This is a genomic window from Burkholderia sp. Z1 (assembly GCF_014893795.1).
Lineage (GTDB): Bacteria > Pseudomonadota > Gammaproteobacteria > Burkholderiales > Burkholderiaceae > Burkholderia > Burkholderia theae.
On sequence record NZ_JACFYL010000002.1, the window covers coordinates 3,377,756 to 3,434,056 of the forward strand.

The following is a 56,301-nucleotide window of genomic DNA, read 5'->3' on the forward strand; positions in this document are numbered from 1 at the left end:
CGTCCCTTCAGATAGCGAAGTCGGTCCGCCCGGTCGACGACGCTGCACTCCCGGAACCGCTCCCTGATGCGGCAAAAGACCCGACGCTCCCGCCGCGAGACGCGCTCGTGGACCGGTTGAGCCTACGAAGGAAGTGTGTCCGCTACCTTCGCGAGCAGGTCTGATCAAGGCGGCGCTCGCACGATTCGCATCGAATGCCGCGAGCCATACACGCCGTCTGCGTGGCTATGCCGCTGTCTTCAGCGTCGGCGGCGCTGTCGACTCCGTCACGTCATGTCCGGCCATGGCCAACGCCAGAACCGGGTTCAGGCTGTCCACCATCGAGCTCGGAATCAGGATCGTGGCCCCGCGCTCCTTCGTCGTTTCATAGATGATGTTCATTGCCCGCAATTGCAGTGCGGCCGGGTGATTTTCATAGACTCTCGACGCTTCGACGAATTTCGCCGCGACCTCGGCCTCTGCGGAACCGAGTATCACGCGCGCCTGCTTCTCGCGTTCCGCTTGCGCCTGCCGTGACATCGAATCCTGCAGCGCGACGGGGATCGCTACGTCGCGGGTTTCGACGGACCGCACCGTGATACCCCAATCCGCGGTTTTTCTGCCGATCTCCTCTGCCAGGTGTGCATCGGCCGCTTTTCGATCGGAAAGCAGTGTGGCCAGCATCGATGAACCGATCATCTCCCGCAGCGAGGTTTGCGCGACGCGATCGATGGCCTGCCGATAATCAGTGATGGCGAGCGCCGCTTTCTGAGCGTCGTGTACGTGCCAGAAAATGATGGCGTCGACGTTGACCGGCACGGTATCCCTGGTCAGTGCCTCCTGTGCGTTGAACGCAGTCGTTTGAATACGCTCGTCGATCACTGCGACAACGTTGTCCAGTATCGGGATGATCATAAAAAAACCGGCACCCTTGACGCTCTGCAGTTTCCCGACGCGCAGGATCACAAACTTCTCCCAGACATTCGCCACTTTCACGGAGAGTGCAATCAGGACCGCGACGACGAAGAGGGGTAACGCTAGATACGGATTGACCAACGCGCCGACGGCCAGCGCGGCAAACAAAAAGGCGGCGGAAAGAAATAGTGTGACGGGGTTCATGGTGGCGCTCCATTCGGTGATGCCGACTTCCGGCAAGCGTTACGAAGCACGACACCGATTCGCCCGGTTGCCCTCTGGCGCCCTGGCATCAGCGGTTGGGGCGCTCGTCCTGAACGTGCGCCGGATTGCGATGCAAATCTGTACGGTGACGTACCCCGACGGGGCGACGGAGCAGCCGCGGTTGTGGGTGACGTGCAAAACCGGCGGTATCGAATCCCGACGGGAGGCGCTCTCGCGCTCTTCGCGCCGAATTCGAGCACGCCGGGATGCGGACCCTGCCTGCATCAGAGCGAATTCCGGCAGATCGTTCTCTAGCGTACCGACACGCGCGGCCCCGGGACAAACAATGATCGATGTCACACAGGCATCCCGGAGCTGATCGTGGAATACCCCGTTTTCATCACCCGGCAGGAAGGCTCAGGCTATCGCGGATGGCTGCCGGATTTTCCTGGCGTGCACGTGGAGGGCGACTCGTACAGCGAGTTGGCAAACGCGGCAAACGAGCGGGTCGATGCGCTGTATGACCAATGCGCGCGCCTCATCCCCAGCCCGACAACGGACATGGCGGCATTGCAGGCGTCGTGTATCGACGACGGCGAGGGCATCTGGAGGTTCATCGATATTGCCCGGCCGACGTCGTGTTCGGTGCTGGTCTTGTTATGCCTCCCCAAGGCGCTCGTGGAAAAAATCGATGCCGTGGCGAAATCGCGCCACATAAGCCGCGAAACGTTGGTGGCCGAGTGTACGAACGGAATAGGCGTACACGCATCGCAGTCCTCGTGCCACGAACTGGTCTTGGCTTAGTTAACGAACGCGACTCGGCGGATTCATCTGCCCGGCTTGCATCGCTTCACCGATTCGGGAGCGCGTTGCAGGTGCCGCTCGACGTAACGAGCGACGTGCCAAAGTAAAAAGCCGGCGTTTTGCCGGCTTCGAGTTCCGCCTTGCTGGGGCGGCTCCACGTTCTGTATGAGATCGCGGAGTTTTGCTACGTGTACGTTACTGGTTCGACAGAAAACCCATGCCCAGGCGTTTCCTTGCATCGGAAATACGTTTCCTGGCTGTGACGGCTTTCCACGTAAGGGGGTGGCCTCTTCGCTGCTCCGGATGGACAACGGGCATACCATCGTCGGTCGCGCGTGCCTCCGCCTGTTCTTGTTGTCCGTCCTGCGAATTCTTCTCTCGTTTCGGGTGATCGTTCATCAACAGGCTCCGTCAAGAAACCGCGTTTCGTCATGGATTGGCTTGCGCCGCCCGAATCGGGATAAAACCGCGCAAGCGATACGGATCGCAACGGCCCCTTCGATCACGGCGTACTCATCTCCATGAAGCCTGCGGCCGATCTGCAGTCTGTGCGTCATGCACCACCATGCGCCCGCGGGCGTCGGCAGTCGGTACGCTGCCGTACGGACCGGGTGACATGGACAGGCGCCTGACCTCGGTGCCGGCTCTACAGGTGTTTCAAATCAGGAAGCAGGCGGTCGAACTCTCGCCTGACCACGCTGTAGCATTCACACACACGCTTTTCGAGCCCGGTGCGATCCAGTACCTCGATGTGCCCATAGTTGTAGCGGATCAACCCGGCATCCTGAAGTTTCAGCGCAGCTTCCGTCACGCCCGATCGTCGGACACCGAGCATGTTGGCGATCAACTCCTGCGTCATTTTCAGTTCGCTCGATGGCAGGCGATCGAGGCTGAGCAGCAGCCATCGGCAGAGCTGCTGATCGATCGAGTGATGTCGATTGCATACGGCTGTTTGCGCCATCTGCGTGATGAGCGCCTGGGTGTAGCGCAGCAACAGCCGCTGCATCGCACCGCCTCGACGGAACTCGCCTTTCAGGATGCGTGCATCGAGCCGGTACGCGTGCCCCGCGCTTTGCACGATCGCACGGCTCGGGGTTGTTTCGCCCCCCATGAACAGCGCGATGCCGATCACGCCGTCGTTGCCGACGATGGCAATCTCGGCTGACGATCCGTCCTCCATCACGTACAACAGCGAGACGATGGCTGTCGTCGGGAAATAGACATGACTGAGCGCACCACCCGACTCGTACAGCACCTTTCCCAACGGCATGTCGACCAACACGAGCTGCGGAGAAATATGCGTCAGATCGTCTGCCGATAAAGCGGCGAGCAGATGGTTTTCAATCGGAGAGGGCTGCCCCGACATAGGTCACTCCTGCAGTGGTTGCGGCCTCCACCGAAGTCGACTCGACGCCAAGAAGCGTCATCGGCTCAGGACGCGAACTCGCGAAGCAGACGTTGCGCGAGGATCTTGGCGTCTTCGAGCGCGAGATCGTACTGCTCCCGATCGGATTCGGTCTGGTATGGGGGATCCTCATTCGGCCCCTCATCGGTGCGGCGCAGATACACATAACCTCGGTACAAACCACGCGCGGATTCCATCACACGAATGCGTGCGAAGTGTGTTTTGGTACTGAATGTGAAATCGTCCATGATGACGTTCTGCGTGTGTTCAATCATCCTAGCACTCTGGTTGAAATCGAACGGATGCGGTCGAATCCGGACAGGTCACCGGGAAGCCGGCACGGACGACCCTGCGGATACCCCCGCGCCAGCATCAACGCACGGGCTTTTGCGTCAAGGCTGAATCTCGTACGGCGGAAATGACGACAGACGTGGATCGTCCACCGCGCCACCGACGGTGAAGTGATACAGGGATTGCCAGACATGATCCTTCGCGCCGAGCAATGCGTGCATTTCATCATCGAAAAAGCAGCCGATCCCCGTCGCGCGCACGCCGGCGGCTTCTGCTTCGAGGTAGAGCGCTTGGCCAAGCATCCCGCATTCCCAGAACAGATGGCGATAACGCCATGGTTGCTTCAACGCGATTTCGAATCTCGCGATCATTCCAACCGCAAAGCAGGAATCAGCGCCGATATCCTGGTGGCAGCAAATCAACCTTGCCACCGCGCGCAAATCATAAGGCAGCAGAAGATAGAGCGGCAGATGGTCCGGCCCGGTTTTTTGCCACAACCATTCCGGACGCAGGGATCGCTTGAGATCCGGCAGTGCGCCCGGGGTTCTGACGAGCATATAGAGGCCAGGCTCCAGACCGTCGACGCGGTGCACCAATAGCGCCACATGCACGGCGACAGGAGACATCAGCACATCCCACGGCGGTGTGCCGGGATGGGTCAGCAGGCACGTCAGCATGCCGAAAAAAGCCGCGTCGCCGATGCGCGTCGTGCCATCGAAATTCACGGCGCTGCGACGCTGTCGGGCGATTCGTGCAAAGCCGAGATCGAGGGCTGGCGTCGCCGGCGCTGGACACTGCTCCGGATTCTGCGACGGTGGTTCGTGAGTACGGGGCTTGTGTGTGACGCGATGAATCGAATCGATGTCCGGCCACGACACATGTCCCGAACTCAGCTGATTGGCGCGTCCGTGCCACCGTGCGCTGTCCAAAGCGATCCGCATGCTGTCGAGATCGGGTCGCGTCTCGGGGTTACCGATCCAGAGCAAAAGATCCGGCGCCTCCGGTTCGGCTTCCATGAAATCTTCGCGGCGGCCTACTCCAAGCAAGCCAGCCACTGCATCATCCGCGGCCGCCTCCAGCAATCGCGTCTGCCAGCCGAGCGCTGCTGCGGCGTAACTCATCGCAGCGATGACATGGCCGCAATCCTGTTGGCAGTAGCGCCAGGCGCGCACGCCATACTTCCACGCTTCGCGCCAGTGGATCGAGCTTATGCCGACCAGGACACCACTTTCCGAAAACGCCTCGGTCCATTGCGGCTCGTCCACCGCGGCGCGATGTTCAAGCGCATGATCCCGGCTCAGGTAGTGGTAGACGCCTGCGGACAAGCCGGGCAGCGCCGGACACAGAAGATAACCCTCGGTCGGATGCAGATTTCCGCTCGAAGGGTTGCAGCGCAGTGCCCACCGCTGGGCGCCATAGGATTTCCACCCTGACAAGCCGAGTGAGAGTTCGAACAGGATTGCCAGACTGGATAGATCGAAACCGCGCGCGGGCGGCAGGTTGCCGCAACGTAACGCGTTGTAGCGCGTGGCCAGGGTGTCCGCGGCTAACGGCAGATCCACGCGCGGGGCGCCGTGAAACACCCGGAACGGGTCCGGCTGGGTGGCCCAGTCGAGCCTCCCGGGGCCAGGAGCGTAGCCGTCGAGACGATGCTTGCTGCGTTCGTGATACTCAAGCAGTGCGTGCTTTGACCGATCCATGTCCGCCTCAGCCCCGGAGTACCCGCACACGCGACTGTGCAAACCGGATGGCTCGACGTTGCAGCACGGCCGTCATCACGCCGTGGATCCGGTGCGCGTTTCCGGCACGTCAACCGCCCTTCAGATGTCTTCGAAGGCATTCGGGCCGAACGATCAGCAGTCCAGACAGCAGCAGACAACTACCTTCGGATAATGCAGGTCAGCAGGAAGGCGCATGTCGGTTGCGTGCGCAAACGATGGCCGCTCTCACGAGATCATGTACCTGTTCTGGGCACCGCCCTTGTACAGTTCCCTGGCGAGTCCCAGGATCCGGTCGCGGTTGCGGTCGAACGCCGCCAGCAACGCGGGCTCGCTGGAATCCAGGTCGGAATTCAGCTTCGCCAGCATCGTATCGTCGACCAGAAACGTAATCTCGCGAGAATTGTCGTAACCCCAGAAGCACACGCAGTGTCTGGACATGTCGTAGGTGCGACTGGGATTAGGAAAGTTGAGTGTCGCGTCGCTTTTCCCCATCTAACCCTCCTGGCAGATATAACGCCACTTGCTCGCGTTGACGTTGATGCGCGCGTCATTTTCGCGCCGCTTTTCCGCACGCTCGATGTCCGCGCGCTTCAGGGCCAACGCACGAGACTTTTGTGCGTCAACATAATCGTTGTGCCTGACGGGCGTGGCTGACTTCCGTTCGGTTTGCTTGGGCATGCCGGTTCCCGAAAAGTGAATTTCAAATGTCAGGACCGTCGCGGCGACCGAATTTCGTCGTCCGCCCTGCAGGGCGCACGGACGACTTACCCGCGGGCTTGCCGCCGACGGCCTCTGTTGCGCACTGAACTACCGGATCGAGCCTCATGGCGAGGCCGGGTTGACGCGCGAAGTTCGCAGCTTCGACGTTCGCGCGCGGGATCGTTGGGGTGAGCTTTCTGCGCAGCCGTGCGGACTGGGGGAAGCGTAAGGAGTCGAAACAAAACGACCGGTCGCGCACCTCGAACCTCATGAGAATGCGCCCTATATCACGGCCACGCAAGCGCTATCTCGCATCAGCGACACGAGCGGCGCGATCCGTCTTGCGCCACACGCGTGTCATCAACCCGGACATGGCTGGCGCCGGCCGACGTATTTCACGGCCACACGACCCGATGAAGCGCAGTGCGCGCGGCGACGGGTTCGACGCGGCGCGCAACTGTCGTGACCGCTCTGCAGCGCGGGATCGGAACCGCTTCGTCGATCGCGCCATCAATGCCTGTGGTGCATCCACCCCATGTGATGTGCATCGAGCCACTGAGCCATCCCTTCGCCCTTGTGGTCGCGCAGATAACGTGCCGCCAGCATCACCGCGATGGCCAATACGACCGCCAGGCCAACCACAAAGCTAATCATTGACTGAGTCATGGCAGCCTCCTTACCAGGTCGCGACCATCTTTACATTGTAGGTGATGCACTCACGGAAACCAGCGTCCGGGCTGGCTTCTGGCCCTCAGGAGAACAATCTGCGGTTCTCTGGCCGGGCGGTCGAGTGGAGGCCGCCAGCGTCGCTTCGGTTCCGGTCGATTTCCAAGTACGCCAGACAAAAAGGGCCTGCCTTTGGTCGGCTTCTGCTGACTTCCCGTCGGCAGGCGCCTCATCGTGGCTCACTACGTAGCCCACCCCGTCTCGCCTTGCGAAGCCCGCGCATGCCACACGTACAATCACGATCGGCTCAACCTGCAGTTCAAGGGGCTCAGTCGCGTCGAGTTCCGGATTCGATTCACGTACGATTCGTTTGACCACCACCGATATTCCGGGACCCGGCTCGGCATCGGGGAACGCCTCGTAGCCATCAGCGTGCCTCGCCAACGGCCTGACTCGGAAACCGGTGGCGCTACAACGTCCGCGCGCTTGCGCGGGCTCTCCTCTTCTGCGCTCGATGAAAACTACAACGAAGCTCGTTCTCGCAGCCGACCTGGCTGGCACGGCCGTGTTCGCTATCGAAGGCGCGGTCGCCGCAATGCGCGGCGGCCTCGATCTGCTCGGCGTGATGGTCATCGCGTTCACCGTCGCGCTCGGTGGCGGCGTCGTCCGCGACCTGTTGATCGGTGCCGCGCCGCCGAGCGCGATCCGTGACTGGCGCTATCCCGCGCTGGCGTTCACGATGGGGCTCGTCACCTTCGTGTCTCACGCGCAAATCCTCGGCATTCCCGACCACATTCTTATCGCGCTCGACGCGGCCGGGCTCGCGTTGTTTGCGGTCGCCGGCGCGCAGAAAGCGGTCGAATACGGGATCGGTCCATTCATCGCGGCGCTGATGGGCACCGTGACGGGCGTCGGCGGTGGTGTCGTGCGCGACCTTTTGCTCGCGCGTGTGCCGATGGTTCTGGTCAGCGACATATACGCGAGCGCGGCGTTCGTCGGCGGAGCGCTCGTCGTCGCTGGTCGCCGGGCAGGATTGCCGCCTGTCGTTGCGGCAATGGGTGCGGGCATCGCCTGCTTTGCGCTGCGGCTCACCGCCGTACGTTATGGCTGGCATCTGCCGCGCGCGCAGCTCGGATAAAGACGACGTATCGCGAGCGAGAGCCAACGACAAACCGTACATCATGCTCCGGACGATTCCCGTCGGAGCATGATGCACGGAATCAGTCTGTCGGCCGACCCGCTCACCCCCGCGCCAGGCGTCTTTTGACGCCCAGGAATGCCAGGCCGGCCAGTGCGATGGATCCGCAGTAGAACAGCAATGCTGTGACATCCGTTCCCAGCCGCGAAAACACGAACCCGACCGCCAGCATTCCCAGCCCGAGCCCCACGCGTTCCGCGACGTACGACACACCGATCACGCGATCACGTGACGCCGTGGGCGTCGATTGCAGCAACGAGTAGTAGACCGTCTCCGTGGCCGCGTCGAAAATGCCGGCCAACAACACGAAGCCCAACATGCCGACCATCGTCCGCACTTCAAACACGCCGAGGAAACACGCGAAAGTCAGGATCAGCAACCCGATGAAGTACGGCTCGAGCGGCTGGCGGCGCAGTTCGAGGCGCTCCAGCAAGCGCGGCGTCACAGCTGCGGAAACGAGCCGGCCGACGCCCCACACCGCCATCAGCCAGCCATACAGAAACGCGGGATGATTCGCGTCGAACAACTGCGACCTGATCGGAAAACCGACGTTGTGCGTACCCGAGCCGAACGCCTCGACGAAGCGCGCGCCGATCACCAGCATTACGACAGCCGACAGATAACACGCCGCGCCTGATGCCGCCCCGGCGGCGGAAGCCTGTGTTGCCTCCGCCGCGTGTTGCCGGCGCGGCATGTTGCTCACCAGCATCAGAAACGCGATGGCGGAAATCGCAAACGTGATCGAATCGATCAGGAATACGCTCTTGTAAGCCAGATATTGCGTGACGACCGAGGCGATCAGACTGCCGCCGACCACCGACACGCCGTCGGTCGCGCTCAGGATCGCGTTGAAGCGATGCCGCCCTTCCTGCCCGACCATTTCCGGCACCTCGGACATGATCGACACCCGGTACATGCCCTGGAACAAGCCGATAAAGAACGGCACGAAATAGATAAGCGCCGTGTCGGCGTCACGCGGCGATACGGCCAGCACGCCGATCGCCAGTGCGCTGCCGGCTTCGGCCGAGAAGATCAGCGTGCGGCGGGAGAACCTGCGCAGACGCGGCACCGCCGCGCCTCCCGCGACCGCGCCGAGCAGGCGCGATGCCATCGTCAGGCCCAGCAGCGCGGCGGATCCCGTGACCTCCAGCGCGTACGTCGCCAGCACGATGCTGATCATCGTCGAACTGATATCGGAGATCGTCTTGAACGACAGCCAGGCGTACAACTGCGTCAATGAGGATGAAACGCGTTTTTCTAGAACCAGCTCGGATTTCATGAAAGTCATCTCGCTGAAGAAAAGGAAATCAGCAGCATGTCCCGGAACGCGAGTTCGTCCGGATTCGCTTGCCGGACGGCGTTGGCGCTGTGATAGAGCACGGCGTCGTTCACGATCACGGTATCGAGGAAATTCGTCAATGGTTGCGCGAGCAACGGTACGGTCGAGCCTTTCGACGCGTGGATCTCCGACACCACCGGCCGGATATTGCCACTGTCGATGAAATGCATGAAGACTCACGCAGGCTCGTCCTGGTGAATCCCGGACGTGGTTGGGCTGACGGCGCCTGTTCGGCAATGACCTGGTCGTCCAGCGGTAGCGCACCCCTATACTTAGCGCGCTCACTGAAGTTCGTTACATCGATATGCGTTCGCCGAGTGCAACACGGGATCTTTTGAAAGGGCTAGCGCGCGCGGGTCTTGCGGTAAAGCCTAACGCTTAGACGTTAAGCCTTCAGTCCGCATTTGGATGAAACGACATTCCGAAATCGGATGGCTTCGAAACTCGACACAGCCTCGATCACCACAGCCAGATCTGAGTCGCCGCTGCTGAAACGTCGCAATTGTTGCCTGACGAGGCTCAGCTCGACACTGCGCAGAGCGCGTGAGCGTCCACCGGGGATGAGCTGCGCTGGACGACTCCACGCACCGGACAGTATCGGTAAGGCAATCATCGCAATTCGTGCGATGTGTGGCTCTGCATGGCCGATGAACCTTAGAAACCGCCGTTCATGGCAAGGAAACTTCCAACGGTTGGCGAGGGTCGGCTACGAAAGTTGGCGGCTGATGCTGCGGCGCACGATCGGTAGCCGTTACCCGGGCAGCGCAATCTGGCGGTCGAGCTAAATTCGCCCGAGGCCAAGCAGCTTGCAGGGACTAATGCCTGATGGCTCTCACCAGTCCTACTTGGTTCCGTGAGGAAATGGATCAACCAAATCTTTCGAGCGCAACCAGCCGAAGGTTACGCGACCCTCGAATTTCGGCCCTGTGCCGACGTAACGAATATATGAATATTCTCCCTGGGCTTTTAGTACAACCACTGCATCGCGATCCACAAGATAGGATTTCTTAGCAAGAAAATTCCCGTTATGATTGTCGAAAAAAACCGCTTTGCCCTTTACGATTCGAATTCCAATGGCAGGCACCTCTTTAGTTACATAGTACGTGACCGCCCGAAAATCCTTCAAATCAAATACGAACGTCCCTGTCGCATTCTCACAACCAGCCTGCGCCGACCTGGTCTGAATCACCCATTCATTATCCCGCCTATACAAATCAGCCTTAATATCAAAAACCTTATCCCTATCTGAAAATTCTGGAGACTTTTCGCCAATAACAAAAGTAAGAATCGGTGTTTCGGTATAACCGTCAACATTCGCTGTCTTTTTCTCGCCAGTATCCTCCGCAAACAAAAAACTACACGAAAATTTCTCATTCCGAGAATCATAAACACCGGAAATCACTTCCCCATCACGAAACCCGATAAGACTTGGCTCATTGAATATGATTGCCTCTCCGGCCAAGGCGAATCGCGGCAAAAAAATGGCGACCAAGCCTAGCACAACAAACTTACTTAAATTGCTCATAGAATTTCCCGAGATTTTCAGCATAATGAGGATTCTTCGTGCGCCAGCTGCCACCATTATACGACGTCGCGACCTGCTCCCAATTATGATTTCTCAATCCATCAACGCCGGCACGCTTTAAGTTTTTCATGAACAAGATAAATATCTCCATCTGCCCGTCTGTTCCTGACATGAATTTATCAGCAAATTCAGAAGGGGTTGCGCACCCACACGACGAATAATATTCTCCTAGAATCTGAAACCCGCCCCACGAGCACGCCATTATTGCGGTGTCGAAATCAAGGACCGCGGCTCGAGCCAATTTCTCGTACTGGTGGAGGTTATCCCCGCCGTAATCATCCCCGTTGGGCCAGCACAAATCAGGATAATTTGGATATGGGTTCGCCGGTGGCGCTTTCTTCTTAGGCGGTGCCTTTTTTTTATGTCCGGCAGCTGGCTTTACATACTTCACGCCCGCAGCCTTCGCCTTTGCTTCCGCCTCCGCCTCTTTTTTCTTCTCTTCCTCTTCTATTTTCTTCGCTTCCTCCGCTTCCTTCTTGGCTTGCTCCTTTTCTATCTTTGCAACGGAAAGCTCATGAAAATGGCGCCGCTCATACAGTATAGGCGGCAGTCCATTCTCTAAAAATGGCTTGCCTTGGGACTCTTGCTGTACGAGTGCCTTGATTGCAGCAATTTCGACATTAAGCTCAGTCGCCATGCGTTGATACTGTGCATCCGAAAAAAACTCTGGATTCGGATAATTGAGTCGCGACCCAAAAACGCTTAGCGCGACTGTGTGCGGCTTGCCGGTTTCCACTACTTTGTAGTGGTGCTCGATCGTAATCGAAGTTTTCTTTTTGTGTGTTTTTTGGTCAACGGAAACCTCTTTGACCTTTTTGGGCATGTCTTTCTTGACGCGCCCTTGCTCCGTTACTTTCTGAGTCCAACCAATGTACGGACCAAACACACTAACTAGTCTCTCGATCGTCATAACCTCCCCCTCCTTGACAACCGGAAGACTCAGGTTCTGCTCGAACTCATCCTTCGGCGTGAGTTGCGTGGTCGCCTCCAGGTGATATTCGGGACTGACGATGGTGAACGCGCTGATATCCTTCTTTGGAACAATTTGAGTCTTCCAGGCGTACTCCCCGCGGCGATTCTTGACGAACACATCGATCGGCTGGTTACGGGCCGCATTGGTAATCGTTACAGCAAAACCATCCTTGTCGGTGGTTACTTCCGCCTTGTTGTCCGAAATTGGAGGCGAGGATGGAGCGGCCGATTCGGCTTTACTAGCCGGTGATGCTTGCCCGGGCACCGTCGGCGAGCTTGATGCCGCCGCAGGCGAAGCAGTCTGAGGTGACGATGCTTGCGCCGCTGACGCGGGGGCTGCTGAAGCGGGCGTTGGAGCCGATGCAGGTGCCGCCGCTGCTGCGCTGCCCGTCGCCGAGGGAGGGTCTTGAATGGTCGCTGGGTCGGGACCGGTTTTCCAAGCGGGGGCGGCGGGAGTGCCTTTCCCGACCTTCAACTGCACGGACAGACCTTCGATGGGTTTTCGCAGCACGTCACGAAAGAGCACGGTGACTACCACGGAAGCTGCAGGCGTTGGTTTGCTCGCCGGGGCCGGTGCGTCGGCGGGTTGTGAGTTCGACACTTAATATCCCTTTCGATTTCGCAGATGTCAGAAGTTGAATCGGTCAAGATTGCTGTTGTTCATCGACCGGATTTTCGCTCGTGTCGTCGTCCTGTTCTTCATGATCGTAGGCATCTTCGATCGTGTACCAGTCACCGCCGCCGATCTCGCACCGCACTTTCGTTGACGTAGGCGTATGAACGGCGGCCGTTTCGCCATCGAGTAGGCCACCCTGCTGGTGAAGCGTTCCGTCCGGCAGATATATGCGATATGTCTGCGCCTGGAGCGCTTGCCCGATACCGAGATTTGCGATGACGGATGATACGTCGAATGTTTGCGTATATTCGTGTGTGAGGTTTTGCGGCAACGTACTGACAGGTAGCGGAGGGATGGAATATCGCGAGCTGGCCGGCCCGCTGAACGAATGCTGCGCCCCCTTGAATTCGACGGTTCCGGGAGCATGTCCGCGGATATTGCCGCCTTCAAGCGTGATCGACGCGCCACCCGCTGTGAGCACCAGCTTTCCACCTGCTGCAATCTCGACGTCACCTTGCGCCAATAGCTTGAGAACTGCTTTGGCAATCACTTCAACATTTGCATCATGGGACTGGATCTGGACCGGCCCCTTGGTGAACAATCTAATCGCCGTCTGCGAGAACATTCCGATCGCCTTGGCGGCATTTACGATAAACGCCCCCGCAGATCCAATGTGTGTGTTCAGGCCGCTGACCAGATTTATATGGCGGTCCGCCGTCATGTGCAGCGAGTCTTGCGTCGATGCACCGATGCCGAACGGGCTGGCGAGTAGCAGAACTGCCTTCTTGAACGCATTTGCACTGCCTGTTCCACCACCTGCGGTGCGACCGCCTCCGGCCTCAGGCGTCTCCGACTGCTGGGTGGCGTCCGTGAACTGTTTGAGCGAATCGTGGCTGTCTATCAGGCTATCTGCGCGGTGTTGAACGCCCACGTTCGAGAGCGTCTCGACGATGCTCTCGGCCCCGATCAATTGGCCTTGTGCTTCCTTGACGTCGAGCTGGTCGTCGTTGTGCGCCTTCGGGTGTGTTCCGATGTATGCGCCGCGATTCGCTCGAATGCCGAGATAATCATCCGTATGCAGCAAGGCTCCTTTGCCGAGGTACCGACCGCGTGCATTGTTGTTGCCCGCATGGTCGACCAAAATCCCTTGGTGATACAGGCTGTAGCTGTTCCCAACCTTGCCGGTATAAGTGGTCAGTCGCGTAGCGCCTTGATGTGTGGAATCGTCATGCACGAACGCGTTGTAAGCACCGCTCTTACCGAAGCCATTCGACATGAGACCCGACAGCAGCACGTTGGTGTGCCACTGCGGCGGCGTTGTTTGGGATGGTAAGCGCCCGAGCACATAGGGCCGATCGCAATCGCCCTGGAAATAGTCAACCAGGACCCACTCTTCTTTGCGCGGTACATGAACGCCGCCGTACCCATACCCAGTATCCGCCTGCATTACCAACAGCGGAGGTGACGTTTTCAGGAAATCAGTTCCGCCGCGTTGGTCCCATGGAAAGACTACGTAGACACGATTGCGCTCATCGGCCCATGCTTCTTCATTATCCGGACCATTGACGAGCGCGTGCTCGGTCTGCATTGTTGGTTTCTTGTGCTCGAACGGACTCCGGTACTCGATGTGAGTTCTCTGCGCTTCCACGTTGACCAGATAGATGCCGGCAAGACCATCTATGGGATTGGTTCGTGAACTGAATTGACTGCCGTGCTCTCGACGTAAATCGGACATTGCGCCTTGCAGGCTCAACGGATACGTCGCAGCGTGATTGGATACAGGCACATTGTTTTCAATGAACCACTCGACCTCGACGGCCATGAACTCCCGAAGACTCGGATCGACGGTCATATGCCGCGTGTGATGCTCGAGCGTGAAGCGGGCTCCTGCGTCGAGCCACCTCACGCCACCGACACCGATGTATCGGCGGGCGGCGGACGTCCATGCCTGGGTGCGGTTGGATGCTCGACGTCGTCCCTCCTCCGCCGTAGGGTACGCGTACGAGAGAGCTTCGTGCACAATCATCGGCGCATATGGAACCTCGCGCTTCACCTGTTGACGGCGTTCCTCCGTCATATATGCGATCGCACTTTCTCCAAGGTCACTACGCACCGAGTAATCGTGCTTCGGGTTCTTGTAATTGAACGAAGTGGTTGTATAGGCAAGACTCTGTGCGGTCTGTGTCACCGCCCATTGCGTAAGCCCTACTACTTCGTCGCCGATTGCACCTTGGCAAAACTCGATTGGCTTCGCATCAGGCAGGGCAGCGAGCCGATCCACGATAACAAGCGTAGAAACGCGCGGATCGTCTTCATACTGAGCCGGCGCATGCTCGAAATAAAAGTACCATCCTTCATCCTCAAGAATTCGATGAAAGAAGTTAAGGTCCGTTTCGCTTTGCCGCGTATACGATCGAACGCGTGGTTCATCCGACAGGGAAAAACGTACTCTGCCGACCAACTGCGGGTAAGCATCGAGCAGTTCGGAAACAATATCCTTTGCACTTTTATTTAACCACTGATCGTTCTTACTTGCCTTGCCGAGAAAGAAAAGCGCTGACTCGAATTCAACTTGATAGACTGTCAGGTTTCCATCTTGACCGAGCGTATGGAATTTGTGAACAAATCCATGAACTGGTCGATAAGTTGAATCAACAAACGGCGCCGAGATCTGCTGGATAAATAATGTGACCGGTTGATGCTCCATTTCAAGATTATCGATATCGTCTCTCAGCGAAACGACGTCGATCACCCAGCGATACCCTCGCCCGATTCTTGAGCGACCCTTCGCGCGGACGGGGATGAGCGTCTGCGCCCCGAGAGGCGAGCGGAACATGAGCAACCGTTCATGCTGCATCAAACCCCGATGTATCGAATCGTAGAGCGTAGTCGCTTGCGATCCGGAAGGAACGACGGATGGGAGAATCATATTTTCCTTGTCTCTCAGGTTCGACCGCCAGAGAACCGACACCGGGGACGGTCAGCCAGCACGATTGCGAGTCACCCGCAATTTTATCAAAACTACATGAACGCGCATTTTGAGTCATGCATTTAACAGTAAATGACGCACAATTCGCCCCGAAACGTTGAACTAAAAGATGTAGCGTCCAACATGCGTAATAAAATTGAAAGAATGCCGAGTGAACCGCCCCGAGTTTTGTGGAGGCTCCAACTCTTGAGAGAATGGAGCCACGAACAAGAATCCAAGCAAGTTATCCCCGGAAGTCCAAGAGCACGCAGTGCGCCTGGTACGCGAGCAGCGTAGCGCGCCCCCGTCGATGCGGGCGGCAGTCGAGTCGATTGCGCCGATGATCGGCTGGCAGATCTCGCGTTTGTGCTGGAGTCACGCACATATGTCCGACAGAATCGGTAAAGATACGAAGTCTTCGAGTAAAGATTGTGCCGGAATGCACTTTCTTAGAACCCGGACTCACAAGTTTCTCCAGGATGGAGTTGATCTCGCATACAACCTCTGAAATTGCGCCTTTTATTCAAAGACAACATATTGAGACCGCGGACATCTTTTTTGAGACAACCACATGCTGCCCGTCTCAGAAAAAATGTCCTTGGAAGCACCGCTTGCCTGCGTTCGCGCACTCCGTTGGAACTGAGCGGTGAATGCCGTCGATCAAGTCTGCACGACATCCCGACCGAAACCTGTTCGCCTCAGTCAGTCACAGCTATCGCAGACGATTTTGATGCGCCGCTTCCCGATGATGTGCGCGCCGTATTTGAGGGTCGTTGGGCCCGCACGTCGGCGACGACTGGAATTCACCGATTGTTCGGCCATCCCATTAGCTCAAGCAACTTCCGACTGTTCTCCGTTAGAGTCGCCAGCGTTTCCGATTCTGAGCAGCCCCAACTCGACCCGAGCAATTGCGCAGTTCGGGCCATACTCCATGGCTGAACCGTTGCGCCACCCTCGCTCGCGAATGGACCATCGCTTTCGGGAACGACTCTGTCTCGGGGAAGCCTAGCAGCGAGTGCACGCCCCGCTGTGCTGGCAAACGCAGCAGGGCCCAAGCTGAACCAGCAGCCCATTTTGTGGGCAACTTCCACCTCGACCAAGGTTCCGCTGAACCAATGAAGCACGGCGGTGCCGAACCCGGGATTTTTCAGAAGGATGGGCAATACCTCCTTCACGGCACCTCTGGAGTGGATGCTGAGGGTCTTGCCGCCGAGCTCTCTGCTCCGAGTTACGACGGCTTCGAACACCTTGCGTTGCGCCGGCAAGCTCGATTTGAAGCGATAGGAGCCATCCATTCCCACCTCGCCGACGGCCATCGCTTTCTCCATCTGCTTGAGCAACCGAGGGAGCTCGCCCGCGCGCTGCTCGACCAGTTCAGGATGCAGCCCTGGGGTGATAAGCACGCGCGGAACGTGACCAAGGACCTTTGATGTGGCTGCATAGGCGCGAGGGCTTGTAGTCACGAGCCACGTGAACTCGTTACGACGTGACGCCTCATCGGTGACGGCTCTCGCGCCCGGATAGAGGTCTAGGTGGCAGTGGAAATCCATCAGAGAACGCCGTCCCTACGAAGAATTGCTTCGACCTCAGAAAGGCCTCGTCTCATTGTGTCCCGATACGATTCTCGGTCGGCCGTTGGGGCAAATCCTAGAGTTGCGCCGAGGAATCGGTCGAGCCCCCGCTCCTTGACGGTTAGGACCGCAAGTGCTGCTGCCATGGCGTCATCGGGGCCACTCGATTTGTCTGCAGCAAGAAGTGATTCGTGTCTGTAGACCGTTTCATCTTTCCCAGGTCCCCAAGCATGAAACGCACCTTTTCGAATCATGCACGGGACGCATCGGCCACAGTGCTGTCGATTGTAGGTTCGGAACCGACCGCAACTCGTCGTGTCGCTCGCCAGTTCCTTGAGTAGATCCTGATTGAGGCACTCTTGAAGCATCTGTCCTTTCGTCTTGAATCGATAGGGCAGCTCAAGCGCGATGTCGAGGCCGACTCCATCCAGCAGCTCTTGCATCATCGAGATAAATTGAGGATGCGTCGTCTTCGTGCTCAAGCTCGACACACGGCCCGGCACCAAAGGCGGGTTGATACAGATGAAACCGTTCTCCGGAACGTAGACCTGAACTCGGTTCCCTTGCAATCTTGACGCCGCGAGCACGGCGAACGCATAGAAGGCGAGTGACCGAGCACGCGTCGATGGTTCGCGTTGGCCCGGAAAATTGATGCCATGGCTCCACTGCCAATGTGAGTCGGCTCCGCCAAGCCGTCGAGCGTACGAGATTTGCCGAGCGGAATCGTCGTGAGCGAGTTGGGATACGAATACCGGCCGGCGACCTTGCGACACGAGGTTGATACCACCGATCAAGCTGTCTAGGCCTCCCGAGAGAAGGCATACGCAATCGTGAGGCACATCTGCGACCTTGCCTGCGGGCGGTGCTTCGCCACCGACGATGAAGTGGAGCTTCCAATAGTCTCCTGTCAGCAGCTTGAGCATCTTTTCCAGGTGCTCTTCGAGGCCGACCCACCGCATCGGCTCGTGCAGGCCGACCGTGAGGTCGATGACTCGAGTCCAGCCATCTGCGCTTGTCTCCCGTAGGCAAGCTAAGTCTGCCGCACAAACAGCGAGGCAAAACTGAACGAAATCCCACGTGGCCGCGTTGGGTGCAAAGCCTCTGCGCCTCAGCAGCCGCTTCCAGTTATTGGCGATGTTTCCGACGCCTGCTCGCCGACTCGAACGAAAGAACGAGAACGCTTGCTCGTCAGGTTCAAGATTTGCCGGGAGGCTATCCGGGCTGGTGCATAAGATTTTCATTCCCCGAATACCTCCAGAGTTTTCGACAGGACATCGCGCGCGAGGCCATGGGGGTCTACCGGTCTCGGTCCCAATGTGTCTAGTTCCACTCGGACGAGTCCATGGACATATTCACGGACATCGTTCCGGTTCATTTGTACTTGCTGGGGCGTGTACTTCAGCTTTTCGTAGGTTTGGCCGAGCAGCAGGTCCATTCGATTGCAGATGTCGTTGGCGACGGTGAAGCCGATGACGTCTGCGATTTGCTGGTCTGTGAGGTCGAAGACGTCCACGTCGGGGGACCTCTCGTACAGCATAGAGAGAGTTTCCGTCGCCGCGTTGCGAAGCGACTCTTCATCGACGCTTCCCGAATTGGGTATGACTTCTCGCACCACTTCCAAGATGAGATCGTTGGCCGATAGATTCGCAGCGCGAACGCGCGCGACCCAATCTACGACTCTTGGATTTGTCCCATCACGTGCTTGGGTAAGGAATTGACCCAATGCCCCCGCGCCCTGCGCGGTTGCACGCATGGTTCTTGCGGCCCGGGCTGGGCCACCCATCCCTCGCCCGACCATACGCCTAGCAGCCGACTTGATTTGGTCGCGACCACCTCCTCGCAACGCACCCGCTAAGGCTGTGCGAGCTCCTGCGAGGCGTCTCGCAGGGTTCAGGGGAGGAAGCCGCGGGTCTCCCAGCGCGTCAGCACCGTTGTCGACCATCTGACCATCATCGTCTGCAGCGATGTCTCCTTCATCGGCGCCATCTCCACCGTCACCGTTGTCGTCGTTGTCTTCGCCGTTGATGTCGCCGTCACCGCCGCCCACAGCGGGCCCCTCAAGCCATTCTGGGTCAAATGGTGAGCGCGGGCCGCCACCTTTGCTCGAAGTTGAGGTCCCCATTAGTTATTCCTTTTGTCCTGTTGGTCGATTGCGCGTTTTACCTTCTGGTCGATATCAGGGTGGGCCGACCATTTATCCAGTACGTCCTTGGCCCATGCCTGTGCTTTGAGCTCGGGAATAATGCCGACCCCAATGTCACTAATCGGGGCGGTGAGCAGCATCCGCGTGGCCTGCTCAACATGCTCCGGGAATGCTCTGGCAACTTCGATAAGCATCAGTACGTCCTCAGCTTTCTTCCACCCACGCTTAGGCGACTTAAGCGCCCACGCACGCGACAGTGCCAGCCCTGCTTGCACTGACCCAGCGGTGTTGATTGCTGTAGCGAGTGGGTGATTTCGCGTTGTTGCCTCGGCAAGCGCATCTCGTAGTCCGCGTCCGACCGCAGTCAGTTCATCTGGTCCGAAATCGCGGGTTGCGGTGTCACGACTGAGGTGAAGAAGAGGGCGGAGATCAACTTCGCCGAGCGGGGGAGCAAGCCCAAGCCATTGGGGTATGAATGGGTCGTCTACACCAAATATTCCTGTTAGCGGCTCTCCGGCTTTACTACCTTCCTCAGCGACTCTCAACGCCTCCACGCGTCCGTCAAACTCTGATGTCACAAGGTTTGCGAGCGCCGTCGCAAGCGTCGGGGCGCAACGTTCGACGAGGTGCCATTTTGCGAGAGCCTGAAGGTCAAGTTTGATTCCTTGCGGCTCAGCCAAGCTTGAGCGAAGGAAGACCGTGTTGAGAAATCGCTTCATCAAGCGAGGGTTCCCATCGACTGCACCGGACCTCGTCAGCAATGGCGCTAGTCCGTCGGCTAGCCGCATCAGTTCGACCATGTCCTGGTTGCCGGCAGCTTGCGCCTCCAAAAAGTCGAGTGTGACGGAATCCCCGCGCCACGCGTCTCTTAGTCTTTTGGACACAGCGTCTTTGGCGGCTGCGAATTTATCCTCTGCAAACTTTGCGTCCTGACATTCCCTCTGCAGCAGCAAGAGTGCCATGTATGCTTTCGCTTCGTTCACGCCAAGCCGTGGCACATGAAGAGGAACCTGAATCAGTTTGTCGAAGTAGTTCGTCGCGACCTCGTCCTTGATTTCCGTTCCGGCAAAATGAATGCGAACTGCGCCTTTGATGAAATCGTTGTCGGCCGCGATAACGAACGCAGTCCGCTTGATAAATAGCAAAAGTCGGATGGATTCGAGCGTGGAAATAGCTGTCTTGGGCAGACACCGGTCAAGGTCATCCACGAATACCACTAGCGTGATTTTCAGCTCTTCCAACAAGGCTTCGAGCGCCAAACGAAACTCATGTATCTCGTTCGGCAGAGAAAGCGGCTCCGCTTTTTTGAGAAGTCCATCATCCTTCTTGTCTTCCTTTTTATCGCCCTCGTCACTCTTATCACTATCGAGTAAGCCGAATCTTTTCATGGCTCTGCCAATCGTCCCGATAGGAACGCCGGTCAAATAGGTGGCGGCGGCCTCGCCACCAAGTTGTACGACGCGGAGCACGTTTATGCGCTTCAGAAGGCGTACAGCCTTGTCGCGCAGCCCTTCTCGGTCGTTGGCTTCCTCGAGAATTTTGTCGCCAACTAACTGCAACAGAGCGCTGCGAGCGCTATCGAAGTCTTGATAAAGCCAAGGGTTAAACGTGACAAAAACGTAGCTGTTATCACCAGGCTTGTTGATCCCTTCGAGACGTTCTCCCACCATCTTCACCAGAGAGCTCTTGCCGGCGCCCCATCCGCCGGATATCCCGACAGAAATCGGCTCGCCGCGGGTCTGTTGAAGCAACTTCGCGCAAGCATCCGCTACGATGCCGAAGTTCAAATAGTCAACGGTAGTTTCGTTGTCATGCCACACTGGTTTGGCCCTCTCGATGCGGTAGCTCAGCGTTAGGTGAGTTCACGTAAGTTTTTTTGTGGATCCGATGCTTTGGTATAAACGGTAAATCACATAAGCTATCGTTTATACCAGATTTTTACTTTATAGAGACGGTGAAGGCGCCTCGGGTTTGTATTTATATAAAATAAAGGGATTTGCATCGGGTTAATGGAAATCGTGCGATTCGACGCGCAGCCCGCCAAGTAGATCGCTGCGGTCGGCAAGATGCTTCGCCACGAGGTGCCGGACCTTACCTTCGGCCAGCCAAAGGCCTATACGGTCAGCAGCGATACGCCGAGAGCTTCGCGGCGGTACTTTTCCAGCAGCGCGGGCTAGAGAATGACGTTCGCTTGACCGGATTCGTCCTCAATTGTGATGAATAGCACGCCCCTTCGCAGTCCGTGGTCGCTGCCTAACTATCACGATGCCGCACGAGCCGCATGAGATGCTCCTCGAACCGCATTGGCGCGCTAAGCACGATTTCCAGCTCAGTCGGCGGGATGGCCAATATGTGGCTCATGTCATCGCAGGCATGCCACTTAAGACGAACGCAGTTGGAGGAGGCCTGGCAGAGTTACGTCTTGCATAGCTTAAGCGTTTGCCGTTCGCGCTCCCCGACTCCTGCCTCTGCCGATAAGCGTTCGAAGTGAAGTGGCGGTTGAGTGCCCTCAGTGCGGCAACAACGACACGATGATGTCGATCTAACAACGCGTCAAAATCCCACACTGCCAAATATTGACCCGCAGATTCTCGCAGAGCGAGTCAGATCTCATCCCGAACGGGTCGGACGCCGTCTTTTATTCAAAGACAACTTATTGAGACTGCGGACATCTTTTCCGAGAGACAACACCCACACCACCCCATCCCCATCCCCCTCCCCCTCCCCCTCCCCCTCCCCGTACCGGCAATCGTCAAACCAACTGTACCGGTACTGTACCGTCAACCGTCGCTAAACTGATCTCCATCCCAGTCTCGAACCGAATGGAGAATCCGCGATGGAATTCCTCACCCTGAGCGCACTGCCCGCCGGCATGCTGTTCGCGCTCGTCACGTCGATCACACCCGGCCCCAATAACACGATGCTGCTCGCATCCGGCGTGAATTTCGGTTTCCGCCGCACGATGCCGCACCTGTTCGGCATCAGCATCGGCGTCGCGATCCTGATGCTCAGCGTCGGCTTCGGCCTCGGCGAAGCGTTCAAGCGCATGCCGGTGCTGTACACGATCCTCGAAGCCGCCAGCGTCGCGTACCTGCTGTACCTCGCGTGGCGCATCGGCACGTCGGGCGAAGTGAAGGCGCACGGCGCCAAGCCGCGGCCGATGACGTTCATCGAAGCCGCCGCGTTCCAGTGGGTCAACCCGAAAGCCTGGATGATGGTGCTGACCGCCGCGACGACGGTCCGCCTGTCCGCCGACTACGGGATGAACGCCGCGTGGATGGCCGTCGTGTTCATCCTGATCGGCTTTCCGTGCATCTGCCTGTGGGCCGCGTTCGGCCTCGGCCTGCGGCGCGTCCTGTCGAACCGCCGCGCGTTGCGCATCTTCAACGTGACGATGGCCGTGCTGCTGATCCTGTCGCTGTATCCGCTCGTCGTGCATCTGCTGCCGCAGTGAGCGCTCACAGCGCGCCCGTTGAGGTTCACGCGATGCAGGCGTACCCTTTTGGTACGGGCGCGCGCAGCCGCTTCGCCGGTTCCGCCGCTGCTTCCGGGAGAAACGCCGATGAAGCCATTGCTGAGGACGGGCGAACACATCGAGGGGATGCACTGGGTCGCCGAGTATCACCCGCTCACGCACGACATCCGCGTGCTGCGCGACAACATCGAAGTCGGCACTTACTGCGCGCCGCCCACGCTGTTCGGTGAAGAGGAAGAGATGGGCGCCGCGAACCTCGCCGATCATCGCGGCCGGGAGGCCGCGCTGCGCGCGTATCTGCGCAACTTCGTCAAGGAACACGACGCGGAAGAATAACGGCGCGAAGTGCGCCGTTCACCGCGGGCCGGCGCATCGCACCGGCCCGCGCGTCGCTCAATGCCCGAGCGACTCGATCTTGCCGGCCGGCTGCGCGACGCCATGCGGCCGCGCCATCTGCTTGATCAGCAGCGCGACGCACGCGAGCAGGCCCGCGACGGCGATCGTCGCAAACACCCCCGCGAACGAGAAGTGCCGGCGCGTCAGCTCCGCGACGAGGAACGACCCGGCGATCCCGCCGAAGCGGCCCACGCCGAGCATCCACGCGACACCGGTGCCGCGCCCCTCGGTCGGATAGAACGCGGCGGCAAGCGCCGGCATCGACGATTGCGCGGTGTTCATCAGCACGCCGGCCACGAACACGACCAGCACGAGCAGCCCGACGTTGCCGGCCGCCTGCCCGATCGCATACACGCTCACGGCGGTCAGCGCGTAGCACGCGGCGATCACGCGGTTCGCGTTGAAACGGTCCATCAGCACGCCGCACAGCACGGCGCCCACGCCGCCGAGCGGGAACAGCGCCGAGATCAGCGTCGCGCTCTTCGGCGTCAGGCCGGCATCCTTCAGCAGGATCGGCATCCAGTTGATCGACGCGTAGAAGATCACGAGGCCCATGAAGTAAGCGATCCACAGCATCACGGAGCCGACGATGTACGAACGCGACAGCACGACGCCGAGGCCCTTGCTGCCCGTCTGCGGCGCGGCTTCGGTCAGCGCGAACGAGCCGGCGTTCAGCGCGTCGCGCGAGATGCGCGCGAGCGTCGCGCGGACCTTGTCGACCGCCTGGCCGCTCGCGACCATGAAGCGCACCGATTCCGGCATCTTCAGCAGCAACAGCACGCCGAGCAGCAGCGGCGTCACGCCGCCGAGCATCAGCACGCTGCGCCAGCCGAAATGCGGAATCATCCACGCGGCCAGGAAACCGCCGAACGCGGCGCCGAGCGGAAAGCCGCAGAACATCAGGTTGATCACGGTCGCGCGGCGCTTGTCCGGGCAGAACTCGCCCATCATCGTGACCGCGTTCGGCATCGCCGCACCCAGCCCGACGCCGGTGACGAAGCGCAGGATCGTCAGGTGCCCGATGGTGGTCGAGAAGGCGGACACGAAACACGCGACGCCGAACAGGAACACCGAGCCGAGCAGCAGCGAACGACGCCCGAGCCGGTCGGACAGCGGGCCCGACACGAGCGCGCCGCACGCGAGGCCGAACAACGCGGCGCTCAGCACGGGTGCGAGATCGGGCTTGGTGAGGTTCCATTCGCCGAGCAGCGACGGCGCGATGAAACCGATCGCTGCCGTATCGAAGCCGTCGAGCAGCACGATCACGAAACACATGAGGAACACGAGCCACTGAAAGCCGCCGAACGGCTGCTCGTTGATGAAGGTCTGGACATCGACCACGGGTGCGCGATTCATCGCGAGTCTCCTTGATGTATATGGCGCGACCTCGAAGCCGCGCCTTTCCTTGTTCGCGCACCGGCCATCCGGTGCGCCGCGCACCGATGCTCTGCCGGCGCGTTATTGCATCGTCGACGGCCCGCCAATTTCAGCGGGCCGCGCGATCGGGTGACTGCCGGTGTTTAACCGGCCTCGTCCTGTTCCTTGAAGATCTTGTCCGCGAGGTGGAACGCGGAATTCGCGGCCGGCACGCCGCAATAGATCGCGGTCTGCAGCAGCACTTCCTTGATCTCGTCGCGCGTCACGCCGTTGTTGCGCGCGGCGCGCAGATGCAGCGCCAGTTCCTCGCCGCGGTTCAGCGCCACCATCATCGCGATGGTCAGCAGGCTGCGCGTATGGCGCGGCAGGCCGTCGCGCGTCCAGATCTCGCCCCATGCATAGCGCGTGATCAGGTTCTGGAATTCGTCGGTCACCTCGGTGCGGTTCGCGAGCGAACGGTCGACGTGCGCGTCGCCGAGCACCGCGCGACGCACCTTCATCCCTGCTTCATAACGTTCCTGGTCATCCATCGCAGTGGCCTCACGCGGTCAGGAAATCGAGCAGCGCGCGGTTGAAGCCGCCGGTGCACTCGATGTTCGAAATATGCGCGGCATCGAATTCGATGTGAAGCGCACCGGGAATCGCGGCCGCGAGCGCGCGCCCCTGGTCGGGCGGCGTCGACATGTCCTTCGCGCCGGTCACGACGAGCACCGGCAGCGTGATGCCCTTCACTTCGTCGCGCAGGTCGGCCGCGTTCAGCGCGTCGCAGTTCGCCGCATAACCGTCCTTGTCGGTATGCACGAAGGTGTCGCGGATCGCGTCGAACATGCGCGGCTCGCGTTCGACGAACGCGTCGGTGAACCAGCGCGGCAGCACGGCGTCGGCGAGCGCGGCCATCCCTTCGGCACGCGCCTTCTGCGCACGCGGCGCCCACACTTCCGGCGAACCGATCTTTGCGGCGGTGTTCGACAGCACCGCACGAACGATGCGCGACGGGTAGCGCGCGGCCAACGCGGCGCCGGTCAGCCCGCCCATCGAGATCCCGCAGAAATGCGCGCGCGCGATGCCGACGTGATCGAGCAGGCCGATCACGTCGCCGGCGAGCTGCTCGATCGTGTACGAACCGGCCGGCGCATCGGAATGGCCGTGGCCGCGCGTGTCGTAGCGCAGGATGTTGAAGTGCTGCGTGAGCGGACGGATCTGCGGCGCCCACATCTGCAGGTCGGCACCGAGCGAGTTCGAGAAGACGAGCCACGGCGCGTCGTCGCGCGTGGCACGGTCGATCCGGTAATGCAGTTTCACGCCGTTGACAGTGGCGAAAGGCATCAATGTTCTCCTGGTTGGGTCGTGCCCGCATGCAGCGCGAGCACGGCGTCGACATAGGCCTGCGCCTCGCCGACGTAATGTGCGGGATCGAGCAGCCGCGCGAGCGCGTCGCGCGACAGGTACGCCGAGACGGTCGCATCGGCAGCGAGCACGTCGAACAGCGTCGCGCCGGTGCGCACGGCTTCCTTCGACGCGTGCTCGACGACGTGATGCGCATCGAGCCGGCCGATCCGGTCGCCGAGCGCGAGCATCACGGCTTCGCCGAGGATCAGCCCGTGCGTCAGGTCAAGGTTCGCGGCAAGGCGTTCGGTATTGACGTCGAGGCCCGCGACGATCTGCGCGATCTGCGCGAGCGCGCCGCCTGTCAGGCGCGCGAGGTCGGGCAACGCCTCCCATTCGGCCTGCCAGCCGCCGAGCGCGCGCTCGTGCTCCTGGACCATCCCCGCGAACACGGTCGCGACGAGGTTCGGCGCGCGCACGGCCGCGGTCAGCACGGCCGCGCAGCCAACCGGGTTGCGCTTGTGCGGCATCGTCGACGAGCCGCCCTTGCCGGCGGCGGCCGGTTCGCCGAGCTCGCCGACTTCGGTCTGCATCTGCAGCGACACATCGCGCGCGATCTTTCCGAGCGTGCCGATCAGCATGCCGAAGCAAGACGCGGCTTCCGCGATGCGGTCGCGCTGCGTATGCCACGGCACGGCCGGCGCCGCGAGCCGCAGGTCGGCCGCGAGCGTGGCCGTCACACCGCTCGCGTGCTCGCGCAGGCTGGCGAGCGTGCCGGCCGCGCCGCCGAATTGCAGCACCAGCACGCGCGCGCGCAATTCGGCGAACCGCGCGCGATGGCGCAGCAGCGCATCGAGCCATTGGGCGAATTTCAGGCCGAGCGTGATCGGCAGCGCCTGCTGCAACCAGGTGCGGCCGATCATCGGCGTCGCGCGATGCGTGCGCGCAAGCGCCGCGAGCGATGCGCACGCTTCGTCGAGCATCGGCTCGAGCACGTCGAGCGTGTCGCGCAGCTGCAGCACGGTGGCGGTATCGATGATGTCCTGGCTCGTCGCGCCCCAGTGCACGAACTTCGCGGCCTCGGGGTCGTCGGCCTTCACTTGCGCGGTGAGCTGCTTGACGAGCGGAATCGCGAGATTGCCGCCGAGCGCCGCACCGTGCGCGAGCGCATCGGCGTCGAGCCGGCCGGCGTCGCACGCGCGTTCGATCGGCGCGACCGCGGCGGCGGGAATCACCTGCTGCGCGGCGAGCGCGCGCGCGAGCGCGGCCTCGACGTCGAGCATCCGCTGGATCGTCGCGCGGGGCGACCAGATCCGGTTGAGCGGCTCGGTGCCGCAGATGAGGGAGGTCAGGCGGGCGCTGTCTTCGAGCATGGCATCAGATGGGGGAAACGGCGTGCGCCTATTGTCTACCCAAGCGTGCCGGCATGCGCACGAACGCGCGGCCGGCACGCCTCCGGTTCAGGCAGCGGCCTTTTGCGTCGCGTCGATCAGCGGCACGCCGGTCAGCTTCTGCAGTTCGTCGAACGACAGGTCGGTGAAGATCTCGCTCACCGCAAGGCCGTCGGCCGTCACGTCGAGCACGGCGAGATCCGTATAGATGCGGCTCACGCATTGCACGCCGGTGACCGGATACGAGCACTGCGCGACGATCTTGCTCTCGCCCTGCTTCGTCAGGTGCTCCATCATCACGAACACCTGCTTCGCGCCGATCGCGAGATCCATCGCGCCGCCGACGGCCGGAATCGCATCGGGCGCGCCCGTATGCCAGTTCGCGAGGTCGCCGTTCGCGGACACCTGGAACGCGCCGAGCACGCAGTAGTCGAGGTGGCCGCCGCGCATCATCGCGAACGAATCGGAATGGTGGAAATACGCGCCGCCGGTGAGCAGCGTCACGTGCTGCTTGCCGGCGTTGATCAGTTCGTCGTCTTCCTCGCCGGGCGCGGGCGCGGGGCCCATGCCGAGCAGCCCGTTCTCGCTGTGCAGGAAGATTTCCTTGCTCGGGTCGAGGTGGTTCGCCACCAGCGTCGGCACGCCGATGCCGAGGTTCACGTACGCGCCTTCGGGGATGTCCTGGGCGACGCGCTTGGCCATTTCATCGCGGGTCAGTCGTTTCATCTGGATATCTCCTTAAGCCGCGGCGTGCGACGAAGCGTGTTCGGCGGCCAGCTCGGCCGCGTGCGCGGCCTGCGGCACCTCGACGATGCGCTGGACGAAAATGCCCGGCGTCACGATGTGTTCCGGGTTCAGCCCGCCGAGCGGCACGACTTCCGACACCTGCACGATCGCGACCTTCGCGGCGCTGGCCATGATCGGCCCGAAGTTGCGCGCGGTCTTGCGATACACGAGATTGCCCCAGCGATCGCCCTTGTACGCTTTCACGAGCGCGAAATCGGCGTGGATCGGCGTTTCGAACACGTACTGCTTGCCGTCGATCACGCGCGTTTCCTTGCCTTCCGCGAGCTTGGTGCCGAAACCCGTCGGCGTGAAGAAACCGCCGATGCCGGCGCCCGCCGCGCGGATGCGCTCCGCGAGGTTGCCCTGCGGCACGAGCTCCAGCTCGATCTCGCCCGCGCGGTACAGCGCGTCGAACACCTGCGAGTCGCTCTGGCGCGGGAACGAGCAGATGATCTTGCGCACCTGCTTCGCCTTGAGCAGCGCCGCCAGGCCCGTCTCGCCGTTGCCCGCGTTGTTGTTGACGATCGTCAGGTCGCGCGCGCCCTGTTCGATCAGCGCGTCGATCAGCTCGGACGGCATGCCGGCCGTGCCGAAGCCGCCGATCATGATTGTCGCGCCATCGTGGACGTCGGCAACCGCCGACTGAAGCGATTCGAAAATCTTGTTGACCATGTCTCTTCCTGATACGAACCCGCGGCACGATGCGCGGCCTGTCGAGGGGACACGCGCGTTTCGCGTGCCGCGCCGGGGCCGATCTCGACTCCGGTATTTGTTCGCTATTCGAACCTAGATTCGATTAGCGAACGATGGGCCGATCATAGAGTCGTGCACAGCGCGTTGTCAAGGCGGGTTGCCTCGGGGGCCGTCGCGTCGTCGAACGGCAACCCGACGTAGTTTTCGGCGAGCGACTGCGCGGCGGCCCGCGAGCGCGTCACGTATTTCAGCTCGGCAAACTTCAGGCGATTGACGAACGGCGAATCCTCCGGCGACGAATGCAGCATGTTCGTCATGAAGTACGAGAAGTGCTCGGCGCGCCACACGCGTTCGAGGCAGGTCGCCGAATACGTATCGAGCGGCGTCGTGTCGCCCGTCCGGTAACGCGCGCCGAGCGCGCGGGACAGCGCGCGGACGTCAGCCACCGCGAGGTTCATCCCCTTCGCGCCGGTCGGCGGCACGATGTGCGCGGCGTCGCCGGCGAGGAACAGCCGGCCGTGCTGCATCGTCTCCGATACGAAGCTGCGCATCGGCGTCACGCTTTTCTGCGTGATCCGGCCCTCGGTCGGCGTCCAGCCCGTGTCGTTCGAGAAGCGCGTGTGCAATTCGTCCCAGATCCGCGTGTCGGACCATTCGGCGAGGTCCTCGTCGGGCTTGCACTGCAGATAGAGGCGCGTGACCGTCGGCGAGCGCATCGAGAACAGCGCGAAGCCGTTGTCGTGATGCGCGTACACGAGCTCGTCGAGCGACGGCGCCGCGTCGGCGAGGATGCCGAGCCACGCGAACGGATAGACGCGCTCGAACGTGTTCAGCCGCTCGGCCGGGATCGTCTGGCGCGCAATGCCGTGGAAGCCGTCGCAGCCGGCGATGTAGTCGCAGTCGATGCGGTCCGCGCGGCCGTCCGCGTGCTTGAACGTGACGAACGGGTGCTCGCCTTCGACGTCGTGCAGCGCGACGTCGCTGACTTCGAAGTGCATCGCGTGGCCATGCTCGACGCCGGCCGCGATCAGGTCGCGCACGACTTCATGCTGGCTGTAGACGGTGATTGCGCGCCCGCCGGTGAGCGCGGACAGGTCGATGCGGTGGCGCTGGCCCGAGAACAGCAGCTCGATGCCGTGATGCTCGAGCCCTTCGCGGCGCATCCGGTCGCCGAGGCCGGCGTCGTTCAGCGTGTCGACCGTGCCCTGCTCCAGCACGCCGGCGCGGATGCGGTTCTCGCAGTATTCGCGCGAACGCGCTTCGACGAGGATGGAATCGACGCCTTGCAGGCGCAGCAAATGGGACAGCAGAAGGCCGGACGGACCGGCGCCGATGATCGCGACTTGGGTGCGCATTGTTCGTCTCCAGAACATTAATTCGAATCGTGGAACACATTTGAGCGCTTTCCCGACTATGCGGCAACGCGATTCCGGAGATATGTTGTATACGTTTTTAAGATATTGGCTCGGTGATGGACACGCTCGATCTGAACCTCATTCCGTACCTCGTCGCGCTCGACGACACGCGCAACGTGAGCCGCGCCGGCGACCTGCTCGGCGTGAGCCAGCCGCGCGTGAGCACGGCGCTCGGCCGCCTGCGCGAGTATTTCGGCGATCCGCTGTTCGTGCGCACGTCGCGCGGGATGGAACCGACGCCGCGCGCGCTCGCGCTGCTGCCGGCCGCACGCGACGCGCTCGCACAGATCGAGCGCGGCCTCGTCGCGCCGCACGACTTCGATCCGGCCGCGAGCACGCATACGTTCTCGATCGCGCTGTCGGACGTCGGCGAGATCGTGTTCCTGCCGAAGCTGCTGCAAGCGTTCGCGACGCGCGCGCCGCATGCGAACCTGCGCTCGGTCTCGCTCGCGCACGACGAAGTCGGGCGTGGCCTCGAAGCCGGTTCGATCGATCTCGCGGTCGGCTACTTCCCCGACCTCGACGGCAACAACTTCTTCCAGCAACGGTTGTTCACGCACCGGTTCGTCTGCCTGATGCGGCGCGGCCATCCGTTCGAACAGGCATCGCCGTTTACGGTCGAGCAGTTCCTCACCTGCGGGCATGCGGTGGTACGCGCCGAAGGCCGCAGCCAGGAGGTGCTCGAGAAATATCTCGCGAAGCAGCGCATGCAGCGCCGCGCGGTACTCGAGACGCCGCACTTCATGAGCCTGCCGTTCATCCTGAGCCGCACCGACCTGATCGCGACGGTGCCGCATGCGATCGGCTATGCGTATGCGGCCGAACACGCGTTCATCGTGCCCGTCGAACCGCCGCTCGCGCTGCCGCGCTTCGACCTTAAGCAGCACTGGCATCGCAAGTACCACAACGATCCGCGCACCGCATGGCTGCGCGGCGTCGTCGCGTCGCTGTTCAACGACGAACAGGACGAATGGCCGAAGTGAACGCCAGGGACTGGCCTGTTCGCGCTGGCACGCACGACCCGCGAAAGCATGAAACAATTGCCGGATATCGGCCGCCCCGGGCGGCCTTCGATGGAGCCACTACATGGGTAAAAAATCCGCGCGGCCCGAGCCGGCCGCGTCCCGACCGAGCCGCGAAGAAGCGGAAGACGCCGTGCGCGTGCTGTTGCGCTGGGCCGGCGACGATCCCGCACGCGAAGGCCTGCTCGACACGCCCGCGCGCGTCGTGCGCGCTTACGAGCAGTTCTTCGCCGGTTATGCGCTGGAGCCGCGCGACATCCTCGCGCGCACGTTCAGCGAAGTCGACGGCTACGACGAGATGATCGTGCTGAAGGACATCCGCTTCGAGAGCTACTGCGAGCACCACATGGTGCCGATCATCGGCCGCGCGCACGTCGCGTATCTGCCGAACCATCGCGTGGTCGGCATCTCGAAGCTCGCGCGCCTCGTCGACGCGTTCGCGAAGCGCCTGCAGATCCAGGAAAAGATGACCGTGCAGATCGCCGACACGCTGTTCGACGTGCTGCAACCGAAGGGCGTCGGCGTGATCCTCGAAGCCGCGCACCAATGCATCTCCACGCGCGGCGTACACAAGCCGGGCGTCGAGATGGTCACGTCGCGCATGCTCGGCACGTTCCGCACCGATCCGTCGACGCGGCGCGAATTCCTGTCGATCGTCGCCAATCCTTCTTCAGTCAACCTGACGAATACGTAATGGAGTCGACGAAGCAAACGGCGCACGCGCCCGTCGTGCTCGTGACCGGCGCCGCACGCCGGGCCGGGCGCGCGTTCGCCGAGTATTTCGCCGCGCACGGCTATCGCACCGCGGTGCACTACGACCGTTCGGCCGATGCCGCGCAAGCGGCGGCCCGCGCGATCGCCGAACGCGGGCACGAGTCGATCGCGCTGCAGGCCGACCTGTCGGATGCCGCGCAGATCACCGCGCTGATCGACCAGGTCTATGCGCGCTTCGGGCGCCTCGACGTGCTCGTCAACAACGCGTCGGTGTTCTGGCAGGATCATTTCCCGAGCTTCGACCTCGCAGCGTTCGACCAGGCGTGGGCGGTCAACTGCCGCGCGCCGATCCTGCTCACGCGCGCGTTCTACGAACGGGCCCGCGCGGCCGGCACGCAGGGTGTCGTCGTGAATGTGGTCGACCAGAAGATCAAGGAAAACTTCCACCGCGACCATTTCAGCTACACGGTCGCGAAGGCCGCGCTCGGCAACCTCACGCAGATGCTCGCGCTGTCGTCCGCGCCCGTGCTGCGCGTGAACGCGGTATTCCCGGGGCTGATGCTGCCGAGCGACGACCAGACTCAGGCCGACTTCGAACACGCGAGCCGCGCATCGACACCGCTCGCGCGCATCGCGGGCCCCGATGACGTCGCGAGCGCGATCCTGCTGCTGACGGGCAACGCGTACAACGGCGTGGATTTCGTCGTCGATGCGGGGCAGAACCTGATCCGCGTCGACCAGGACGTGCTGTACAAGCACCGCTCGCCCGCCGGCAAGCACTGACACACGCGCCGTGGCAGCCGTGCACCACGCCACGGCTTTACGGCTTCTCGGCGCTCCCGCCTTCGCGGACCTTGCCCTGCGCGACACTCGTGCCGGCCGGCACGCTGTGCGTGAGCCACACGTTGCCGCCGATCACCGAGCCGCGCCCGATCGTCACGCGGCCGAGAATCGTCGCGCCCGCGTAGATCACCACGTCGTCCTCGACGATCGGGTGCCGTGCGTTGCCCTTGACCAGCGTGCCTTCGCCATCGGCCGGGAAGCTCTTCGCGCCGAGCGTGACGGCCTGGTACAGGCGCACGCGTTCGCCGATGATTGCCGTCTCGCCAATCACGACGCCGGTGCCGTGGTCGATGAAGAAGCTGGGGCCAATCTGCGCGCCGGGGTGGATGTCGATGCCGGTGGCCGAGTGGGCGATTTCATTGATGAATCGTGCGAGCAGCGGCACACCAAGCTGGTGCAGCGCGTGCGCGAGCCGGTGGTGCATCATCGCCAGCACGCCGGGGTAGCACAGCAGGATCTCGGTGATGTGCTGCGCGGCCGGATCGCCCGCGTACGCGGCCTGGATGTCGCTGACGAGCAGCGCGCGAACGGCCGGCAACTGGCGGCCGAATTCGCGCGCGATCTCGAACGCGCGTTCGTCAAGCTCGGCGAACGGCGTGTCCGCATGCTCGGGCAGGAATGGCAACGCGCGGCGGATCTGTTCGGACAGCACGCGCAGCGTGCTTTCGAGCGTATGGCCGACGTAATAGTCGACGCTTTCGTCGGTGAGATCCGGCGCGCCGTAATGCGTCGGAAACATCGACGCGCGCAGGCCGGTCACAATCTTGCAGATCGCGTCGCGCGACGGCAGTTCGCGGATGCCGCGCGGATGACGCGTGCGATGGAGTTCCTCGCGCGACTCGCGCAATCCGGTGACGATTTCTTCGAGGCCCCACTGACGGGCGGGTGATGTCGACATAGGCCAATGCATGCAGCCGCGCTCGATCGCACGGCCGCTAATAAAGTGACGGGTTCCGCAAGATTACCGCGTTTTGTGTCGGGAAGCGGCACGCCGGAAATCGACCGGCGGCCGGTGCCGTGGGCGGCCGACGCCGCGGGCGGGTGGCCGCATCAGATCGTGATGCTGCTCGCGTCGATCCAGCGCACGGCCCAGTCGCGCGCGTGCGCGATCGCGGCGTCTTCGTCGTTGAACTGGAGCTCGATCGGGAAAAAACGGTTCGCAACCAGCTCGCCGTCGCTCGATCGGGAGATCACGACGTAGGGCTTGAACGAACCGTCGCTGGCGCGCGCGGGCGCGCAGTTCAACAGATAACCGCGGTGCGTGAAGGCAGTAGTCGCTTGCATGAGTCCGCCACCTCTAGTCCCTTGCTTTGTTGTTCACTACCCGTCTTTAAGGGTGCTGCGGCGCCCCGGCGCGGGCAGAGGCGGCGAGATCGCATCCCCTGTCGCCGCTTCGCAGGAAAAGAATCATACTCTGTAGAAAACGCGTCTTCTAGCTGAAATAAATCATGACAAATCAGTGCGCGTCGCGCGACCGCGGCGATCGCCCGCGCGCCTTTTCCCGTCATGCCCGGAACGGGATTTGCTTCGATCCGGACCGCTTCGCCGCCAGGAGAGCCGTGATGGAACCATCCGGTCAAACAGGTCTTGCGCATCCGCACAGCGTCGAGCTCGACAACGACGACACCCACGACAGCACGGTCGACACCGACGGCAAGAACCGCGAGGCGTGGCTGCTCGCCGGCGGCGGGCCGATCCCGCCCGACCAGATCACGGGCAGCAACGCGTCGCTCGTCAATGCGATGCCCGAAGCCGGCGACGGCTTCGCCGGTTTCGACAGCCGCCCCGGCGGCAACCATCCGGCGTTCGCGCTGCGCGCGGGCTACGTGGTGATCGAGAAAGGCTTCGCCGCGCCGACGCCCGCGGACGATGAGCAGTTCGGTCCCGTCCACCGGATGTACGGCAGCGCGTACTGGCCCGGCCACGGACGGAAGCCGGAGCGCGTGATCGAGTTGACGACCGTGCCGAGATAGCCGGCGCGGCGTTTGAATCGATCGTTCGTTTGCAAACTGGCGTCGGTCGACGGCCGATGGTTATGGATCGGCACGCGCGACGGGTGCTCGAGCGAACGATTCCGCGCATCGGCATCGGCGGATCGATGCATGCCGCGCATCGCGATCACGCACATGCGTTGATCGAGGTCATGTCGAAACGGCGCGGTTGCGATTGAATAACGATGCGTGCGGTTCGTCAGCCTGGCTGTTATGCCGTGTCGAACCAGCATGCGTGCGTCGCGCGATGCGTGTGCCCGTGCAACGCGCAATTCCGATGCGTACGCATTCGTCCCTCGCGGCGATCGCGCAGACGATGAATGCGACCTGGCCAAGCGCCGCGCAGTGCGGCATGCGCTGCACTCATGGCTGCGCTTCCGCAGCACCGGAAGCACCGCGGCCGCGCGGCAGGACCGGCACCGCACTGCAAAGTCCCCGCCATTGGTTTACTCTGCCTCGCAGCATTGCTGAGCCTGATCGGCCATCCGGCCGACTTCGTTTCAACCCGCCACTCGGAGACACTATGTACAAGCGTATTCTGGTTGCCGTCGACGGCAGCGACACGTCCCGCCATGCATTCGATGCCGCGCTGGCGCTCGCGAAAGCACACGGCGCCGAACTGCAACCGTTCTACGTCGTCGAGAACGCCGCGATCTACTACAACGTGCCCGGCTACGATCCGTCCATCCTGCGCGATCAACTCGTCGCGCAGGGCGACGCGCTCGCGAAGGATTTCACGAAGCTGATGCAGGCAGCAGGCGTGAAGGGCGAGACGCGGCTGAACGAAGCGACGTCGCTCAACGACGTGTCGTCACTGATCCTCGAAGGCACGAAGGCATTCGGTGCCGATCTGCTGGTGCTCGGCACGCACGGCCGCCGCGGGTTCCGCCGTCTCGTGCTCGGCAGCATCGCGGAGCAATGCGTGCGCCACGCGACGCTGCCCGTACTGCTGATTCCGGCGGCCGCCACCGTCGACGAGCAGGCCGCCTGAACGGCGCTCGGCATGCGCGCCCGGTCGCGACGTTTTGTCACCCGACAGCGGCAATTTGCGGTGGGACAATGATTCCGTCGATTCAACGCCGGAGTAAACGATCATGCTGACGCCCGTCGCTACACGTCCCGCCGCCACGCCTCATGCCGGCAGCTGGGCTCCTCGTCAGGCCGCGCACTGCTCGTCGTGCGCAATGCGGCACCTGTGCATGCCGCAGGGCCTGGCGCCAGAAGCACTCAGTCGCCTCGAGTCGGTCATCTGCGCGGCTCGCCCCGTCAAGCGCGGCGAAGCGCTGTTCCGCGAAGGCGACGCATTCGACAACCTGTACGCGGTGCGCTCCGGTTCGCTGAAAACCGTCGCGACGCGCCATGACGGCCGCGAACAGGTCACGGGCCTGCATCTCGCGGGCGAAGCGCTCGGCCTCGACGGCATCTGCGACGACACGCATCCGCGCACCGCGGTCGCGCTGGAAGACAGCTCCGTCTGCGTGATTCCGTACAGCGCGCTCAAGACGCTGTGCTCGGAAGCCGGCTCGATGCAGTTGCGCATGCACAAGCTGATGAGCGAACAGATCGTGCGCGAAACGTCGCAAACGATGCTGCTCGGTTCGCTGAATGCCGAAGAACGTGTCGCCGCTTTCCTGCTCGACGTATCGTCGCGCTACCTGAAGCGCGGTTACTCGCCGTCGGAATTCAACCTGCGGATGACGCGCGAAGACATCGGCAGCTATCTCGGCATGACGCTCGAAACGGTCAGCCGCACGCTGTCGAAATTCCAGAAGCGCGGCCTGATCGAAATGCAGGGCCGCCACGTCCAGATCGTCGACTTCGACGGCCTGCATCAAGTCTGATGATGCCGCCCGGCGCGCGCCTGTCGCGCGCCGCCCGCGTCCTCCACATCGCGCCGTCGATCAATCGAGAAACAGCGCGGCACGCGTCTTGAGCGCCGCGCTGAAATCGTCGAGCCAGCCGATCGACAGGCGCCAGCTCTGCCAGTAAAGATCGATGTCGGTGGTTCGTCCCGGCGACATGTCGACCAGTTCGCCCGCCGCCAGTTGGCGATCGACCATCCGGTCCGGGCACATTCCCCATCCCAGCCCCGATTCGCATGCGCGCAGATAGCCCGCGACGTGCGGTATCCAGTGTTGCGGCGGATCGAGATCCGCGCGCGTCACGCGCCGGATGAAGCGCGCCTGCAGCCCGTCCTTCGGATTGAACATCACGCACGGCGCGCGGCGCAGCGCGTCGCGCGTGACGCCCTTGCCGAAATAGCGGTCGTGAAACGCCGGCGAGCACACCGCGCGATAACGAATGCGCCCGAGCCGCGTCGAGCGGCAGCCCTGAATCGGCTCGGCCTGCGCGGTCACCGCGCCCTGCACGCTGCCGTCGCGAATGCGCGCCGCCGTGTAGTCCTGGTCGTCGATCACGAGGTCGAGCAGCATCTCGCGCTCCGTGCAGAACGGCCCCACCGCATCGATAAACCACGTCGCGACGCTGTCGTCGTTGACGGCCACGCGCAACATCGGCCATGCGCTCGTGATCGAGCCCGGCAGCGCCGGCATCCGGCCGCCCAGTTCGGCCTCGAGCAATTGCACGCGTTCGGTATGCCGGCACAGCAGCGCGCCGGACGTGGTCGCGACGCACGGCTGCCCGCGCTTGACGAGCACGCTGCCGACGCGCTCCTCCAGCAGTTTCACGCGCTGCGACACGGCCGACGGCGTGACGTTCAGCTCCTTGGCCGCGCGCTCGAACGAGCCGTACCGGATCACCGCCGAGAGCGCATCGAGCAGGGCGTAGTCGAGCATTAGATTTCCTTAATCTGCATTAGGTGATTTAGCTTCTCTTATTTTCATGCTGACCGCAGACTAGCGCTACCCGATTATTCCGTCTACTGCTGCTATCGCTGTCATCATGAACTGGCTTGCTTTCTCTCACGGCGCCGCCCTGTGCGCGTCGCTCATCGTCACCATCGGCGCGCAGAACGCGTTCGTGCTCCGGCAGGGCATCATGCGTTCGCACGTCGGCAAGATCGTGCTGCTGTGCGCGCTGTCGGACATGCTCCTGATCGGCGCGGGCGTCGGCGGTGCGTCCGCGCTCGTCGAACGCTATCCGACCTTCGTTCATGCGGTGCTGTATGTCGGCCTCGCGTATCTCGCGTGGTTCGGCATCAACGCGCTGCGCCGTGCGCTCAAGCCGGGCCACGAAACGCTCGACGTGCGCGGCGACGCGGTCGCGCCGCCGCCGCAGCGCGGCATGGCGGTCGTGCTGATGACGCTCGCATTCACGTGGCTCAACCCGCACGTGTATCTCGACACGTTCCTGCTGATCGGCACGGCCGGCGCACGCGAGCCGGAAGGCGCGCGGTCCGCGTTCGCGATCGGCGCGATGACGGTCAGCGTCGTGTGGTTCCTTGCGCTGGGTTATGGCGCGCGACTGCTGGCGCCGTGGTTCCGCAAGGCCGTTGCATGGCGCGTGCTGGACGGCGCGATCGGCAGCATGGTGTTGTTCCTCGCGGCGGTGCAGTTGCGCTGACCGGCTCGCCGTCGCCCCGGCGGCTGCTTGCCGCCCGTCTTCCCGTCCGCTCCGGCGCAACGCCGGGGCAGCCCGCCCTCCCGCTCGCCTCCCGGCGCGCTCACGTAACGGACGAGCCGTCCGTTACTCGCCGCAAATCGCCCACCATCGCGGCAACGCGCCGCCTGCACGAATCCGATCGATCGGCGAGAATGTCCGGTGTCCCGCGACCACGGCGGAACCGCACCGCGCCCCCGTCTCGCCGCGATCGTTTTGGCCCATCCCGCAGTTCGATCCCATCACCCATCGATATCGGAGCAGAACATGGCACTACGCACCCTCGGCACGTCGAACATCCAGGTTTCGCCGCTCGCCTTCGGCGGCAACGTCTTCGGCTGGACCGTCGACGAAAACGCATCGTTTTCGCTGCTCGACGCGCTCGCGGAAACCGGCATCAACTTCATCGACACGGCCGACGTCTATTCGGCCTGGGCGCCCGGCAACAGCGGCGGCGAATCGGAAACGATCATCGGCAAGTGGCTCAAGCGTTCCGGCAAGCGCGAACAGGTCGTGATCGCGACCAAGGTCGGGCTGCTGGCCGCACGCGCGGGGCTGACCAAGGACAACATCCTGAAGGCCGCCGACGATTCGCTGCGCCGCCTGCAGACCGACTACATCGACCTGTATTTCTCGCATCGCGATCTCGCCGACACGGCCCCGCTCGAAGAAACGCTCGGCGCCTATCAGGCACTGATCGACGCGGGCAAGGTGCGCATCATCGGCGCATCGAACTACAGCGGCGCGCGCCTGCGCGAAGCCGCCGACATCAGCCAGCGCGACGGCCTGCCCGCGTACCAGGTCATCCAGCCCGAGTACAACCTGATCGACCGCACCGACTACGAACGCGATCTCGAACCGGTCGTGCGCGACCTGAAGCTCGGCGTCGTCAACTACTACGCGCTCGCGAGCGGCTTCCTGTCGGGCAAATACCGCAGCGAGGCCGACCTGAAGAAGAGCGTGCGCGGCGATCGCGTCGCCGGTTATCTCGACGAACGCGGCCTGCGCATTCTCGCGGCGCTCGACGCCGTGTCGGCGAAGCACGACACGCAGCCGGCCGCGGTCGCCCTTGCGTGGCAGATCGCGCGGCCGACGATCACCGCGCCGATCGCGAGCGCGACATCGCTCGCGCAGCTCGGCCTGCTCGGCGAAGCGATCCGCTTGCAGCTCGATCAGGACGACATCCGCCAGATCGACGCAGCCAGCGCAACCTGAAGTCCGCGGCGGCGACAGGCCGGCCGGTGGCGTCGCGCAATGCGGCGGCGCCGAGATCGGCCTGGGTCATGTGCGTTCCAGCGTCACCGCATGCGCGGATGCGGGAAATCCGGCAATGGCGGGTGGCTACAATGGCGTGCATCCGGCGGCCGCGCGGCTCGACACGGCCGAGCCGGCCTCCTTCGCGCTCGAACCCACACCACGCACAAAGACCGCCGATGACCCGCCTCCCCCGCTACGCCCGCCCGTTCGCCGCAACGCTCCCCGCGCTGTTCGCGTGCGTGCCGGCCGCATCGTACGCAGGCTGGTACGAAGTCGCGAACTACACCGGCACGATCGGCAATGCGCCGGTCCATGTGTCGCTGCAGACCTACGACGCACTCGACCGCAACGACGCAGGCCGTTGGCGTATCGATGGCAGCTACTACTACGACGCGCATCGCAAGCCGATCCCGCTGCAGGGGCACCGCGAGCCGGACGGCCGCATGACGCTGTGCGAAGCGTCGCCGGCCGCATCGAATGCCGAAGCGCCGGTGGTACCGGCTGCGTCGCCGTCGCACCCGAAACCCTGCCCGATCGCGCTGAACGTCGCCGGCAAGACGGCGACCGGCACCTGGGACGACGGCCGCAAGACGCTCCCGATCACGCTGAACGAAGTCGGGCGCCTGAACGACAACGATCGCGATCACCTCCAGCTCGACGGCGCCGTCGATATCCCGATGTGGTACCGCACGAAGACGCACATGCTGGTCGGCGTCTATACGTTGTCCGACTCGTGCGGCATCGCGATGCGATCGCTGCGGGCCGTCAACATCGCGACGGGCCGCATCGACCGCACGATCCCGCTCGACTGCGATGCGGGCATGGTGATGACGTCGATCTACGCGAACGTCACCGACGCGCGGCGCGCCGGCTACGTGAGCGTCGAGTTCCGCGACAGCAAGATGGGCTACGAGCAGGACGTTTCGCTCGGGCTGGCGCCGTCTTCATCGAAGTAAGCCGGCGGCAACGGTCGGCAGCGCGTAGCGATACGCGCACCATCTAGCCGAAAATCACCTCCGCGTTTTGACTCGCACGGCCGCTTCCGTTGACTGAGACGGACATCGATTGCGCGAACAGCCGCAACGCCCCGCTGCAAGGGCGTTGCACGCCCGCCCCGGTCTTTCACGGATTGACCGCGGCATTCGACGTGCCCGAGACTGCGCGGCTCGGACGGTCATTGGGAGAACGTCATGCCGGACACCAGCACGGGGATCGTCACGGTCTCGACGCGCGCCGTACGCGGCGCCGAGCGCGTCGACTTCTGGGTCGACCATGTCGCCCGCACGCTCGTACGGATCGAATGCAGCGGGAAATCGTCGGAAGGCATCGACGCAACGCTGCGCAAGCGCGATCTCGGGCTGTTCAGCGCATGCGACATCGTCGCGAACCGGCACTCTGTCGTGCGCACGTCGCACAACATCCATGCGGACCAGCGCGACGCCGTGTTCATCTGCCTGATGCACGAGGGGCAAGGCTATACGTTCCAGGACGTCGACTGCATGCAGCACGGGCCCGGCGATCTCGTCCTGTACGACACGTCGATGCCGTACGGTCACGGCTTTCCCGCCGACATGGCGATGACCGTGCTCGACGTGCCGCGCGACGTGTTCGAGGCGCGCGTCGGCCCGTGGCGCTACCGCAGCCTCGTCAAGATCGACCGCGGCGACGGTGTCGCGTCATGGGCGGTGCGGCAGGTGTATGCGCTGCTCGCCGCGCCGCAGGAACCGACGCCCGACGCGCGCGAGCGGCGCGCCGCCGCGATACTCGAGCTCGTGCAGTCGACGCTGCGGCTGCGCGACGGTGACGCGTCGCCGACGAAATCGACCGTCCACACGCTGTCGCGCGCGAAAACCTTCATCGACAGCCATCTCGCCGACGACGACCTCGACAGCCAGTCGGTGAGCCGCGCGATCAATCTGTCGCCGCGCCAGCTCGCGCGCGTGTTCGAGATCGAAGGGATGCCGCTCACGCGCTACATCCTCGCGCGGCGGCTCGAACGCTGCCGCGCCGACCTGCGCGACCGGTCGCTGAAGCACCTGACGGTCAGCGAAATCGCCTTCCGCTGGGGCTTCAACAACAGCGCGCATTTCAGCCGCAGCTATCGCGCGCGCTTCGGCGAGACGCCGAGCGACACACGCGCCCCCGCCGAGGCGCGCTAGCGCCGCCGTGTCCCTGCGAGGCAAGCACGGTGTCCGTCCCGGTCAAATGGGGCCGCATACCGGTCGCTAAGCTGGCTTCTTGCGCGGCGGCACTCGTTCCGCCGCCCGACAGCAAGGAGAAGAAGCGGGATGGAGACGTACGACCATATCGTCGTCGGCGGCGGTTCGGCCGGCTGCACGGTCGCGCATCGGCTGGTGAAGGCCGGCAGGCGCGTGCTGCTGCTCGAGGACGGCCCGAAGGACGACAGCCTGTTCATCCGGATTCCGGCGACCTTCATCCGGGTGCTCGGCACGCGGCGCACGGTCACGTTCGAGAGCGAACCGCAGCCCGGCGCGGCGGGACGCAAGACCTACGTGCCGCAGGGCCGTACGCTCGGCGGCGGCAGTTCGGTCAACGCGATGCTGTACGTGCGCGGCACGCGCGACGACTATGACGACTGGGCCGCGCTCGGCTGCACGGGCTGGGGCTGGGACGACGTGCTGCCGGTGTTCAAGCGCGCCGAATCGCACCTGCGGCTCGCCGAGCCGTTCCACGGCACCGACGGGCCGTTGAAGGTGGGCGACACGCGTTTCCGGCATCCGCTGAGCCTCGCGTTCGTGAAAGCTGCGCAGGAAACCGGCATCGCGTACAACGACGACTTCAACGGCGCCGCGCAGCATGGCGCCGGCTTCTATCACACGACGATCTTCGACGGGCAGCGCGGCAGCACCGCGGCCACTTATCTCGCCGACGCGATCAGCCACCCGAACCTGCGCGTGCTGACCGGCTGCCGCGTGACGCGCCTCCTGTTCGACGGCCGGCGCGCGACCGGCGTCGCATGGCGCGCGGAAAACGGCGCGACGGGTTCGGCCGCCGCGCGCGCCGACGTCGTGCTCGCGGCCGGCGCGCTGAGCACACCGAAACTGCTAATGCTGTCGGGCATCGGGCCCGGCGCCCACCTGCGCGCGCACGGCATCGACGTGCTGCACGACAGCAGCGACGTCGGCACGAACTACCAGGATCACCTCGAAGTGTCGCTCTACGGCCGCAGCCACGCGCCGGTCAGCCTGCTGGGCGAGGATCGCGGGCTGAAGGCGCTGCGCCACGGGCTGCAATGGATGCTGTGCCGCACGGGCCTGCTGACGTCGAACGTCGTCGAATCCGGCGCGTTCGTCGATACGACCGGCAGCGGCCGGCCGGACATCCAGTTCCACGTGCTGCCGACGCTCGTCGGCGACGTCGATCGCGAACCGCTGCCCGGCCATGGCCTGTCGATCAACCCGTGCCTGCTCAGGCCGCGTTCGCGCGGCTCCGTGCAACTGCGCTCCAGCGATCCGGCCGCGCCGATCCGGTTCGACAGCGGCGCGCTGTCCGACCCGGCCGACGTCGACGGCCTCGTGCGCGGCGTCGCGCTCGCCCGGCGGATCATCCGCGCGCCGTCGCTCGCGCGCATCGTGCGCGAAGCCGAGACGCTGACCGACGCGGCACTCGCCGACTACGTGCGGCGCCGCGCGAAAACCGTCTACCACCCGGCCGGCACCTGCCGCATGGGCAGCGACGGGAACGCGGTCGTCACGCCGCGCCTCGCGGTGCAAGGCATCGACGGATTGCGGATCTGCGACGCGTCGGTGATGCCGCGCATCGTGTCGGGCAACACGAATGCGCCGACGATCATGATCGCGGAGCGCTGTGCCGAGTTCATGCTGGCGGATTGACGCCACGCGCGGCGTCACGGCGAAAGCGGGAACGAAAATGAAAACGGCGCGTGACACTCGCGCCGCCGCCACCTCAACCTACCGGGATCAGCACTCGGCCGCGCGCGCCGCATCACGCAGCGCCATCGGCGACGCGCCGTAGCGCTCGCGAATCGCGCGGCTGAAGTGCGCCTGGCTCGAGAATCCCCAGCGAAACGCGATCTCGCCGACGCTGGTCTTGCGCAGCCGCGCATCCGTCAGTTCGCGATGCGCGTGCGACAGCCGTTCCGACCAGATGTGCTGCGTGATCGATTCGCCTTCGGCCGCAAACAGCCGGCCTAAATGACGCAGCGACAGCCCGACCGCATCGGCGACAGCCTGCGGCCCGAGCTCCGGATCGCCGAGATGCGTCGCGATGTACTGCTTCGCGGTCAGCAGGTACGACAGCGACGCGCGCGATGCGCCCGCGCCGTTCACTTCCGCGTCGATGAGTTCCGCGATCAGCCTGCGCGTGTACTCGGCGAAACGTGCGGCGTCCTGCTCGACCGGCTCCTTCATGAAACGCTCGACGCTCGCGCGCAACGTCGTGCCGAGCATCGCGCCCGCGCCCGGTTTCGGTGCGATCCGCAGCGGCAGCGCCGCCAGCTCGGCATCGAGCCGGTCGTCGAACGTCGTGATCGGGATATCGATCAGCAGCTGCCGCATCGGCGTCAGGAATCCGAACAGATAAGGCACGCGCGTGTCGTACACGACGACGTCGCCGGCTTCCGCGAGCAGGCAGCGGTCGCGCTGGATGAAATACGCCCGCCCGCTCAGGATCTGGCACGCGAACAGCGACTCCTTCGGCAACTGGCGCACCAGCGCGGGGCTGCGCTCGATCACGTGATCCCGGCCGCTGATGTCGGCGATGCCGAGGCCCGGCAGCGCGATGTCGGTCTTCTCGACTTCGAGCCCGGCCGGCGACAGCGACGAGCAGCGCAGGCCGACCAGCGTCGCCGCATTGAACGCATCCCAGTACGCCATCCTGTCGCGCGCCGGCACGTCGGCCGTCGAGCCTCGCGTGCGTGAAAAAACGGTCGAATTCGTCACGTCGCCTCCTGCGGGCGCCTGTCGTGCGAGCGGCACGGATTGGGGGATGGTTCGTCTGGATTCTGGTGCAGTGCAATGTCCGGCGCGGTCAAGCAATTCGTCCAGCCCAGTCAAGAGCGGCGCGCACCGGCTGGCTAAAGTCGAGCCCACGACACCAACATACAAGGAGACAGACCGTGGTCGACCAAGCCGTATCCGAATTCTGGCAAAACATCCCGCCGATTGCCAATCCGTTCAAGCCCGATGCGCTGCCCGAAGCCTATATCCCGAACGCGGCCACCGACGACGAGCGTTATTACGTTCCGTTCACCGAAACGGTTTCGTCGCGGCCGCTGTGGATCTCGCCGTCGCAGAACAAATGGTGCGACATCCTGATGGCGAAGGAAGCTGGGCTCGTGAACCGGCACTATCACCCGCACGAGGTGTTCGCGTACACGCTGTCCGGCAAATGGGGCTACCTGGAGCACGAATGGACCGCGACGCGCGGCGATTTCGTGTACGAGACGCCGGGCGAGGGCCACACGCTCGTCGCGTTCGATCATCCCGAGCCGATGCGCGCGTTCTTCATCGTCAAGGGCCCGCTGATCTGGCTCGACGAAGCTGGCAACCCCGACGGCTATTTCGACGTGCACTCGTACATCGCGATGTGCAAGGCGCATTACGAGAAGGTCGGCCTCGGCGCGCAAGCGATCGAGAAGCTGTACCGCTGACGCGCGACGAGGCCCGCCATGTCATCCCATCCCTCCCCCAGACTCGCATGGACGTACGAGAACAGGCTGCTGCTGATCCTGTTCATGACGTTCGGTTTCGTCTTCTTCGACCGCCTCGCGCTGTCGTTCCTGTTCCCGTTCATGTCGGCCGAGCTGCACCTGACGAACACGCAACTCGGCATGGTGTCGTCCGCGCTCGCGCTCACATGGGCGCTGTCGGGCGCCGCGACCGGCGCGTGGTCCGACGCGCGCGGCACGCGCAAGCCGCTGCTGATCGCGGCCGTGCTCGGCTTTTCCGTGTGCTCGGCGCTGTCGGGGCTCGTCGGCGGCTTCGCGAGCCTGATCGCGTTCCGCGCGCTGATGGGCATCGCCGAAGGCCCCGTGCTGCCGCTGTCGCAATCGCTGATGGTCGAGAGTTCGACGCCGAGCCGCCGCGGGCTGAACATGGGCCTGCTGCAAGGCTCGGCCGCCGGCCTGCTCGGCGCGATGATCGGCCCGCCGGTCGTGATCGGCATCGCGACCGCGTATGGCTGGCGCAACGCGTTCTACGTGTCGTGCATCCCGGGCTTCCTGATCGCGTTCTGCATCTGGCGCTGGGTGCGCGAAGTGCCGCCCGGCGGCGTCCGGCATGCGCAGGCCGATGCGGCCAACACGGCCGGCGCGCCAGCGGCGAACGGCGCGGCGAGCGGCCGTTGGGCATTGCTGAAGGAACGCAACATCCTGCTCTGCGTGCTGATCAGCTGCTTCTTCCTCACGTGGTTCATCGTGATCATCTCGTTCGCGCCGGTCTTCCTCGTCGAGAGCCGCCACCTGTCGCCGTCCGACATGGGCGTCGTGATGACCTGCCTCGGCGCCGCGTGGGTGTTCTGGGGCTTCGCGGTGCCGGCGATCTCCGACCGGATCGGCCGCAAGCCGACGATGATCGTGTTCGCGCTGATCGCCGCCGCGTGCCCGGTCGCGTTGATACACGCGAATACGTTGGGGGCGCTCTGCGCGCTCGTGCTCGCGACCTACACGGGCCTCGGCTGCTTCACGCTGTTCATGGCGACGATCCCGGCCGAAACGGTGCCGCCCCGCTCGATCGCCAGCGCGCTCGGGCTGATCATGGGCGCGGGCGAGCTGATCGGCGGCTTCGTCGCGCCGACCGTCGCCGGCTTCGCGGCCGACAAGTACGGCCTGCAGTTCGCGATGTGGACGTCGGCCACCGGCGCGATCCTCGCGTGCGTGCTGTCGTTCGGCCTCGTCGAGACCGCGCCCGCCGTGCTGCGCAAGCGCGCGCTCGCCGGCGCTGCCGCGAACCGCCTCGATGCGCAGAACCTCGGAGGACGATGACATGCGAGCCCTTCAATGGCATGGCCCGCGCGACGTCCGTCTGGTGAAAATCGATACGCCGCGAGTCGGCCCCGGCGACGTGCGCATCACGGTCGCGTATTGCGGGATCTGCGGCAGCGACCTGCACGAATATGCGGACGGCCCGCACGCGATTCCGGTCGAGACGCCGCATCCGCTGTCGCGCCGCACCGCACCGCTCACGCTCGGCCATGAGTTCTGCGGCACCGTCGTCGAGGTCGGCGAAGGCGTGACGGCGCTGCGCGCGGGCGACCGCGTCGCGGTCGAGCCCGAGTACCGCTGCCACCAGTGCGCGTACTGCCGCTCGGGGTCGTACAACCTGTGCGTGTCGATGGGTTTCGCCGGGCTGATGGGCGACGGCGGAATGGCCGACTTCGCGGTCGTGCCGGCCTACATGCTGCATCGGCTGCCCGACGGCGTGAGTCTCGAACAGGCCGCGGTGATGGAGCCGGCCGCCGTCGCGCTGCACGCGTTGCGGCGCGGCGCGCTGCGGCTCGGCGAGACCTGCGCGGTGTTCGGGCTCGGGCCGATCGGCCTGCTGCTGATCATGCTCGCGAAGCTGCAGGGCGCGACGACGATCGTGGCCGTCGACGTATCGCCCGAACGGCTCGCGGCCGCCACGCGCTTCGGTGCGACGCATACGTTCGACGCGCGCGCGCTCGATGCGTCCGCGCTGCAGGACGCGATCCGCTCGGCTACAAGCGGGCTCGGCGTCGACGCGAGTTTCGAGGCGGCCGGGCTGCCGGCCACGTTCGAAGCGGCGATGCAGGCGCTGCGCAAGGGCGGCCGCGTCGTGATGGTCGGCCTGATGCCGCATGCGGGCTTCGACGCGTTCCGCGCGGTCAACGACGAGCTGACCTTCACCGCGAGCGTCGGCTATCGGCATGCGTACGAAGACCTTCTGCGCATCGTCGCGTCGGGCGCGCTCGATCTGACGTCGATCGTCACGCGCACCGTGTCGCTCGAAGAGGCCGTCGCCGACGGCTTCGACGCGCTGCTGGCCGACCGCACGCAGATCAAGATCCTCGTTTCACCCGCGCAACGGCCGGCCCGTCGCGCACACACCATCGGGAGTGTCGAGCATGAGTCGTCAGTGGGCGTTTGAGGGCCGGTCCGTCGTCGTGACGGGCGGCACGTCGGGCATTGGTGCGCGCACCGCGATGCGGTTCGCGCAGGCAGGCGCGTCGGTCGTCGCGCTCGGGCTCGATGCCGGCGGCCCACATGCGCCGGTGCATCCGGGCATCCGGTGCGTGGAGCTCGAGGTGACCGACAACGATGCGCTGACGCGCACGATCGCCGCGCTGCCGCGGCTCGACGTATTGGTCAACGGCGTCGGCATCAGCCGGCACGCGGACGAATACCGGATGGACCAGTTCGAGCTCGTGCTGAACGTGAACCTGACGTCGGTGATGCGCGCATCCGACGCCGCGCGGCCGGCGCTGTCGGCGAACGGCGGCAGCATCGTCAACATCGCGTCGATGTACACATACTTCGGCAGCAAGGACCGCCCCGCATACAGCGCGAGCAAGGGCGGCATCGCGCAGCTCACGCGCTCGCTCGCACAGGCGTGGGCCGATCGCGGGATTCGCGTGAACGCGGTCGCGCCCGGCTGGATCGACACGCCGCTCAGCAGCGGGCTGATGGCCGACACGCAGGCGTCGCGCCGCATTCTCGAGCGCACGCCGCTCGGGCGCTGGGGCACGGCCGACGAAGTCGCGGAAGTGATCCTGTTCCTGTGCTCGCCCGGCGCGTCGTTCGTCACCGGCGCGGTCGTGCCGGTGGACGGCGGGTATTCGACGGTCTAGCGCGCCGCGTACGCGGCAGCGGCGGACGGGCGACGGCCCGCCGGTGCCGCGTGCGCGATCCGGTTCCTTTCGGTTGCACCTGAATCGGGATCGATCCCGGCCAGGTTCAATCATATCAATCAGTAGTCCAATCAAAAATATCCGATCCGATCGGAAACATGTGAGGAGCACATTGGAGATGACGAAAAAGACCCTTCTGGCGCTCGCCGCTTGCGCGATTCCTGCTGCATCGTTCGCGCAAAGCAGCGTGACGATGTTCGGGCTGATGGATGCCGGCATCAGCTATGTCAGCAACCAAGGCGGCCACGGCAATCCGAAATTCGACGACAACATCTTCTTTCCGAACCTGCTCGGGTTCGAAGGCAAGGAGGATCTCGGCGCGGGCACGCGTGCGATCTTCCGGCTCGTCAACCAGTATTCGCTCGGCAACGGCTCGATCATCGGCGGCGGCTTGTTCGCGCGGCAAGCCTACGTCGGGCTGGAGAACGACCGCTACGGCAAACTCACGCTCGGCAACCAGTACGAGTTCATGGTCGATTCGCTCGCCGCCAGCGGCAACGAGATCGCGCAGGATCTCGTCGGCCTGTACGGCTTTCGCAACGGGCCGTTCGACAAGCTCGCGCTGCCGAACAACCCAACCGGCGCGTTCGACTGGGATCGCGTCGCGGGCAGCAATCGCGTCGCGAATTCGGTCAAGTACACGAGCCCGTCGCTGTCGGGCCTGACCTTCGGCGCGTTGTACGGTTTCGGCAACGTCGCGGGGTCGGTCGGCGCGAACAACACGGTCAGCGTCGGCGCAAGCTACGACAACGGCCCGTTCGGCGCGGGCGCGGCCTATACGAACCAGAAATACGGCGCGTCGGCGGGGCTGCCGCCGACCAGCGTGCGCAACTGGGGCGCGGGCGTGCACTACACGCTCGGCACGGTCACGGGGAAGGCGCTCGTCACGACCGTGCACAACGCGCAGAACGGTGCGGGCGCGTGGTCGGCGGAAGCCGGTGCGGCGTGGCACCCATCGCCGGCGTGGGTGGTCGGCGCGAGCTATACGTACATGAAGGGCAACGACACGCTCGACAACCCGCATGCGCATCAGATCCTGGCCGCCGTCCAGTACTGGCTGTCGAAACGCACGATGGTGTATGTGGCGGGCGTGCATCAGCGCACCGGCCACGGCAGCAACGCGCAGATCAACGGCGTGATGGATGCGAACGGCGCATCGAGCGGCGCGCTGCAGTCGATCGCGCGGATCGGGTTCAGTACGCGGTTCTGACGGGGAATGGGTCGGCCGGTTTGCGCCGGCCCGATCGAACCGGCGCGTTACCGGCCCTTCATGCGGTAACGCGCCTGTCGTGCACTCAGAAGCGAATGGTGACGGATTTCGGTTCCGTATAAGCGTCGATGAACGACGAGCCGTATTCGCGGCCGATGCCGGAACCCTTCGCGCCGCCGAACGGTACGGCCGGGTCGACCAGCGTATGCATGTTCACCCAGACGGTGCCGGCCTCGATGCGCGGCACATAGCGCAGCGCCTTCGCGAGATCGTTGGTCCACAGGCTCGCGGTCAGCCCGAAGGGCGTGTCGTTCATCATCGCGATCAACTCTTCGTTGTCGTCGAACGGCACGAATGCGCCGACCGGGCCGAAGATCTCCTTGCGGTACGAATCCGATTGCAGCGACTTCGGCAGAACGATCGTCGGCTTCACGTAAAAGCCGTCGCGCGCATAAGCGCCGCCGCCCGTGACGATGGTGTCGCCGTCCGCCCGGGCCCGGTCGAACGCATCGATGCACTTGCGGAACTGCGGTTCGTTGCACACCGGGCCGATCGTGCCCGCGTCGTCCATCGGGTCGGACGGCTGGAAGGCATCCAGCCGCGCCTTCAGTTTCTCGACCACCTCGTCGAACTGCGAACGGTGCACGAAGAAGCGCTCCGCCGACGCGCACACCTGCCCGCTGTGCAGGAACCCGGCCTCGATCACGCCATCCAGGATCTTCTCGACCGGCGTATCCGGCAAAAAGCCGGCGGCGTTCTTGCCGCCCAGTTCGAGCGTGAAGCGCGTGAAGTTCGCGTTGACGGCTTCCTCGCCGATGATGCGGCCGGTCGGCACCGAGCCCGTGAACGAGACCTTCGCCACGCGCGGATCGCGGATGACCTGTGCGCCGACCTTGCCCGCGCCGTTGATGACGTTCAGCGTCCCCGGCGGCAACCCGGCTTCGGTGCCCAGTTCGGCGATGCGCAGCATCGTGAGCGGCGTGAACTCCGACGACTTGATCAGCACCGTATTGCCGGTCGCGAGCGCCGCGCCGAATTTCCACACGGGAATCATCACCGGGAAATTCCACGGGATGATGCCGAACACCACGCCCAGCGGCTCGCGCAGCGTAAACGACGTGTACCGCTCGCCATTCATGCTCGGAAACGACGGCGCGAGCGTTTCGCCCGCGATCTTGGTGGCCCAGCCCGCGTAATAACGCAGCCAGCGGGCCGACCAGCTCACTTCGATCGCCCGCGACAGTCCGATCAGCTTGCCCGACTGCGCGGTTTCGATCTGCGCGATTTCCTCGCCGTGCGCGTCGATCAGATCCGCGAACCGCAGCAGGATGCGCTCGCGATCGGCCGGCGTCGCCTGCGCCCACTCGCCGCGAAACGCGCGATGCGACGACACGATCGCAGCCTCGATCTCGTCGTCGGTTGCCTGCGCGACCGAACCGATCACCGCGCGCGTGGCCGGGTTGCGTACGTCGATCCGTTCGCCGCCGCTGCCGGCCACGGCCCGGCCGTCGATGTAGTGACCGTGCTCGCGCGCGAGAAACCGTTTGACCTCGTCCAGCATCTGTACCAATGCCATTTGCCTGCCTCCAGAAATTCCGGAAATCGATGTGAATGAAATGCCCGATCAGGCCGCGCTGGTGATCAGGTCCGACGCCTTTTCGGCGAGCGCGATGGTCGGCGCGTTCGTGTTGCCGCTCGGGATGCTGGGCATCGTCGAGCTATCGGCCACGCGCAGCCCCGCGATGCCGTGCACGCGCAGGTGCGGATCGACGACGGACGACGCCGCGTCCATGCCCATCCGGCACGTGCCCACCGGGTGATAGACCGTCTTCGCCGCGCCGCGCACCCAGTCCTCGATGCCCGCTTCGTCGTCGGGCGGGCAATCCGGCGAGAAGATCTCGTCGACGTGTGCCGCGAGCGCCGGCTGGCGCAGGATCTTCAGCGCGAGCTTCGCCGCGCGAATCTGGCCGTCGACGTCCCGGCGATCGGCCAGGTAACGGCCGTCGATGCGCGGCAGGTCGTCCGGGTTCGACGAACGGATCGTCACGCGCCCGCGCGAATGCGGCTGCAGATGGCCCGTCTTGATCGTGATGCCGTGCGTCCGGCCCTGCGTCACGCCGATCGGATCGTCGAACGAATCGATGATCGGCAGGAAGTGGAACTGGACGTCCGGCTGCCCCTGCCCGCAGGTATCGACGAACGCGAACCCTTCGAGCACCGGCGAAGTCAGCACGCCCGAGCGGAACAACTTCCATTCGATGCCGTGCTTGAGCACACGCCATCCCTTGTCCTGACCGTACAGCGACACCGGCGTGCGGATCGTCGCGTTCACCGACATGTGCAGGTGGTCATGGAAATTCTCGCCCACCGGCAGCTCATGGCGTACCTGGACGCCCGCGCCTTCGAGCACGTTGCGCGGCCCGATGCCGGACAGTTGCAGGATCTTCGGCGAACCGATCGCGCCGGCCGTCACGATGATTTCCGCACGCGCATGCGCCGTCACGCGCCGGTTGCCCTGGCGATAGGTGACGCCCGTTGCGCGGCCGCCTGCGATCTCGACGCGCTCGACCAGCGCGTCGACCTCGAGGCAAAGTTCGGCGCGGTTCCGGACCGACTTCAGGTACGTCGCGGCGGTGGAACCGCGCTCGCCGTTGAAGATCGTCGCCTGATAGAACCCGACGCCCTCCTGGCGCTCGCCGTTGTAGTCGACCAGGTAATCGAGCCCCATCTGCTGGCCGGCCCGCACGAACGCCTGCGAAAGCGGATGCCGGTAGCGGATCTCGGTGACTTGCAGATGCCCGTGGTTGCCGTGATAAGGCGCCGTCAGCGACTCGTTGTTCTCCGCCTTCGCGAAATAGCGCAGCATGTCGTCGGCGCCCCAGCCCTTGCAGCCGAATTCGTTCTCCCAACGGTCGTAGTCGTTGCGGTGCCCGCGCACGTAGAGCATCCCGTTGACCGAACTCGAGCCGCCGAGCACGCGCCCCTGCGGCACCGCGATCGACCGGCCCTTCACGTCGTCCGACGGCTCGGCGGCATACGGCCAGGTATGGCGCGGAATGGCCTTGGCGATCCCGCCCGGCATGTGGATGAACAGGTCCTTGTCGTGCCCGCCCGCTTCCAGCAGCAGGACGGTGCCCTTGCGGCGCTCGACGAGGTGGGTCGCGATGGTGCAGCCCGCGGACCCGGCGCCAATGACGATGTAGTCGAAAGTTCTATCGGACATCCTGGTATGCGCCCGCCGTCGTCCGCACGACGTTCGCCGGCGCGTGCCGCCGCCGTGTATGTCGCGTGGCCTTCGGCGGAGTCTCCTTGAAAATCGATGGTTGTTCTTGATGGCGCGAGCCAGCCGGTGCGGTGGGTCGTGCCGCGGCGGGCATCGCGGTGGCGAAAGCCCGATGCGAGCGGACGATTTGTCGACCGCGTTCCGATTCTAGAAGCGCGTCACCGGCGCACCTCGGCGTTGCGTGCACACTTTTGGCCTCAGCGTGCAGAACGGCGCGGCGACCGTACCGGCTTCATTCATTTGCATTACCCTTGGTGCGTTCCCGGCACCTTCCCTCTCCCGGCCATGGCACATGAACTCGTCGTCAGCGCCACCCACGGCAGCCCGAACCTGCGCGAGCTCGTCGCAGACAGTTTCCTGCCGCTGGTTTTTCACGATACCGGCCCGCTTTTCCAGATGTCGGTGCGTGTCGCATCGGTCGGTGGGCTGCGCATGGCGGAGGTGGACACGACGGCCATCCGGGTGGACCGCGATCGCGCGCTGGCCGCGCGCACGGAAAGCGACTGCTACAAGATCCTGTTCCAGATCGCCGGGCAAAGCCGCATCACGCAGCGCAACACGACGTCGACCGTGAATCCGGGGGAATGGGTGATCTACGACGCGACCCAGCCGTACCGGATCGAATCCGCGAACGCGTCCCGCTTCGTCGCCGCGCTGACGCCGCCGCGCAGCAGCACGATGTGGCGGTGGTTCGTGGAGCGCGCGGGCGTCCAGGTTCGCCAGACCGTCGGCAATGCGCGGCTGGCGCTGCAATCCATCCACTTTCTGATGGACGGGCAGGTGCCGAACGATCCGGAAAGCCTGTTCGGCTTCGAGCAGTCGACGCTGATGCTGCTCGATTCGGTGATTCGCCGCGAAGCCGGCGATTCGCTGACCGGCGCCGACGCGCGCAGCGCGGCCCTGCGCATGAACGCCGAAATCCATCTCGCGCATCACTACCACGACCCCGACCTGTCGCCGGACCGGCTGGCGAGCGCGTTGAACGTATCGCGACGCACGCTTTACAGCGCGCTCGCCGCGACCGACCAGACGCCGCAGAGCCTGATCCAGGAATACCGGCTGCAGGCGAGCCGGCGCGCGCTGGAGGATCCGGCGGATACCAACCGGAATCTGCTGGAGCTGGCAATCGCGTGCGGCTTCTCGGACATCACGCATTTCGGGCGCGCGTTCAAGGCGCGGTTCGGATGCAGCCCCGGCGCTTACCGGCTCGCGCATCGAACGATTTCGGGTTCCTGACTTGAGGCGCTGTTTCCGGCGGCGCCCCGTCCCGCTATCGGCCTGCCGGAAATAATCGATGCGCTGCAACAGCGGTCGATGCATGCACCGGGAATAAATCCGGCCCGGCACCGGTATATCGGGGGTCGCCACGCCGTCCGCCGCCGGACGTGCGGGCGCGCGACGCCCACCCGAAACCGCGAGACCGCTCATGTCACAGCCCAATCACGCCGCCTACGCACGCTTCGCGATCGCCATGCACTGGTCGATCGCGATCCTGATCCTGTCGAACCTGTCGATCGGGCTCTACATGGATTCGTTTCCGCATAACTCGCCGCAGTTCAACGGCATCCTGTTCTATCACGCGTCGATCGGCAGCCTGATCTTCATGCTGACCGTGCCGCGCCTCGTATGGCGCGCGACGCACACGCCGGCGCCACTGCCGGACAGCGTGCCGACCTGGCAGGCGCGGATCGCCGGCGCGCTGCACGGCGTGCTGTACCTGCTGCTGTTCCTCGTGCCGCTGACGGGCTACGTGCACCGCCTCGCCGGCGCGCATCCGGTCAGTTTCTTCGGCATCGCGAATCTGCCGGTGCTCGTCGGTCGCGACGAGCCGTTGCGACTGCTGACCGATGCGCTGCATCGCGCACTGGTGCTGACGCTCGGCTTGCTGCTGGTCATGCACGTCGCGGCCGCGCTGAAACACAAGTTCGTCGATCGCGACGGGGTGGCCGCGCGGATGGGCATTTGAGCGGGCACGCCGGCATCCGGCCGGCGGCCGCCCCGCGGCGCGCGTCGCGTTGCGTCAGTCGTCGCCCTTCTCGAGCACGTTCTGCGTGAGCGCGACCGACGGGATCGTCGGCTTGAGCGACCCACGGCGCGCGCGGCCGCTCACCCACTTCCAGCCGATCACGAGCAGCAGCACGACCAGCGGGATCGACGCGATCGTCCACGTGCCGTTCGGGTAGTCGAATGCCATCAGCACCAGCACACCGAGCAGGAACAGCAGCGTGAGCCACGACGTCACGGGTGCACCCGGCATCTTGAACGACACGTCGTCCACCTCGCCGCGCCGGACCGCCGCGCGGAACTTCATCTGGCAGACGACGATGAAGCCCCACGTGCTGATGATGCCGAGCGACGCGATGTTCAGCACGATCTCGAACACGCTCGACGGCACGAGATAGTTGAGCAGCACGCCGATCACGTAGATCGCGACCGTCACGAGAATGCCCGCGTACGGCACGGATTGCGCGCTCATCCGTGCGAGGAACGCGGGGGCCGAGCCGCCCATCGACAGCGAGCGCAGCACGCGCCCGGTCGAATACAGGCCCGAGTTGAGGCTCGACAGCGCCGCCGTCAGCACCACCAGGTTCATCACCGAGCCGATGCCCGGCACGCCGAGCGCGCCGAAGAACGTGACGAACGGGCTCTGGCCCGCCTTGTATGCACTCCACGGCAGCAGGCAGACCAGCAGGACGACCGACGCGACGTAGAAGATGGCGATACGCCAGATCACGTTGTTGATCGCGCGCGGCAGCACCTTGCGCGCGTCCTTGCATTCGCCGGCGGCCGTACCGACCAGCTCGACGCCCGCGAACGCGAACACCACGCCCTGTACCAGCACCAGCGCCGGCATCAATCCGTGCGGGAAGAACCCGCCGTTGTCGGTGATCAGGTGCATGCCCGTGTCATGACCGGCCACATGGCCGCCGGTGCCCAGGATCACGGAGCCGATCACGAGAAACAGCACGATCGCGGCGACCTTGATCAGCGCGAACCAGAATTCCATCTCGGCGAACCACTTCACGCCGATCAGGTTCATCGTCGCGACGATGCAGAGCGCCACCAGCGCGAAGATCCACTGCGGCACGCCGGAAAACGGCGCCCAGTAATGCATGTAGAGCGCGACCGCGGTGATGTCGACGATGCCGGTCATCGCCCAGTTCAGGAAATACATCCACCCGGCGACGAACGACGCCTTCTCGCCGAGAAACTCGCGCGCGTACGACACGAAGCTGCCGCTGCTCGGGCGATGCATCACGAGTTCGCCGAGCGCGCGCAGGATCAGGAAGGAGAACAGGCCGCACACCAGGTAGACGATCGCGAGCGACGGCCCGGCGGCCTGCAGGCGAGCGCCCGCGCCGAGGAACAGACCGGTGCCGATCGCGCCGCCGATCGCGATCATCTGCACCTGTCGATTGCCGAGGGTCTTGTGATAACCGGCCTCGTGGGATTCGAGCCAGCTCCGCTTGCTGATTTCGCCGCTCGGCGTGGGTTCGGGAATCGATGCCATGGCTGCATCCTCTCGTGCTTGCGTGATTTCGTTCGGACCGTACCGCGATCCGGGCCCGGCGGCGCCCACGGCCGCACGATGCCCCATCACGCCGCGCATCGAGGCCGCTGCACGCCGGACATCGCGCGCG

Annotated in this window: 54 protein-coding genes and 2 pseudogenes (1 of these 56 running past the window's edge); 24 read left to right on the forward strand and 32 right to left on the reverse strand. The window is 63.7% G+C overall.

The features are described 5' to 3' along the window. Positions 1-164, forward strand: partial view of a hypothetical protein gene (locus tag H3H55_RS32000; protein ID WP_129516187.1) — the 3' end only. Its footprint begins 178 nt before the window's first position; 164 of the gene's 342 nt are visible here — the last part of the coding sequence; its start codon lies beyond the left edge, outside the window; its stop codon occupies positions 162-164. 61 nt (positions 165-225) lie between these two features. On the opposite strand, the gene H3H55_RS32005 is transcribed toward H3H55_RS32000, so the two are convergent. Continuing rightward, on the reverse strand, positions 226-1,098 hold the full coding sequence (locus H3H55_RS32005; RefSeq protein ID WP_193101914.1) for a slipin family protein: 873 nt from the start codon (positions 1,096-1,098) through the stop codon (positions 226-228). Between the two features lie 381 nt (positions 1,099-1,479). Between H3H55_RS32005 and H3H55_RS32010 the strand changes: the two genes are divergently transcribed. Beyond that, positions 1,480-1,902: a type II toxin-antitoxin system HicB family antitoxin gene (locus tag H3H55_RS32010; RefSeq protein ID WP_193101916.1), complete on the forward strand. Its 423-nt coding sequence runs from the start codon at positions 1,480-1,482 to the stop codon at positions 1,900-1,902. A 195-nt stretch (positions 1,903-2,097) separates the two neighbouring features. Here the strand turns inward: H3H55_RS32010 and H3H55_RS32015 are convergent, their stop codons facing one another. From H3H55_RS32015 to H3H55_RS32045, 7 genes are all read right to left on the reverse strand, one after another. Then, positions 2,098-2,301 carry a hypothetical protein gene (locus H3H55_RS32015; protein WP_129516184.1) on the reverse strand — a complete coding sequence of 68 codons (204 nt, stop codon included), beginning with the start codon at positions 2,299-2,301 and terminating at the stop codon, positions 2,098-2,100. A 247-nt stretch (positions 2,302-2,548) separates the two neighbouring features. Next, positions 2,549-3,268: a Crp/Fnr family transcriptional regulator gene (locus tag H3H55_RS32020; RefSeq protein WP_193101918.1), complete on the reverse strand. Its 720-nt coding sequence runs from the start codon at positions 3,266-3,268 to the stop codon at positions 2,549-2,551. Positions 3,269-3,333: 65 nt separating this feature from the next. Continuing rightward, a complete protein-coding gene (locus H3H55_RS32025; protein WP_226800439.1) occupies positions 3,334-3,582 on the reverse strand; it encodes a hypothetical protein in 249 nt (82 codons plus the stop codon). Positions 3,583-3,699: 117 nt separating this feature from the next. Further along, entirely contained in the window at positions 3,700-5,298 is a 1,599-nt protein-coding gene (locus H3H55_RS32030; protein ID WP_193101920.1) for a SagB/ThcOx family dehydrogenase, read from the reverse strand. Positions 5,299-5,544: 246 nt separating this feature from the next. Further along, positions 5,545-5,811 (reverse strand): DUF1488 domain-containing protein, encoded by a 267-nt coding sequence (locus H3H55_RS32035; protein ID WP_193101922.1) that lies wholly within the window; start codon positions 5,809-5,811, stop codon positions 5,545-5,547. After that, complete coding sequence (locus tag H3H55_RS32040; protein ID WP_193101924.1) at positions 5,812-5,997, reverse strand: hypothetical protein; 186 nt, start codon at positions 5,995-5,997, stop codon at positions 5,812-5,814. It lies immediately after the preceding gene. A gap of 531 nt (positions 5,998-6,528) precedes the next feature. Continuing rightward, complete coding sequence (locus H3H55_RS32045; protein WP_164992070.1) at positions 6,529-6,684, reverse strand: hypothetical protein; 156 nt, start codon at positions 6,682-6,684, stop codon at positions 6,529-6,531. Between the two features lie 514 nt (positions 6,685-7,198). Here H3H55_RS32045 and H3H55_RS32050 point away from each other — a divergent pair. After that, positions 7,199-7,822 (forward strand): trimeric intracellular cation channel family protein, encoded by a 624-nt coding sequence (locus H3H55_RS32050; protein WP_193101926.1) that lies wholly within the window; start codon positions 7,199-7,201, stop codon positions 7,820-7,822. 103 nt (positions 7,823-7,925) lie between these two features. On the opposite strand, the gene H3H55_RS32055 is transcribed toward H3H55_RS32050, so the two are convergent. The 5 genes from H3H55_RS32055 to H3H55_RS32075 form a co-directional block, all read right to left on the reverse strand. Then, positions 7,926-9,161, reverse strand: coding sequence for an MFS transporter (locus H3H55_RS32055; RefSeq protein WP_193101928.1), 1,236 nt, complete (start codon positions 9,159-9,161; stop codon positions 7,926-7,928). A 5-nt stretch (positions 9,162-9,166) separates the two neighbouring features. Further along, positions 9,167-9,391 (reverse strand): 2OG-Fe dioxygenase family protein, encoded by a 225-nt coding sequence (locus H3H55_RS32060; protein ID WP_226800440.1) that lies wholly within the window; start codon positions 9,389-9,391, stop codon positions 9,167-9,169. 671 nt (positions 9,392-10,062) lie between these two features. Beyond that, positions 10,063-10,746: a hypothetical protein gene (locus H3H55_RS32065; protein ID WP_193101930.1), complete on the reverse strand. Its 684-nt coding sequence runs from the start codon at positions 10,744-10,746 to the stop codon at positions 10,063-10,065. After that, positions 10,730-12,379 carry an N-acetylmuramidase domain-containing protein gene (locus tag H3H55_RS37705; RefSeq protein WP_319022341.1) on the reverse strand — a complete coding sequence of 550 codons (1,650 nt, stop codon included), beginning with the start codon at positions 12,377-12,379 and terminating at the stop codon, positions 10,730-10,732. Before H3H55_RS37705 ends, H3H55_RS32065 begins: the two co-directional genes overlap by 17 nt. A gap of 43 nt (positions 12,380-12,422) precedes the next feature. Further along, positions 12,423-15,323, reverse strand: coding sequence for a type VI secretion system Vgr family protein (locus tag H3H55_RS32075; RefSeq protein WP_319022342.1), 2,901 nt, complete (start codon positions 15,321-15,323; stop codon positions 12,423-12,425). Positions 15,324-15,588: 265 nt separating this feature from the next. On the opposite strand from H3H55_RS32075, the pseudogene H3H55_RS37805 reads away from it, so the two are divergent. After that, positions 15,589-15,715: pseudogene (locus H3H55_RS37805) on the forward strand (IS3 family transposase); the annotation flags it as partial. A 450-nt stretch (positions 15,716-16,165) separates the two neighbouring features. Here the strand turns inward: H3H55_RS37805 and qatD are convergent. From qatD to H3H55_RS37460, 5 genes and pseudogenes are all read right to left on the reverse strand, one after another. Continuing rightward, positions 16,166-16,912 carry a Qat anti-phage system TatD family nuclease QatD gene (gene qatD, locus H3H55_RS32080; RefSeq protein ID WP_193101933.1) on the reverse strand — a complete coding sequence of 249 codons (747 nt, stop codon included), beginning with the start codon at positions 16,910-16,912 and terminating at the stop codon, positions 16,166-16,168. Further along, complete coding sequence (gene qatC / locus H3H55_RS32085; RefSeq protein ID WP_193101935.1) at positions 16,912-18,174, reverse strand: Qat anti-phage system QueC-like protein QatC; 1,263 nt, start codon at positions 18,172-18,174, stop codon at positions 16,912-16,914. Before qatC ends, qatD begins: the two co-directional genes overlap by 1 nt. Beyond that, positions 18,171-19,055, reverse strand: a complete 885-nt coding sequence (locus H3H55_RS32090) for a hypothetical protein (protein ID WP_193101937.1) — start codon at positions 19,053-19,055, stop codon at positions 18,171-18,173. Before H3H55_RS32090 ends, qatC begins: the two co-directional genes overlap by 4 nt. Continuing rightward, positions 19,055-20,863: a P-loop NTPase fold protein gene (locus tag H3H55_RS32095; RefSeq protein WP_226800442.1), complete on the reverse strand. Its 1,809-nt coding sequence runs from the start codon at positions 20,861-20,863 to the stop codon at positions 19,055-19,057. The genes H3H55_RS32090 and H3H55_RS32095 overlap by 1 nt, the downstream gene beginning before the upstream one ends. Positions 20,864-21,082: 219 nt before the next feature. Continuing rightward, positions 21,083-21,352: pseudogene (locus H3H55_RS37460) on the reverse strand (hypothetical protein); the annotation flags it as partial. A gap of 560 nt (positions 21,353-21,912) precedes the next feature. On the opposite strand from H3H55_RS37460, the gene H3H55_RS32100 reads away from it, so the two are divergent. Beyond that, on the forward strand, positions 21,913-22,530 hold the full coding sequence (locus H3H55_RS32100) for a LysE family translocator (protein ID WP_129516167.1): 618 nt from the start codon (positions 21,913-21,915) through the stop codon (positions 22,528-22,530). 108 nt (positions 22,531-22,638) lie between these two features. Further along, positions 22,639-22,887, forward strand: coding sequence for a hypothetical protein (locus H3H55_RS32105; protein WP_048250588.1), 249 nt, complete (start codon positions 22,639-22,641; stop codon positions 22,885-22,887). 57 nt (positions 22,888-22,944) lie between these two features. On the opposite strand, the gene H3H55_RS32110 is transcribed toward H3H55_RS32105, so the two are convergent. The 7 genes from H3H55_RS32110 to pobA all read right to left on the reverse strand — a co-directional run bounded on the left by H3H55_RS32110 (position 22,945) and on the right by pobA (position 29,875). Then, entirely contained in the window at positions 22,945-24,303 is a 1,359-nt protein-coding gene (locus H3H55_RS32110) for an MFS transporter (RefSeq protein ID WP_193101940.1), read from the reverse strand. 164 nt (positions 24,304-24,467) lie between these two features. Beyond that, a complete protein-coding gene (gene pcaC, locus H3H55_RS32115) occupies positions 24,468-24,854 on the reverse strand; it encodes a 4-carboxymuconolactone decarboxylase (RefSeq protein ID WP_193101942.1) in 387 nt (128 codons plus the stop codon). A 10-nt stretch (positions 24,855-24,864) separates the two neighbouring features. Beyond that, positions 24,865-25,650, reverse strand: coding sequence for a 3-oxoadipate enol-lactonase (gene pcaD, locus H3H55_RS32120; RefSeq protein ID WP_193101943.1), 786 nt, complete (start codon positions 25,648-25,650; stop codon positions 24,865-24,867). Beyond that, positions 25,650-27,023, reverse strand: coding sequence for a 3-carboxy-cis,cis-muconate cycloisomerase (locus tag H3H55_RS32125; RefSeq protein WP_193101945.1), 1,374 nt, complete (start codon positions 27,021-27,023; stop codon positions 25,650-25,652). The genes pcaD and H3H55_RS32125 overlap by 1 nt, the downstream gene beginning before the upstream one ends. 87 nt (positions 27,024-27,110) lie before the next feature. After that, on the reverse strand, positions 27,111-27,767 hold the full coding sequence (locus H3H55_RS32130) for a CoA transferase subunit B (protein WP_006482308.1): 657 nt from the start codon (positions 27,765-27,767) through the stop codon (positions 27,111-27,113). A 12-nt stretch (positions 27,768-27,779) separates the two neighbouring features. Next, positions 27,780-28,499 carry a 3-oxoacid CoA-transferase subunit A gene (locus H3H55_RS32135; RefSeq protein ID WP_048250596.1) on the reverse strand — a complete coding sequence of 240 codons (720 nt, stop codon included), beginning with the start codon at positions 28,497-28,499 and terminating at the stop codon, positions 27,780-27,782. A gap of 143 nt (positions 28,500-28,642) precedes the next feature. Continuing rightward, positions 28,643-29,875 carry a 4-hydroxybenzoate 3-monooxygenase gene (pobA, locus tag H3H55_RS32140; protein WP_193101947.1) on the reverse strand — a complete coding sequence of 411 codons (1,233 nt, stop codon included), beginning with the start codon at positions 29,873-29,875 and terminating at the stop codon, positions 28,643-28,645. Between the two features lie 116 nt (positions 29,876-29,991). Here pobA and H3H55_RS32145 point away from each other — a divergent pair, with 116 nt between their 5' ends. The 3 genes from H3H55_RS32145 to H3H55_RS32155 all read left to right on the forward strand — a co-directional run bounded on the left by H3H55_RS32145 (position 29,992) and on the right by H3H55_RS32155 (position 32,454). Then, positions 29,992-30,918 (forward strand): LysR family transcriptional regulator, encoded by a 927-nt coding sequence (locus tag H3H55_RS32145; protein WP_193101949.1) that lies wholly within the window; start codon positions 29,992-29,994, stop codon positions 30,916-30,918. A gap of 103 nt (positions 30,919-31,021) precedes the next feature. Further along, positions 31,022-31,651, forward strand: a complete 630-nt coding sequence (folE, locus tag H3H55_RS32150; protein WP_048250599.1) for a GTP cyclohydrolase I FolE — start codon at positions 31,022-31,024, stop codon at positions 31,649-31,651. Next, positions 31,651-32,454 (forward strand): SDR family oxidoreductase, encoded by an 804-nt coding sequence (locus tag H3H55_RS32155; RefSeq protein WP_193101951.1) that lies wholly within the window; start codon positions 31,651-31,653, stop codon positions 32,452-32,454. The genes folE and H3H55_RS32155 overlap by 1 nt, the downstream gene beginning before the upstream one ends. A 37-nt stretch (positions 32,455-32,491) precedes the next feature. On the opposite strand, the gene epsC is transcribed toward H3H55_RS32155, so the two are convergent. Further along, on the reverse strand, positions 32,492-33,412 hold the full coding sequence (gene epsC / locus H3H55_RS32160; RefSeq protein WP_129516158.1) for a serine O-acetyltransferase EpsC: 921 nt from the start codon (positions 33,410-33,412) through the stop codon (positions 32,492-32,494). 152 nt (positions 33,413-33,564) lie between these two features. Further along, positions 33,565-33,798: a hypothetical protein gene (locus H3H55_RS32165; protein ID WP_048250603.1), complete on the reverse strand. Its 234-nt coding sequence runs from the start codon at positions 33,796-33,798 to the stop codon at positions 33,565-33,567. Between the two features lie 278 nt (positions 33,799-34,076). On the opposite strand from H3H55_RS32165, the gene H3H55_RS32170 reads away from it, so the two are divergent. From H3H55_RS32170 to fnr, 3 genes are all read left to right on the forward strand, one after another. Continuing rightward, positions 34,077-34,487 carry a DUF3005 domain-containing protein gene (locus tag H3H55_RS32170; protein ID WP_193101953.1) on the forward strand — a complete coding sequence of 137 codons (411 nt, stop codon included), beginning with the start codon at positions 34,077-34,079 and terminating at the stop codon, positions 34,485-34,487. 541 nt (positions 34,488-35,028) lie between these two features. Next, a complete protein-coding gene (locus H3H55_RS32175; RefSeq protein ID WP_193101954.1) occupies positions 35,029-35,496 on the forward strand; it encodes a universal stress protein in 468 nt (155 codons plus the stop codon). A 103-nt stretch (positions 35,497-35,599) separates the two neighbouring features. Then, positions 35,600-36,346: a fumarate/nitrate reduction transcriptional regulator Fnr gene (gene fnr, locus H3H55_RS32180; RefSeq protein ID WP_047902056.1), complete on the forward strand. Its 747-nt coding sequence runs from the start codon at positions 35,600-35,602 to the stop codon at positions 36,344-36,346. Positions 36,347-36,406: 60 nt separating this feature from the next. On the opposite strand, the gene H3H55_RS32185 is transcribed toward fnr, so the two are convergent. Beyond that, the gene (locus tag H3H55_RS32185) at positions 36,407-37,300 is read right to left on the reverse strand and encodes a LysR family transcriptional regulator ArgP (RefSeq protein ID WP_193101956.1); all 894 of its coding nucleotides are present in this window, start codon (positions 37,298-37,300) and stop codon (positions 36,407-36,409) included. 106 nt (positions 37,301-37,406) lie between these two features. Here H3H55_RS32185 and H3H55_RS32190 point away from each other — a divergent pair, with 106 nt between their 5' ends. From H3H55_RS32190 to H3H55_RS32210, 5 genes are all read left to right on the forward strand, one after another. After that, positions 37,407-38,027 carry a LysE/ArgO family amino acid transporter gene (locus H3H55_RS32190; protein ID WP_193101957.1) on the forward strand — a complete coding sequence of 207 codons (621 nt, stop codon included), beginning with the start codon at positions 37,407-37,409 and terminating at the stop codon, positions 38,025-38,027. A gap of 303 nt (positions 38,028-38,330) precedes the next feature. Continuing rightward, positions 38,331-39,278, forward strand: coding sequence for an aldo/keto reductase (locus tag H3H55_RS32195; RefSeq protein WP_193101959.1), 948 nt, complete (start codon positions 38,331-38,333; stop codon positions 39,276-39,278). A gap of 218 nt (positions 39,279-39,496) precedes the next feature. Beyond that, positions 39,497-40,276: a hypothetical protein gene (locus H3H55_RS32200; RefSeq protein ID WP_193101960.1), complete on the forward strand. Its 780-nt coding sequence runs from the start codon at positions 39,497-39,499 to the stop codon at positions 40,274-40,276. Positions 40,277-40,510: 234 nt separating this feature from the next. Then, positions 40,511-41,479 carry a helix-turn-helix domain-containing protein gene (locus H3H55_RS32205; protein WP_193101962.1) on the forward strand — a complete coding sequence of 323 codons (969 nt, stop codon included), beginning with the start codon at positions 40,511-40,513 and terminating at the stop codon, positions 41,477-41,479. 129 nt (positions 41,480-41,608) lie between these two features. Next, positions 41,609-43,174, forward strand: coding sequence for a GMC family oxidoreductase (locus H3H55_RS32210; RefSeq protein WP_193101964.1), 1,566 nt, complete (start codon positions 41,609-41,611; stop codon positions 43,172-43,174). An 87-nt stretch (positions 43,175-43,261) separates the two neighbouring features. Here the strand turns inward: H3H55_RS32210 and H3H55_RS32215 are convergent, their stop codons facing one another. Next, on the reverse strand, positions 43,262-44,242 hold the full coding sequence (locus H3H55_RS32215) for a helix-turn-helix domain-containing protein (RefSeq protein ID WP_193101966.1): 981 nt from the start codon (positions 44,240-44,242) through the stop codon (positions 43,262-43,264). 176 nt (positions 44,243-44,418) lie between these two features. Here H3H55_RS32215 and H3H55_RS32220 point away from each other — a divergent pair, with 176 nt between their 5' ends. The 5 genes from H3H55_RS32220 to H3H55_RS32240 all read left to right on the forward strand — a co-directional run bounded on the left by H3H55_RS32220 (position 44,419) and on the right by H3H55_RS32240 (position 49,377). Continuing rightward, entirely contained in the window at positions 44,419-44,952 is a 534-nt protein-coding gene (locus H3H55_RS32220; protein WP_129516149.1) for a 2,4'-dihydroxyacetophenone dioxygenase family protein, read from the forward strand. 18 nt (positions 44,953-44,970) lie between these two features. Then, positions 44,971-46,284 carry an MFS transporter gene (locus H3H55_RS32225; RefSeq protein ID WP_193101968.1) on the forward strand — a complete coding sequence of 438 codons (1,314 nt, stop codon included), beginning with the start codon at positions 44,971-44,973 and terminating at the stop codon, positions 46,282-46,284. Position 46,285: 1 nt separating this feature from the next. Beyond that, a complete protein-coding gene (locus H3H55_RS32230) occupies positions 46,286-47,407 on the forward strand; it encodes a 2,3-butanediol dehydrogenase (protein ID WP_193101970.1) in 1,122 nt (373 codons plus the stop codon). Continuing rightward, entirely contained in the window at positions 47,385-48,107 is a 723-nt protein-coding gene (locus H3H55_RS32235; protein ID WP_193101972.1) for an SDR family NAD(P)-dependent oxidoreductase, read from the forward strand. Before H3H55_RS32230 ends, H3H55_RS32235 begins: the two co-directional genes overlap by 23 nt. Positions 48,108-48,285: 178 nt before the next feature. Then, the gene (locus H3H55_RS32240; RefSeq protein WP_193101974.1) at positions 48,286-49,377 is read left to right on the forward strand and encodes a porin; all 1,092 of its coding nucleotides are present in this window, start codon (positions 48,286-48,288) and stop codon (positions 49,375-49,377) included. A gap of 85 nt (positions 49,378-49,462) precedes the next feature. Here the strand turns inward: H3H55_RS32240 and H3H55_RS32245 are convergent, their stop codons facing one another. Both H3H55_RS32245 and H3H55_RS32250 read right to left on the reverse strand, forming a co-directional pair. Then, a complete protein-coding gene (locus H3H55_RS32245; RefSeq protein WP_193101976.1) occupies positions 49,463-50,953 on the reverse strand; it encodes an aldehyde dehydrogenase family protein in 1,491 nt (496 codons plus the stop codon). 48 nt (positions 50,954-51,001) lie between these two features. Continuing rightward, positions 51,002-52,600: a GMC family oxidoreductase gene (locus H3H55_RS32250; RefSeq protein WP_193101978.1), complete on the reverse strand. Its 1,599-nt coding sequence runs from the start codon at positions 52,598-52,600 to the stop codon at positions 51,002-51,004. A gap of 345 nt (positions 52,601-52,945) precedes the next feature. Here H3H55_RS32250 and H3H55_RS32255 point away from each other — a divergent pair, with 345 nt between their 5' ends. Continuing rightward, positions 52,946-53,896, forward strand: a complete 951-nt coding sequence (locus H3H55_RS32255) for a helix-turn-helix domain-containing protein (protein WP_193101980.1) — start codon at positions 52,946-52,948, stop codon at positions 53,894-53,896. A gap of 190 nt (positions 53,897-54,086) precedes the next feature. Continuing rightward, on the forward strand, positions 54,087-54,626 hold the full coding sequence (locus tag H3H55_RS32260; protein ID WP_193101982.1) for a cytochrome b: 540 nt from the start codon (positions 54,087-54,089) through the stop codon (positions 54,624-54,626). Between the two features lie 54 nt (positions 54,627-54,680). Here the strand turns inward: H3H55_RS32260 and ansP are convergent, their stop codons facing one another. Continuing rightward, positions 54,681-56,171 (reverse strand): L-asparagine permease, encoded by a 1,491-nt coding sequence (gene ansP / locus H3H55_RS32265; protein ID WP_129516141.1) that lies wholly within the window; start codon positions 56,169-56,171, stop codon positions 54,681-54,683. Between the last annotated feature and the right edge of the window lie 130 nt (positions 56,172-56,301).

Bases quoted from the DNA above. Each gene is read 5' to 3' on its own strand.
- H3H55_RS32110 (WP_193101940.1), bottom strand. From the start codon at position 24,303: ATGAATCGCGCACCCGTGGTCGATGTCCAGACCTTCATCAACGAGCAG.
- H3H55_RS32025 (WP_226800439.1), bottom strand. From the start codon at position 3,582: ATGATTGAACACACGCAGAACGTCATCATGGACGATTTCACATTCAGT.
- ansP (WP_129516141.1), bottom strand. From the start codon at position 56,171: ATGGCATCGATTCCCGAACCCACGCCGAGCGGCGAAATCAGCAAGCGG.
- H3H55_RS32230 (WP_193101970.1), top strand. From the start codon at position 46,286: ATGCGAGCCCTTCAATGGCATGGCCCGCGCGACGTCCGTCTGGTGAAA.
- H3H55_RS32185 (WP_193101956.1), bottom strand. From the start codon at position 37,300: ATGCTCGACTACGCCCTGCTCGATGCGCTCTCGGCGGTGATCCGGTAC.
- H3H55_RS32005 (WP_193101914.1), bottom strand. From the start codon at position 1,098: ATGAACCCCGTCACACTATTTCTTTCCGCCGCCTTTTTGTTTGCCGCG.
- H3H55_RS32105 (WP_048250588.1), top strand. From the start codon at position 22,639: ATGAAGCCATTGCTGAGGACGGGCGAACACATCGAGGGGATGCACTGG.
- H3H55_RS32060 (WP_226800440.1), bottom strand. From the start codon at position 9,391: ATGCATTTCATCGACAGTGGCAATATCCGGCCGGTGGTGTCGGAGATC.
- H3H55_RS32135 (WP_048250596.1), bottom strand. From the start codon at position 28,499: ATGGTCAACAAGATTTTCGAATCGCTTCAGTCGGCGGTTGCCGACGTC.
- H3H55_RS32175 (WP_193101954.1), top strand. From the start codon at position 35,029: ATGTACAAGCGTATTCTGGTTGCCGTCGACGGCAGCGACACGTCCCGC.
- qatD (WP_193101933.1), bottom strand. From the start codon at position 16,912: ATGGATTTCCACTGCCACCTAGACCTCTATCCGGGCGCGAGAGCCGTC.
- H3H55_RS32100 (WP_129516167.1), top strand. From the start codon at position 21,913: ATGGAATTCCTCACCCTGAGCGCACTGCCCGCCGGCATGCTGTTCGCG.
- epsC (WP_129516158.1), bottom strand. From the start codon at position 33,412: ATGTCGACATCACCCGCCCGTCAGTGGGGCCTCGAAGAAATCGTCACC.
- H3H55_RS32040 (WP_193101924.1), bottom strand. From the start codon at position 5,997: ATGCCCAAGCAAACCGAACGGAAGTCAGCCACGCCCGTCAGGCACAAC.
- H3H55_RS32035 (WP_193101922.1), bottom strand. From the start codon at position 5,811: ATGGGGAAAAGCGACGCGACACTCAACTTTCCTAATCCCAGTCGCACC.
- pobA (WP_193101947.1), bottom strand. From the start codon at position 29,875: ATGCGCACCCAAGTCGCGATCATCGGCGCCGGTCCGTCCGGCCTTCTG.
- H3H55_RS32155 (WP_193101951.1), top strand. From the start codon at position 31,651: ATGGAGTCGACGAAGCAAACGGCGCACGCGCCCGTCGTGCTCGTGACC.
- H3H55_RS32090 (WP_193101937.1), bottom strand. From the start codon at position 19,055: ATGGGGACCTCAACTTCGAGCAAAGGTGGCGGCCCGCGCTCACCATTT.
- H3H55_RS32015 (WP_129516184.1), bottom strand. From the start codon at position 2,301: ATGAACGATCACCCGAAACGAGAGAAGAATTCGCAGGACGGACAACAA.
- qatC (WP_193101935.1), bottom strand. From the start codon at position 18,174: ATGAAAATCTTATGCACCAGCCCGGATAGCCTCCCGGCAAATCTTGAA.
- H3H55_RS32240 (WP_193101974.1), top strand. From the start codon at position 48,286: ATGACGAAAAAGACCCTTCTGGCGCTCGCCGCTTGCGCGATTCCTGCT.
- H3H55_RS32165 (WP_048250603.1), bottom strand. From the start codon at position 33,798: ATGCAAGCGACTACTGCCTTCACGCACCGCGGTTATCTGTTGAACTGC.
- H3H55_RS32250 (WP_193101978.1), bottom strand. From the start codon at position 52,600: ATGTCCGATAGAACTTTCGACTACATCGTCATTGGCGCCGGGTCCGCG.
- H3H55_RS32190 (WP_193101957.1), top strand. From the start codon at position 37,407: ATGAACTGGCTTGCTTTCTCTCACGGCGCCGCCCTGTGCGCGTCGCTC.
- H3H55_RS32145 (WP_193101949.1), top strand. From the start codon at position 29,992: ATGGACACGCTCGATCTGAACCTCATTCCGTACCTCGTCGCGCTCGAC.
- H3H55_RS32055 (WP_193101928.1), bottom strand. From the start codon at position 9,161: ATGAAATCCGAGCTGGTTCTAGAAAAACGCGTTTCATCCTCATTGACG.
- H3H55_RS32045 (WP_164992070.1), bottom strand. From the start codon at position 6,684: ATGACTCAGTCAATGATTAGCTTTGTGGTTGGCCTGGCGGTCGTATTG.
- H3H55_RS32255 (WP_193101980.1), top strand. From the start codon at position 52,946: ATGGCACATGAACTCGTCGTCAGCGCCACCCACGGCAGCCCGAACCTG.
- folE (WP_048250599.1), top strand. From the start codon at position 31,022: ATGGGTAAAAAATCCGCGCGGCCCGAGCCGGCCGCGTCCCGACCGAGC.
- pcaD (WP_193101943.1), bottom strand. From the start codon at position 25,650: ATGCCTTTCGCCACTGTCAACGGCGTGAAACTGCATTACCGGATCGAC.
- fnr (WP_047902056.1), top strand. From the start codon at position 35,600: ATGCTGACGCCCGTCGCTACACGTCCCGCCGCCACGCCTCATGCCGGC.
- H3H55_RS32050 (WP_193101926.1), top strand. From the start codon at position 7,199: ATGAAAACTACAACGAAGCTCGTTCTCGCAGCCGACCTGGCTGGCACG.
- H3H55_RS32075 (WP_319022342.1), bottom strand. From the start codon at position 15,323: ATGATTCTCCCATCCGTCGTTCCTTCCGGATCGCAAGCGACTACGCTC.
- pcaC (WP_193101942.1), bottom strand. From the start codon at position 24,854: ATGGATGACCAGGAACGTTATGAAGCAGGGATGAAGGTGCGTCGCGCG.
- H3H55_RS32170 (WP_193101953.1), top strand. From the start codon at position 34,077: ATGGAACCATCCGGTCAAACAGGTCTTGCGCATCCGCACAGCGTCGAG.
- H3H55_RS32195 (WP_193101959.1), top strand. From the start codon at position 38,331: ATGGCACTACGCACCCTCGGCACGTCGAACATCCAGGTTTCGCCGCTC.
- H3H55_RS32260 (WP_193101982.1), top strand. From the start codon at position 54,087: ATGTCACAGCCCAATCACGCCGCCTACGCACGCTTCGCGATCGCCATG.
- H3H55_RS32205 (WP_193101962.1), top strand. From the start codon at position 40,511: ATGCCGGACACCAGCACGGGGATCGTCACGGTCTCGACGCGCGCCGTA.
- H3H55_RS32225 (WP_193101968.1), top strand. From the start codon at position 44,971: ATGTCATCCCATCCCTCCCCCAGACTCGCATGGACGTACGAGAACAGG.
- H3H55_RS32030 (WP_193101920.1), bottom strand. From the start codon at position 5,298: ATGGATCGGTCAAAGCACGCACTGCTTGAGTATCACGAACGCAGCAAG.
- H3H55_RS32065 (WP_193101930.1), bottom strand. From the start codon at position 10,746: ATGAGCAATTTAAGTAAGTTTGTTGTGCTAGGCTTGGTCGCCATTTTT.
- H3H55_RS32200 (WP_193101960.1), top strand. From the start codon at position 39,497: ATGACCCGCCTCCCCCGCTACGCCCGCCCGTTCGCCGCAACGCTCCCC.
- H3H55_RS32210 (WP_193101964.1), top strand. From the start codon at position 41,609: ATGGAGACGTACGACCATATCGTCGTCGGCGGCGGTTCGGCCGGCTGC.
- H3H55_RS32125 (WP_193101945.1), bottom strand. From the start codon at position 27,023: ATGCTCGAAGACAGCGCCCGCCTGACCTCCCTCATCTGCGGCACCGAG.
- H3H55_RS32130 (WP_006482308.1), bottom strand. From the start codon at position 27,767: ATGAAACGACTGACCCGCGATGAAATGGCCAAGCGCGTCGCCCAGGAC.
- H3H55_RS32235 (WP_193101972.1), top strand. From the start codon at position 47,385: ATGAGTCGTCAGTGGGCGTTTGAGGGCCGGTCCGTCGTCGTGACGGGC.
- H3H55_RS32245 (WP_193101976.1), bottom strand. From the start codon at position 50,953: ATGGCATTGGTACAGATGCTGGACGAGGTCAAACGGTTTCTCGCGCGC.
- H3H55_RS32020 (WP_193101918.1), bottom strand. From the start codon at position 3,268: ATGTCGGGGCAGCCCTCTCCGATTGAAAACCATCTGCTCGCCGCTTTA.